The 57,671-nt window shown below is 34.4% G+C and carries 45 protein-coding genes, 1 tRNA gene and 1 pseudogene (2 of these 47 cut by a window edge); 15 read left to right on the top strand and 32 right to left on the bottom strand.

Features of this window, described 5'->3' with window-relative positions; genetic code table 11:
* A protein-coding gene (locus JS605_RS05390) for a DUF4175 family protein (protein WP_203256624.1) crosses the window boundary here: on the bottom strand, positions 1–880 show its start. Its footprint begins 2,573 nt before the window's first position; 880 of the gene's 3,453 nt are visible here — the first part of the coding sequence; it begins with the start codon at positions 878–880; its stop codon lies beyond the left edge, outside the window.
* Between the two features lie 283 nt (positions 881–1,163).
* Between JS605_RS05390 and gltX the strand changes: the two genes are divergently transcribed.
* Positions 1,164–2,675, top strand: a complete 1,512-nt coding sequence (gene gltX, locus JS605_RS05385) for a glutamate--tRNA ligase (protein WP_203256623.1) — start codon at positions 1,164–1,166, stop codon at positions 2,673–2,675.
* 25 nt (positions 2,676–2,700) lie between these two features.
* Positions 2,701–3,012, top strand: coding sequence for a hypothetical protein (locus JS605_RS05380; protein WP_203256622.1), 312 nt, complete (start codon positions 2,701–2,703; stop codon positions 3,010–3,012).
* Here JS605_RS05380 and JS605_RS05375 read toward each other — a convergent pair.
* Entirely contained in the window at positions 3,009–3,551 is a 543-nt protein-coding gene (locus JS605_RS05375) for a GNAT family N-acetyltransferase (RefSeq protein ID WP_203256621.1), read from the bottom strand. The genes JS605_RS05380 and JS605_RS05375 overlap by 4 nt on opposite strands.
* 83 nt (positions 3,552–3,634) lie before the next feature.
* Between JS605_RS05375 and JS605_RS05370 the strand changes: the two genes are divergently transcribed.
* Both JS605_RS05370 and JS605_RS05365 read left to right on the top strand, forming a co-directional pair.
* The gene (locus JS605_RS05370; RefSeq protein ID WP_203256620.1) at positions 3,635–4,171 is read left to right on the top strand and encodes a hypothetical protein; all 537 of its coding nucleotides are present in this window, start codon (positions 3,635–3,637) and stop codon (positions 4,169–4,171) included.
* Between the two features lie 12 nt (positions 4,172–4,183).
* The gene (locus JS605_RS05365) at positions 4,184–5,143 is read left to right on the top strand and encodes an SGNH/GDSL hydrolase family protein (RefSeq protein WP_203256619.1); all 960 of its coding nucleotides are present in this window, start codon (positions 4,184–4,186) and stop codon (positions 5,141–5,143) included.
* Positions 5,144–5,163: 20 nt separating this feature from the next.
* Here the strand turns inward: JS605_RS05365 and JS605_RS05360 are convergent, their stop codons facing one another.
* Positions 5,164–5,847 (bottom strand): hypothetical protein, encoded by a 684-nt coding sequence (locus JS605_RS05360; RefSeq protein WP_203256618.1) that lies wholly within the window; start codon positions 5,845–5,847, stop codon positions 5,164–5,166.
* A gap of 73 nt (positions 5,848–5,920) precedes the next feature.
* Between JS605_RS05360 and JS605_RS05355 the strand changes: the two genes are divergently transcribed.
* Positions 5,921–6,850, top strand: coding sequence for an SPFH domain-containing protein (locus JS605_RS05355; protein WP_203256617.1), 930 nt, complete (start codon positions 5,921–5,923; stop codon positions 6,848–6,850).
* Positions 6,851–6,962: 112 nt separating this feature from the next.
* Here JS605_RS05355 and JS605_RS05350 read toward each other — a convergent pair whose 3' ends face one another.
* The 4 genes from JS605_RS05350 to JS605_RS05335 all read right to left on the bottom strand — a co-directional run bounded on the left by JS605_RS05350 (position 6,963) and on the right by JS605_RS05335 (position 11,302).
* Entirely contained in the window at positions 6,963–7,463 is a 501-nt protein-coding gene (locus tag JS605_RS05350) for a hypothetical protein (protein ID WP_239000256.1), read from the bottom strand.
* Between the two features lie 64 nt (positions 7,464–7,527).
* Positions 7,528–8,679 carry a GNAT family N-acetyltransferase gene (locus JS605_RS05345; RefSeq protein WP_203256616.1) on the bottom strand — a complete coding sequence of 384 codons (1,152 nt, stop codon included), beginning with the start codon at positions 8,677–8,679 and terminating at the stop codon, positions 7,528–7,530.
* A 64-nt stretch (positions 8,680–8,743) separates the two neighbouring features.
* Positions 8,744–9,220 carry a DUF1761 domain-containing protein gene (locus JS605_RS05340; RefSeq protein ID WP_203256615.1) on the bottom strand — a complete coding sequence of 159 codons (477 nt, stop codon included), beginning with the start codon at positions 9,218–9,220 and terminating at the stop codon, positions 8,744–8,746.
* A gap of 87 nt (positions 9,221–9,307) precedes the next feature.
* Complete coding sequence (locus tag JS605_RS05335) at positions 9,308–11,302, bottom strand: glutamine--tRNA ligase/YqeY domain fusion protein (protein ID WP_203256748.1); 1,995 nt, start codon at positions 11,300–11,302, stop codon at positions 9,308–9,310.
* Between the two features lie 141 nt (positions 11,303–11,443).
* Here JS605_RS05335 and JS605_RS05330 point away from each other — a divergent pair, with 141 nt between their 5' ends.
* The 3 genes from JS605_RS05330 (at position 11,444) to JS605_RS05320 (ending at position 12,210) form a co-directional block, all read left to right on the top strand.
* Complete coding sequence (locus JS605_RS05330; RefSeq protein ID WP_203256614.1) at positions 11,444–11,653, top strand: zinc ribbon domain-containing protein; 210 nt, start codon at positions 11,444–11,446, stop codon at positions 11,651–11,653.
* Complete coding sequence (gene folB / locus JS605_RS05325) at positions 11,654–12,016, top strand: dihydroneopterin aldolase (RefSeq protein WP_203256613.1); 363 nt, start codon at positions 11,654–11,656, stop codon at positions 12,014–12,016.
* Positions 12,017–12,135: 119 nt separating this feature from the next.
* Positions 12,136–12,210 (top strand) — tRNA-Cys (locus tag JS605_RS05320).
* Positions 12,211–12,294: 84 nt separating this feature from the next.
* Here the strand turns inward: JS605_RS05320 and JS605_RS05315 are convergent.
* The 17 genes and pseudogenes from JS605_RS05315 to JS605_RS05235 form a co-directional block, all read right to left on the bottom strand.
* Positions 12,295–12,990, bottom strand: a complete 696-nt coding sequence (locus JS605_RS05315; RefSeq protein ID WP_203256612.1) for a LysE family translocator — start codon at positions 12,988–12,990, stop codon at positions 12,295–12,297.
* Positions 12,991–13,086: 96 nt separating this feature from the next.
* On the bottom strand, positions 13,087–14,442 hold the full coding sequence (locus JS605_RS05310) for a T9SS type A sorting domain-containing protein (protein ID WP_203256611.1): 1,356 nt from the start codon (positions 14,440–14,442) through the stop codon (positions 13,087–13,089).
* A gap of 359 nt (positions 14,443–14,801) precedes the next feature.
* Positions 14,802–15,722, bottom strand: coding sequence for a glycoside hydrolase family 17 protein (locus JS605_RS05305; RefSeq protein ID WP_203256610.1), 921 nt, complete (start codon positions 15,720–15,722; stop codon positions 14,802–14,804).
* Positions 15,723–15,734: 12 nt separating this feature from the next.
* Positions 15,735–17,297 (bottom strand): MFS transporter, encoded by a 1,563-nt coding sequence (locus tag JS605_RS05300; RefSeq protein WP_203256609.1) that lies wholly within the window; start codon positions 17,295–17,297, stop codon positions 15,735–15,737.
* Positions 17,298–17,309: 12 nt separating this feature from the next.
* Positions 17,310–18,807, bottom strand: a pseudogene (locus JS605_RS05295) (glycoside hydrolase family 30 protein).
* 26 nt (positions 18,808–18,833) lie between these two features.
* Positions 18,834–20,114: a glycosyl hydrolase family 17 protein gene (locus tag JS605_RS05290; protein ID WP_203256608.1), complete on the bottom strand. Its 1,281-nt coding sequence runs from the start codon at positions 20,112–20,114 to the stop codon at positions 18,834–18,836.
* A gap of 2 nt (positions 20,115–20,116) precedes the next feature.
* Positions 20,117–21,319 carry a glycosyl hydrolase family 17 protein gene (locus tag JS605_RS05285; protein WP_203256747.1) on the bottom strand — a complete coding sequence of 401 codons (1,203 nt, stop codon included), beginning with the start codon at positions 21,317–21,319 and terminating at the stop codon, positions 20,117–20,119.
* A gap of 5 nt (positions 21,320–21,324) precedes the next feature.
* Positions 21,325–24,771 (bottom strand): hypothetical protein, encoded by a 3,447-nt coding sequence (locus tag JS605_RS05280; RefSeq protein WP_203256607.1) that lies wholly within the window; start codon positions 24,769–24,771, stop codon positions 21,325–21,327.
* A 79-nt stretch (positions 24,772–24,850) separates the two neighbouring features.
* Positions 24,851–25,711: a glycoside hydrolase family 16 protein gene (locus JS605_RS05275; RefSeq protein WP_203256606.1), complete on the bottom strand. Its 861-nt coding sequence runs from the start codon at positions 25,709–25,711 to the stop codon at positions 24,851–24,853.
* An 18-nt stretch (positions 25,712–25,729) separates the two neighbouring features.
* Positions 25,730–27,163: a carbohydrate-binding protein gene (locus tag JS605_RS05270; RefSeq protein WP_203256605.1), complete on the bottom strand. Its 1,434-nt coding sequence runs from the start codon at positions 27,161–27,163 to the stop codon at positions 25,730–25,732.
* 13 nt (positions 27,164–27,176) lie between these two features.
* Positions 27,177–30,359, bottom strand: coding sequence for a glycoside hydrolase family 2 TIM barrel-domain containing protein (locus JS605_RS05265; RefSeq protein ID WP_203256604.1), 3,183 nt, complete (start codon positions 30,357–30,359; stop codon positions 27,177–27,179).
* 105 nt (positions 30,360–30,464) lie between these two features.
* On the bottom strand, positions 30,465–32,306 hold the full coding sequence (locus JS605_RS05260) for a PKD domain-containing protein (RefSeq protein WP_203256603.1): 1,842 nt from the start codon (positions 32,304–32,306) through the stop codon (positions 30,465–30,467).
* Between the two features lie 29 nt (positions 32,307–32,335).
* Entirely contained in the window at positions 32,336–33,901 is a 1,566-nt protein-coding gene (locus JS605_RS05255; protein ID WP_239000254.1) for a RagB/SusD family nutrient uptake outer membrane protein, read from the bottom strand.
* A 3-nt stretch (positions 33,902–33,904) separates the two neighbouring features.
* Complete coding sequence (locus tag JS605_RS05250) at positions 33,905–37,009, bottom strand: SusC/RagA family TonB-linked outer membrane protein (protein WP_203256602.1); 3,105 nt, start codon at positions 37,007–37,009, stop codon at positions 33,905–33,907.
* Positions 37,010–37,239: 230 nt separating this feature from the next.
* Positions 37,240–40,050, bottom strand: a complete 2,811-nt coding sequence (locus tag JS605_RS05245) for a helix-turn-helix and ligand-binding sensor domain-containing protein (RefSeq protein ID WP_317194118.1) — start codon at positions 40,048–40,050, stop codon at positions 37,240–37,242.
* Between the two features lie 111 nt (positions 40,051–40,161).
* Positions 40,162–40,836 carry a head GIN domain-containing protein gene (locus JS605_RS05240; protein ID WP_203256601.1) on the bottom strand — a complete coding sequence of 225 codons (675 nt, stop codon included), beginning with the start codon at positions 40,834–40,836 and terminating at the stop codon, positions 40,162–40,164.
* 87 nt (positions 40,837–40,923) lie between these two features.
* Positions 40,924–41,220, bottom strand: a complete 297-nt coding sequence (locus tag JS605_RS05235) for a heavy metal-binding domain-containing protein (RefSeq protein ID WP_203256600.1) — start codon at positions 41,218–41,220, stop codon at positions 40,924–40,926.
* Positions 41,221–41,333: 113 nt separating this feature from the next.
* Between JS605_RS05235 and JS605_RS05230 the strand changes: the two genes are divergently transcribed.
* From JS605_RS05230 to JS605_RS05215, 4 genes are all read left to right on the top strand, one after another.
* Positions 41,334–42,989 (top strand): SulP family inorganic anion transporter, encoded by a 1,656-nt coding sequence (locus tag JS605_RS05230; RefSeq protein ID WP_203256599.1) that lies wholly within the window; start codon positions 41,334–41,336, stop codon positions 42,987–42,989.
* A gap of 96 nt (positions 42,990–43,085) precedes the next feature.
* Entirely contained in the window at positions 43,086–43,727 is a 642-nt protein-coding gene (locus tag JS605_RS05225; RefSeq protein ID WP_203256598.1) for a hypothetical protein, read from the top strand.
* 93 nt (positions 43,728–43,820) lie between these two features.
* Positions 43,821–44,102, top strand: coding sequence for a putative quinol monooxygenase (locus JS605_RS05220; RefSeq protein WP_203256597.1), 282 nt, complete (start codon positions 43,821–43,823; stop codon positions 44,100–44,102).
* On the top strand, positions 44,095–44,910 hold the full coding sequence (locus JS605_RS05215) for a helix-turn-helix domain-containing protein (protein ID WP_203256596.1): 816 nt from the start codon (positions 44,095–44,097) through the stop codon (positions 44,908–44,910). Before JS605_RS05220 ends, JS605_RS05215 begins: the two co-directional genes overlap by 8 nt.
* A 2-nt stretch (positions 44,911–44,912) precedes the next feature.
* Here JS605_RS05215 and rnr read toward each other — a convergent pair whose 3' ends face one another.
* Positions 44,913–47,147 carry a ribonuclease R gene (gene rnr / locus JS605_RS05210; RefSeq protein ID WP_203256595.1) on the bottom strand — a complete coding sequence of 745 codons (2,235 nt, stop codon included), beginning with the start codon at positions 47,145–47,147 and terminating at the stop codon, positions 44,913–44,915.
* Positions 47,148–47,784: 637 nt separating this feature from the next.
* On the opposite strand from rnr, the gene rpiB reads away from it, so the two are divergent.
* The 3 genes from rpiB to JS605_RS05195 all read left to right on the top strand — a co-directional run bounded on the left by rpiB (position 47,785) and on the right by JS605_RS05195 (position 49,667).
* Entirely contained in the window at positions 47,785–48,219 is a 435-nt protein-coding gene (rpiB, locus tag JS605_RS05205) for a ribose 5-phosphate isomerase B (RefSeq protein WP_203256594.1), read from the top strand.
* Positions 48,220–48,242: 23 nt separating this feature from the next.
* Complete coding sequence (locus JS605_RS05200) at positions 48,243–49,163, top strand: cation diffusion facilitator family transporter (RefSeq protein ID WP_203256593.1); 921 nt, start codon at positions 48,243–48,245, stop codon at positions 49,161–49,163.
* Between the two features lie 63 nt (positions 49,164–49,226).
* Positions 49,227–49,667: a GNAT family N-acetyltransferase gene (locus JS605_RS05195; RefSeq protein ID WP_203256592.1), complete on the top strand. Its 441-nt coding sequence runs from the start codon at positions 49,227–49,229 to the stop codon at positions 49,665–49,667.
* On the opposite strand, the gene JS605_RS05190 is transcribed toward JS605_RS05195, so the two are convergent.
* The 7 genes from JS605_RS05190 to JS605_RS05160 all read right to left on the bottom strand — a co-directional run.
* Positions 49,668–51,011 carry a T9SS type B sorting domain-containing protein gene (locus tag JS605_RS05190; protein ID WP_203256591.1) on the bottom strand — a complete coding sequence of 448 codons (1,344 nt, stop codon included), beginning with the start codon at positions 51,009–51,011 and terminating at the stop codon, positions 49,668–49,670.
* A 6-nt stretch (positions 51,012–51,017) separates the two neighbouring features.
* On the bottom strand, positions 51,018–51,833 hold the full coding sequence (locus JS605_RS05185; protein ID WP_239000253.1) for an OmpA family protein: 816 nt from the start codon (positions 51,831–51,833) through the stop codon (positions 51,018–51,020).
* Positions 51,834–51,915: 82 nt separating this feature from the next.
* Complete coding sequence (locus tag JS605_RS05180; RefSeq protein ID WP_203256589.1) at positions 51,916–53,550, bottom strand: S41 family peptidase; 1,635 nt, start codon at positions 53,548–53,550, stop codon at positions 51,916–51,918.
* Positions 53,547–54,377, bottom strand: coding sequence for a DUF4349 domain-containing protein (locus JS605_RS05175; protein ID WP_203256588.1), 831 nt, complete (start codon positions 54,375–54,377; stop codon positions 53,547–53,549). Before JS605_RS05175 ends, JS605_RS05180 begins: the two co-directional genes overlap by 4 nt.
* Before the next feature lie 18 nt (positions 54,378–54,395).
* Positions 54,396–54,767, bottom strand: coding sequence for a ribonuclease P protein component (gene rnpA, locus JS605_RS05170; protein ID WP_203256587.1), 372 nt, complete (start codon positions 54,765–54,767; stop codon positions 54,396–54,398).
* 108 nt (positions 54,768–54,875) lie between these two features.
* Positions 54,876–56,708 carry a M1 family metallopeptidase gene (locus JS605_RS05165; RefSeq protein ID WP_203256586.1) on the bottom strand — a complete coding sequence of 611 codons (1,833 nt, stop codon included), beginning with the start codon at positions 56,706–56,708 and terminating at the stop codon, positions 54,876–54,878.
* A 64-nt stretch (positions 56,709–56,772) separates the two neighbouring features.
* Positions 56,773–57,671: the 3' portion of a S8 family peptidase gene (locus JS605_RS05160; RefSeq protein WP_203256585.1), read on the bottom strand. The gene runs 709 nt beyond the window's last position; 899 of the gene's 1,608 nt are visible here — the last part of the coding sequence; its start codon lies beyond the right edge, outside the window; the stop codon is at positions 56,773–56,775.

The raw sequence follows: 57,671 nt of genomic DNA, 5'->3' as shown, positions 1-57,671 counted from the left end.
TATGGTTTGGATAATCTAAAACCATCTTAAAACCCAATAACGATGGCACCTCTACAACTTCTAATCTATAAGGCTTAGAGTTTACTTCGTTGGCAGATAAATTAAATGTTATAGGCTGTTGTGGTTGAGAAAACACATACTCAAAAGCACCAACTCCAGTTTGTTGTAAAAAATACGTTTCGTCGTTATAGGTTAATTGTGCGTTTTCTGGCACCACATCTCCTGTGGTTTTTACCATTAATTTAAAATCTTTCCCTTCTATGGCTTTTAAAGTTTCATTAACTACAAAAAACTGAAACGGCGCAGGCGGCTCATAAGCTGTTTTATAATCCACAACACGCTTGTAACTGTCGCTAAACCAATTAAAATTACCAGTAACATAAACTAACAGTAAAATAATGATTGGAATAACCGCGTATTTTAAATAGGGTATATTCTGCTTAAAATTAACCGCCAATTTAAACGGGATAGGATGTAAAGCCAAAGATTTCTGGTCGATACTTGCCAATAAAAGTTCTGATGGTTCACTACGTTCTTTTAGTTGAATTACATTCAACAATTTGTCATCCACTTCAGGAAAATGCTTGCCAATAATTTTAGCAGCCATTTCGTAGTTAATACCTCTTTTCAGTTTAAACAACTTAGCCAATGGTATGGCCACAAACTTAAAGAGTAAACCCAATTCTACAAGTATAAAGAGCCAGAACAACACTGTTCTAGCTGTGGTATTTAGCCATAAAAAATGCTCAATAAGTAGTGTTGCTAAAAAATACAACAAGCCTATGGCAAAAAACAAAATACCACCTTTAACCAATTCATTGGTGTGGTATCGTTTTATAAACCGTTCTAATTTTTGCTGTATGTTTTTAAAATTATCCATGATTTGGGGTTAAACTCAATGCTTTTAAGGCTTTAAACTACTAAACTACAATTTTAATTTCTACTTCAATTTATACAATGCGTTAAAATAGTGCTAATACAGGCTTTTGGCATTTCCCTATCGGGGAAGCAGGCAGGCTTTCATGACCCAATCCCTAGCATAACTATCTGCCAACATATTTGCAGAAACAGAATCCTTTTTCATCAGCTAAAGTTCTTTCCGCTACACTTTGTCTTTATACCCCACTACTCTATCTTTGCCTCAGTTTTAAAACACAAAAAAAATGACCAAAAACGTTCGTGTGCGTTTTGCACCCAGCCCTACAGGGCCACTGCATATAGGTGGTGTTCGTACTGCATTATTCAACTATTTGTTTGCCAAAAAACACAACGGTTCGTTTATTTTACGTATTGAAGATACGGACCAAAACAGGTATGTTGAAGGTGCTGAACAATACATAATAAATGCGCTAAATTGGTGTGGTATACCAGCCGATGAAAGTCCTGTTAACCCAGGAAAATATGGCCCATATAGACAAAGCGAACGTAAGGAAACATATAAAAAATATGCTGAAGAACTCATAGCATCTGGAAATGCCTATTATGCTTTTGATACTGCCGAAGAACTGGATTTTCATAGAAAAGATCATGAAGCAAAAGGCAAAACGTTTATCTACAATTGGCATAACCGATTAAAGCTAAGCAATGCCTTATCGCTTTCTGAAGAAACCGTAAAAGCAAAATTAGAAGCTGGCGAAGATTATGTGATTCGCTTTAAATCGCCACAAGACGAAACCTTGCTTTTAAAAGACATAATTCGTGGCGATATAAAAATAGACACCAACATTCTAGATGATAAAGTACTGTTTAAAAGTGATGGTATGCCTACCTATCATCTAGCTAATATTGTTGACGATCACTTAATGGAAATCTCCCATGTTATTCGTGGAGAGGAGTGGTTACCTAGTTTAGCGCTACACCACCAATTATACACTGCATTTGGTTGGAAAATTCCTGAATTTGCGCACTTACCGTTAATTTTAAAACCAACTGGCAAAGGAAAATTAAGCAAGCGTGATGGCGATAAATTAGGTTTTCCTGTATTTCCCTTAGAATGGACAGACCCAAATACTGGTGATGTTTCTAGAGGTTATAAGGAAGATGGCTATTTCCCAGAAGCCATGGTAAATTTCCTTGCCTTTTTAGGTTGGAATCCAGGAACCGAACAAGAAATTTTTAGCCTAGAGGAGCTGATAACTGCTTTTAATTTAGAACGCGTAAATAAATCTGGTGCGAGGTTTGATCCTGATAAAACTAAATGGTTTAATCATCATTATATGCAAGAACAAGACAATTTAAGTTTGGCCAAAGGTTTTAAAACGGTACAACCAGAATTGTCCGATATTGATGTAAACTATATAGAAATGGTAGTTGCATTGGTAAAAGAGCGTGCCACATTTATTTCAGACTTATGGGGCTTGAGTCATTTTTTCTTCTCTGCTCCTACTACTTACGATGAAAAAGCAGCTAAAAAAGCCTTTAAAGAGGGCACAAAAGACATTTTAAAAGAGGTTGTTTCTATTATAAATACCATTGAAGATTTCACTGTAGAAAACCTTCAAACCAGTATTAAAGGTTGGATTACTGATAACGAAATAGGTTTTGGGAAAGTAATGATGCCGCTACGTTTAGCATTAGTAGGTGCATTACAAGGCCCTGATGTTTTTGATATTATGTTTATGATTGGGAAAAATGAAACTTTGAACAGAGTAAACAAAGTTATTGCTGTTTCGTAATTATTTACTTATTTGAGATTTAACTATGGTTAAAGTAATATTGCAAGATTCAAACAAAGGCTTTAAATATGGAATGATTGTTTTGGGGTTAATCATTGTTTTAGTCATACTAACCCAGCTTCTAAACTATGCATATTATACTTTTATTTCTTTGTGTATAGGTGTCCTTACCTTTGGCATTGGAATATTAGCTCTCGTAGGATTCTTAAAAGGTTTTAAAGATCAAAATAAAGTGAAGAAAATAATAGGGCTAATAGTTAATCTTACTGTTTTAGGGCTTTTTATATTAATAATTGTTGCAAATGCCTCAGACGTTTACCAAGCTTTATACAATTAGAATTTTAGCATTTTGGTCATGGATACCACCTTATTTGTAATACCATCCCCTAAATTAACTTCGTATTTCCTTTTCAAAATATAACCTCTAGAGGTGTAAAGTTTTTCGCCACTAAGTGTTGCTACAAGCTCTAAAGAGCTAAAACCTGCAGCCGCAGCCTCGGCTTCACTTTTTTCTAAAAGTAATGCGCCAATACCTTGTCTTGTATAATCTGGATGCACAAAAAACGCTCTAATTCTAGCTGAATCTTTCTCAGGGTTAAGTGTATTATCAGATACATGAATAGCATCATTCTTACCAAATAATAATTTACGTTTGCTCCAACCACCACAACCAATCGCTAATCCAGCATCGTTCTCTACAATCCAATAAGTATTGTCTAAGATCAGCTGTTTATCAACAACCCAGGCAGAACCCAAAGCTGCTTCAATCTCCTGTTTGGTATAAAAGAATTTGTTGATTGCTTTAGCAGATTTCTGAATTAATTCATTTAAAGCAATTTCATCTTGTAATGTAGCTTTTCTAAACCTAAAATTCATTCACTTTAGAAAATTAATAATGTATATTGCAATATTAGTATTTTAAAAACTCAATATTCCATAAATATTAAATTCATTGCAAGATGAAAAGCCTAACAATACTATTGTGCATATTCTCTTTTTCTGTTCTACACGCTCAATATTCAGAGGGTAAAATCTATTTAAAAAATGATTCTGTCTCAAAAGGATTAATAAAGGTCAAAACGTTTGGAGGTATTAAGTTTAAAACCTCAGAAAACTCTGAACCGTTGGAATATGACTATAAGACAATATTAGGTTACGATGTAAAAGGCTGGCAATATAGATATGAAAAAAAGAAAGAAACGCGCAAACCAGAACTTTTTAAATTAATTCTTGAAGGCAAAATATCTCTATATAGTAATTTTGTTTACAATCCAGGTCGTGTAGATTCTAATGGCTTTTCCATTGGTGCTAGTTCATCTACTGTATACTACATTAAGGTAAAAGAACAACTACTTGCCATAGGTAATAGATTAAAAAAGAAAGACATTATAATTTTTGAAGACTGCCCTTTACTGATAGAAAAAATTCAGAAGAAAGAGTTCAAAAAGTGGGATATTTATGATATTGTTGAGTTCTATAACGAAGATTGTAATTAAAAACAATGAAGCATGAAATTATTCCAAAAACTTCTTTTAGCTTTAATTATTATTACAACTTTTTCATGTTCAAAGGAAAAACAAAAACCCAACCTTCCCCTACACAATAAAAAAGTCCTAATATTGGGGAACAGCATTACCCAAAATGGTACATATGTTGATTTTTTAGAATATTACCTTAGAAAAAGCTATCCAAAGGAAACGTTGGATATTACCAGTATTGGACTATCAGGAGAAACTATTTCTGGCGACTCTGAGCCTAATGCCCCTTATCCATGGCCATGCATACATTCACGTCTAGATAAGGCATTACAACTTATTAAACCAGACCTTGTAATTTCGTGTTACGGGATGAATGATGGTATTTATTCTGAGAAGGATGTTACACGTTTTAATAACTACAAAAATGGTATTACCAAGCTCATAAAAAAAGTAAAAGCTGCCAATGCTACACTTATTATACTAACACCCACACCTTTTGACCCTGATCCTGTAAAGGCAAATATTTCTTTTGATGGCGAGGCACAATCTTATCAACACCCCTACTACAATTATGGTAATGTGTTGTTTGATTATTCCAATTGGTTACAAACTATAGATGGTATTAACATTATTGATCTTAACACGTATTTAAGTCATCAACTTATTGCTATTAAAACTCAAAAAGCCGATAGTACATTTATTCCAGATGGTGTACACCCCAATCCTTTTGGTCATTTTTACATGGCTAAAAAGATCCTCTCTGATCTATACCCAAAAATTCAAATTAATGAAGCAACATCAGAAATTAAGCATCTAAAAACAGATTCATTATTTATAACAGTTAGTAACCGCAGAAAAATACGTTCAGAAGGGTGGCTAAACTATATCGGTTATACTGCTCGAGGCAATACTGTAAAATCTAAGGAGATCAATACAACACTAAAAAAAGTAGAGCAATTAGATGCTATTATTAAACAACTGCAAAAATAAGTTTATACGGATACTGGGCATTAAAACGACACCATAGCTCCTAGAACCAACATATTTTGATTGCCTTTAAAACGTGCATCGCCTCCTGTGGTATCTAAACCTTCATTTTCCAACTTATTTAAAATATTGGTAAAGCCATAGATATATTGTGCTTTTAACTTAAAGTTTTTAATCCCTAACGATGCTCCAACTACACCATTAAGATTAAACTGGGATATGTTGGTAATGTCTTCAGCAGTTAAATTGGTGTAGTTATTTATAAAATACCCTTCTTGATCTTTATTTTTAAACTCCAATTTTCCATTGTACTGCAACATAGGGCCAACATCAATTGTAAAATGGTTTTTAATGGCTTTAATATGAAGCAGCATTGCTACCTGCGCAGCAAACATTTTATAGTTTATAAATTCATTTTCGGTACTTACCAAACTTGGTCGTCCTAGGATATCAATATTATTTTCTGATAATTGCATACCAAAACTAATGTTATACCAACGCAAAGGAATATCTACAGTAGCACTTAAACCTCCTAGAAAACCGTCCCCTTGAGACGTCACAAAATTGTTGGTAGTAATATCAAACTTTGTAATTCCTCCAAAAACAGAAAAGCCATTGGTTATAGGGTATCTTCCTTTTTGCGCATTTAAAAGTGTAACAAAACTTAGCAAAAATACTACTAATAGTATACGTTTATTAATTTTCATGTATTTAGGGTTTGTTGCCCAAATATAACGTAAATTAGTAATCCTATTTTTTTAACCATTAAAAAACACGAATATGAACTTCATTTACATCCCTTTTCTCGTTTTGGGGTTAATTATTTTAATCTCATCTTTTTTTATCGTAAAACAGCAAACCGCTGCTATAATTGAACGTTTTGGTAAATATCAAAGTATTCGCCAATCAGGATTACAAATGAAAATTCCTTTGGTAGACAGGGTTGCTGGAAGATTAAGCTTAAAAATACAACAATTGGATGTTATTGTGGAAACTAAAACACTCGATGATGTATTTGTAAAACTTAAAGTATCTGTACAATATTTAGTGATTCGTGAAAAAGTATATGATGCCTTTTATAAGTTGGAATATCCTCACGATCAAATTACCTCTTTTGTATTTGATGTTGTACGTGCCGAAGTACCCAAAATGAAGTTGGATGATGTATTTGTTAAAAAAGACGATATCGCCATTGCTGTAAAACGCGAGCTACAGGAATACATGAGTGAATACGGTTATGATATTATAAAAACATTAGTTACAGATATTGATCCTGATGCACAGGTAAAATCAGCTATGAACCGCATTAATGCTTCTGAACGTGAAAAAATAGCTGCACAATTTGAAGGAGATGCACAACGTATTTTAATAGTTGAAAAGGCTAAAGCGGAAGCTGAAAGTAAGCGTTTACAAGGGCAAGGTATTGCAGACCAGCGTAGAGAGATTGCACGTGGTTTAGAAGAGTCTGTAGAGGTACTAAATCGTGTTGGCATTAACAGCCAGGAAGCATCAGCATTAATTGTAGTAACACAACATTATGACACCCTGCAGTCCTTAGGCGAGGAAACCAATAGTAACCTAATTTTATTACCAAATGCACCACAGGCAGGAAGTAATATGCTAAACGATATGGTTGCTAGCTTTACGGCAAGTAACGCCATTGGTGAGGCTATGAAAAATGCTAAAAAGAACCCTCCTAAGGATAAATAAACCACTATGGATTTGAAATCCATAGTTTTAAACAAAAGAATAAAATACTTTTTCAACGCTAGATTGTCATTCAGAGAGATGTGCTGCCTTAGCTGTCTCTGAATGACATTTTTTAGGACTTTTTAAACTTTATTTCTTCTTCCTTAGGCTCCTCCTCCACTTCTTTATTTAGGTTCCCCGGAAATGATAAAGATGTACTTGAAAATGTAGTGCCAAAGTTGATATTGGCATGATACACTTGACTTACCGCATCCTTAACTTGATGTTCTGACAATTCCTTTAATGGGTGTATGAAAACTGACCATAACACCCCATCAGACACCGCATATTTTACATCTAATGCCGTATGAAAGTTAGCTACCAATGCGGCTTTTATCAAGTCTTCATTTAAACTGTTTGAGTCTGCTATTGGCGAGATAATTCGCATTCTATTATGGTTGGTATCCGTTATTGATATCATTGGCACTTCTTTAACAAAAAACTGCCAACCTCCAAGGTTGCCATTAATAGAGTCGCTTACAGAGGTGTAAATATCTTGTAGTTTTTCGTTATTCATATTTTGTCCAAGACCCAAATATGGAATGACTAAAAGAAGAAAAGCTAATTTTTTCATGATGACGTGGTATTTCAATCTTAAGTCGAAAAATCCTAAGAAACCTTATTTACTAATTTATCTTTTAACTAAATGGATGTCTCTCTTCCCAATCTTTAGTGGGATTCATAAATTTAAATACTTGTTTTAAAATACCATTTAAAAAACCATTGGTGTGCTTCATATACATAACCATTGGTCTTGGTTTTGCACCAACCGAACTTTTAATTTCCATAGCTGTTCTTGCAAAAACAATCGCGTTAAAATCAGCTTCAATACCAAACTTTGCCATATCGTAAAGCATATTTAAATATAGCTGATTGGGATACTGGTGTTGCGTATTATAACCCAAAAAATAGGTTTCTAATTGTTTGTTGTTTAATATTAAAGTAAAAAAACCCACTAGCTCATCTTTTAGATAATATCCAAACACTTTAAAGTTTTCTTTCAGCTGAAGCTTGTATTGATAAAAATGGTTATCTGGCAAAATAAAAGTATTAAACGTTGCATTGTTTGAGACATTTAAATATAGGCTGTGTAGTATTTTTGAGTTATCCTTAATGGTTTGTAAATCTAATTCTCTGCAAACTATACTATTTAACTTCTTTTTAGCACGTTTATAGCGCCTGCGGTATTTTTTATTCATACAGGATACATAGTCGCCATTAGCACACCAATCCTCCCTAATATCCATGATCATATTGGGTTGTACAGTTGCTTTATGTAACTTGTTTTGTTTGAAAAAAATACTGTCTGCGAGCACATCATCTGTAAAAAAATCTTTTACTAAAATTAGCCTTATCGTTTTGTTAGTTTCAGATTTTATTATGGCTTCTATTTCAGAAACTCCTTTAAAAACTTCGGTATAAAATTCAGTAATTGAAATAGCTTCAGTATCAAAATAAAGTGCATGTTGGCCTGTATGGGTTAAATTGCCTACTACCAAAATGTTCCCTTTAAGGACTTTGGATATAACATCCTTCAATAACGTTTTAATACAGGATACTTTTGTATCTCTAAACATATCTTTTAGGTAGAGTTGTACACGTTGAATAAGAGCAACGCCAACAAGCCTCTTATCTTTAAAAACTCCAATGTAAAAACACTTAATATTGTTTGGGGAAGCTTCTGCTAAGGCTTGTAAATAGGCTGACTGCAAAAGAAGATTATCAACCGTTAAAACATCCCATTCCTTAGGGATATCTTTTATGTTTCTATAAATTTGATAATGTATCAATACAAAAAAGAAAAGACTGAAAATTACAATTCTCAGTCTCTAAAAATATTAAAAGTTTACAAAATTATACCCATCCAGATATAATTGACCCCATAATTGCCAATACAACAACCCAATACCCTGCATTAATTAGTGTAAGTTTAAAAGGTTTGCGTTCAAATAGATTGATAATCGCTAAAAGTGGAAAAACGAACATTACACCTGCCATAGCTCCATGTATTGCTCCATGACCAAAGCTTCTATATTTTCCAGCCCATTCTGCTAAAAAAGCTTGAGCGGTTTCTCCTTCTAATTGCCCCTCTGTCATACCGTAAACCCCCATTTCATGAATAACTAAAAACTGAGTGAAAAACGCAAGAATTATGGCTAATAGTAGAGAAACACCAAAAATAACTGGCATATTACCAGATTGTATTTTCTCTTCTGTCATCCCTGATGCTTTCATCCAAGCATTTTGAAATAACATGGGTCCGTACCATAAAAAACCAAGAATCATCGGTACTAAGGCTGCAACCAAAATTGCGATAAAATTAAATTCCATGACTTAAAAAAATTTTATAGTTAGTACTTAAATATAACTAAAAAATAAATGGAACACTTATTTTAACGTATTCACGATACTAAAATGTTATACTAACATGGCTTCTGCTACCAGTAAATCGTTTTTATCCTCCTTTGCTTTTGATAGAAAATCTTCTACAGCTTGATTGCCCTCAAAACCATTATTAAGCATCACATTTAAAACTAAAGTAACTGCTATTCTAGTACCCGCCTTTTTAACCGCCGTATTAAATAACGGTTCTATTTCGTCATAAGACACATTTTTGGCTAACTCTAAGATTTCAGAACGTACTTTTAAACGTTTCTCTTCTGATAAATTGGTGTATTTTTTGCCTAACTGCTTTATAACGTCTATTGCTTTTCTTTTTGGTTGACTAGGGTTTTGTTTTTGGCTTTGATTGTTGTTTTGTGAAGGTTTCTTCTTTGCCCAAGTATCACGTAAACCCACTGTTTTATTGAATACCAAACGCTCTGTTGAAGCATCATCGTCCACATTAAAATATCCTAATCTTTGGAATTGGTATCTGTCTCCTACCTGCGCTTCTTTTAAACTTGGTTCTACATAAGCCTGAATAGTTTTTAAGGAATTAGGATTTAAAAATTCCATAAAATCTTTGTCTTGATAGCTATCTGGCGCTTCGTCCATAAACAATCTATCGTATTCTCTAACCTCTGCTTTTATCGCATGGGCGATTGAAACCCAATGCAGGGTCCCTTTTACTTTTTTGGCAGTGTCTTCTGAATAGGTGCAATGGATCTCTGTAATCTCGCCATTTGCATCTTTAACAACATGTTCTGCTTTTATGATGTAAGCGTTTTTTAAGCGCACTTCGCCTCCCAATTTCAATCTAAAAAATTTATTGCTCGCTTCTTCTTTAAAATCTTCTCTCTCAATGTATAGCTCTCTTGAAAATGGTACTTTTCTGTAACCTGCGCTTTCATCTTCTTGATTGTTTTCAGCTTCCAACCATTCTACTTTATCTTCTGGATAATTTGTAATTACTAGCTTTACAGGATTTAAAACCGCCATAACACGTGGCGCAGTTTTATTTAAATCCTCACGAATACAAAACTCTAAAAGCGATACGTCAATAACGTTGTCTCGCTTAGCTACTCCAACGGTTTCTACAAATTTTCGTAATGCATTGGGCGTATAACCTCTTCGCCTTAAACCAGAAATTGTTGGCATTCTTGGGTCGTCCCATCCTCTTACTATACCATCTTCTACCAATTTAAGCAATTTACGTTTACTCATAATGGTGTAGCTCAAGTTTAAACGTGCAAATTCACGCTGTTTTGGCCTTAATTTATTAGGGTCTACTACTTGATCTAAAAACCAATCGTAAAGCTCTCTATGGGGCTTAAATTCTAAAGAGCATAATGAATGAGAAATTTGTTCTATATAATCACTCTCTCCATGGGTCCAGTCGTACATTGGGTAAATACACCAATCATTTCCCGTTCTATGGTGCTCTTTTTTTACTACACGATACATAATAGGGTCGCGCATCAACATATTTGTATGTAGCATATCAATTTTAGCGCGTAAAATATGCTCGCCTTCATTAAACGCGCCATTTTTCATACGGTCAAACAGTTCTAGATTTTCTTTAACTGTTCTATTTCTATATGGGCTATCAACTCCAGGTTCTGTAGGTGTCCCTTTTTGTTCTGCCATAGCTTCGCTTGATTGAGAGTCTACATAGGCTTTACCCTCTTTAATCATCATAATAGCCCAATCGTACAACTGCTGAAAATAATCTGAAGAAAATAAAACCTTATCCCATTGATATCCTAACCAAGCAATATCGCGTTTTATTGCGTCTACATACTCTTGTTCTTCTTTAGCAGGATTTGTATCGTCAAACCTAAGGTTTACAGGTGCATTGTAATATTCGCCCAAGCCAAAACTAATACCAATAGCTTTGGTATGACCTATATGTAGGTAACCATTTGGCTCTGGTGGAAATCTAAAACGCAAATCTTCCTTTGCCATTCCATTTGCCAAATCTTCTTCTATAATTTGCTCTATAAAATTGAGTGATCTTCTTTCTTCAGACATACTTCTTCGTGTTTCAACCAAATAAGCTTCAAAATTACACAAATTCATACTATTTTGATCTATTTACACCGAACTAAGCGTAACAAAATTTAAATGCGGTACACTTACTTATTAGGATACATGAACTTTAAATCTTAAAAAATGAAAAATATAAACTATGTTTGCCCTAAATGTTCAAATACTACTTACCAAGTAAGCGAAATGCGAGCTACAGGTGGTACTTTGTCTAAAATTTTTGACGTACAGAACAAAAAGTTTACATCAATAACTTGCTCGAACTGCACATACACTGAGTTTTACAAAACCAAAACAAGTGCTTTGAGCAATATTTTTGATTTATTTACCAACTAAATGGGCATAATTAAAGTTGAAAATATAAGGGTATTCTCTTATCATGGTTGTTTAAAAGAAGAAACAAAAATTGGTAGTGATTATAGGGTTGATGTAAAAGTGAAAGCTGATTTACAAAAGTCTGCTAAAACCGATAATCTTGATGATACTGTTGATTATGTGTTTTTAAACAAAGTGATAAAAGAAGAAATGAGTATTCCTTCTAAACTTTTAGAGACAGTAGCCAAACGCATTTTAGATAAAATTTTTAAAAATGATGCTTTGGTACAAAAAGCCACGGTTTGCATAAGTAAACTAAATCCACCTATAGGCGGGGATGTTGAAAGTGTAACGATAAAAATGACGGATAAACGTAAAAAGTGATTTTTTGTAAGCAAAAGTCACAAATTTTTTTACATTTGCAGCGTTAACTTCCCTCCCCGTGGAAGTGAAACTTTAAGAAGTTCATCAAACATATATCATAGTTTCCTACTATATAACAAGGCGTCGTGGCCGAGTGGCTTAGGCACAGGTCTGCAAAACCTGCTACAGCGGTTCGATTCCGCTCGACGCCTCCAAGTAAAGCTTTCAGATTTTTTCTGGAAGCTTTTCATTTTTCATGATATTTAATCTTGAGAATTTGAAGTTTTGAGCGCTTGAACTTAATTAGAAAACCTTTCTTTTATTGGATTCATTTTTTCTAGTTGTTCTTTAATGATTTCTTTTTCCTTTGGAAAAAAGCCCTGTACTAACAATAGCATTCCAAAACCAAGAATCACTAATGCAATAACTTTTTTGGTTTTAAATATGAGTCTAGGTGTTAGCTTACTCTTAAGCTGTTTTGCTGCAGCTATTTTTAAGAGGTCTACTAAAAAATAAACCACAAGTATCGTTGAAAGGAAAACAATTACACCATCATTAGTTTGTGTTAATGTATTCCCTAAAACAATAAAGGCAACCCAACCTAACAAAACTCCAATATTAATAAAGTTTAGAAGAAACCCTTTAAGGAATAATTTACCATAGCCCTTTTTTATTTCTACCTTATGATATTCTCTAACAATTTCGCGGAAGGACTTAGAGGTTTTTAAAAAAGATATTAATCCATAAGCCACTAAAAGCACGCCTCCAAAAATTAAAAAATTAGGATCGTCTTTTATTTTATCCAATAGCTTGTTTGTACTAAAAAAGGCAACAATAATGAACAAAATATCAGCTAAAATTACGCCTAAATCAAAAATCAAAGCACTTTTAAAGCCTTTAGTTGCACTTGTTTCAAGGAGTACGAAAAATACTGGACCTATTGTAAAGGCTAGAATTATACCAAAGGGAATTGCTGCAATTATGTCGTCAAACATCTAAAGATTATTCTTTAAACAAAGTAAAGAAATAAATGCATAAACAAAAAAAGGTGCTTTAAAATAAAAGCACCTTTAATCAACTAAACTTGGTAATTATTGCTTAATCAACCTAATATTATCTATTCCAGATAGTGTTTCTATTTGAGCAAAATAAATGCCTGACTTTAAGCCAGAGCTACTTATTATAGCTTCACTACTGTTTGGTATTAATGCTAATACTTGCTTTCCTAGCACATCATACACCCTTATAGTTTCTATTTGAGTGTTTTGTCCTTTCACAGTCCAAATATCTTGTGTTGGGTTAGGGTAGGCTTTAAAAGATGATTTAGAGAAATCATCTGTGCTTAGTACTGTATTGTTATGAAGATAAACATTATCTAAGTATGCCGTTCCAATAAGACCAGCTGTAGTGATTAAAAACTCAGTGATGTTTGCTCGTTCATAAGGAGCATTATTATTATCTCCATCTTCGTCTACCATCATTGTCTCAATTTCTACATCATAAGAAACCCATGTTTGGTTCTGGGTACCATCTCCAGGAAGTGCAATTGTTGATGATATTGCATTTGTTTCTCCTGCTCCAGCTGCGTGATTAGATAATTTAGGATTAAAAACTTGTCCTCCTAAAAAATCATCTGCAACCCAAAAATCCATATGAAAGTGAGTCATTCCACTAGCATCAGCTACCGAACCTAAACTTGAACCCATAAATGTTCCTAAACTTAGCTTCAAAACATTATTTCCAGCAACTTCTTCTTCTGTAAATGAAGTTGGATCATCCCAAGGCACATTGTTTAAACCAAGCGCAGTACCATATGCATCACCGTATAAAGAGATAACATTCGCCGCAGATCGGGCTGGAGGAGTAGGAGGGGCATCAGTTGGCTCAGGTGTTTGAGGAACAGCCATGCCATTTGCAGCACCTGCAATATCATCTACCCAGTAAGTTGATGTACCAGTATCACCAAAGTTCGTGAAAACTGAAATTTGAGCATACTGCCCGTATTCTACTGCAGCACCCTGATTTGGAAAACCGTTTGTAGCGCCATTAAAGTCTAATGTAATTGTTTGCCAACCAATATTGCCATCTGTAGTAAATTGCATTTCGATTGGAAATGTATCAACTCCACCTGGTTGTTTAGCGCCTAGTTGAAATAAACCTGTCATTACAACTGCTTCTGAAGTGTAGAAATCAAACGTAAACGTTTTATTTGAAGTTGTCATGTCAATATAAGTGTCTAACGCTAAATCTATTCTACTATTGAATTGATCCGTTCCGCCAACTATCTGACCAACCATATCTCCACTGTTATCTATAACACTAAAAGCAGAGCCGCCTCCGCCTACAAAATTTGCATCGAGGGCATCATCAAAATCTATTGGTAAGCTTTGGGAATATCCAAATGAAACCAGTAAAAAAGAAAGTAAAAAAGTAATTTTTTTCATCATAAGTAATTTTAAATTAATATTAATCGAATTAGTTTAATTGTTGTCTTTCAAATTTAAGTCTGGATTGTTGATATATTGACAAAATGAACCCCTACAAAAAACATACATTTCAAAAAAAATTATATTTAATTGAGGATATTTCAAAAAACCCTTGTCTACAGAGGGATCTTAAGAGGTTTTACTTCAAACAAAAAAGAAGCTTAATTTTAACTCTTATCTGTAATGTTGTGGTAATGTTGTGGTGTTTTTAAGGCTTATATTGTTCTGATTTAAAGCTAATTACAAAACCATATTAGTTATACGCTTTTAATGTATTGGTAAAATGTAGATAAGTACCTTTTTGAGCGATCAATTCCTAGTTATTTTTTTTGTATTAATGCAAAGGTGTTGGAGTAAAACTTGGGTTTCTCATTCTTGTCCCAAATCCCCCAATAGGCACCAACATCGCCTTCTGCGCCAACCTTCCAAGACTCATCAAATGAAGAAAAGTAAAAGACATCTATGCCTTCTTCTTGAGCCCATAACTGTGTATTAATAAAATACTTCATGGCGTTTTCTTTTGATGGGAATGCTCCGTTTAAGCCTTCACCTTCGCTAGGCCATCCTGTTTCGGAAATTATAACCTTTTTGCCATTGCCTGCTTTAACTGCCTTGTTATACATATCCTTCATGTAGATTAAAGAATATTCAATACTACAACCTTCCCAATAGGGATAACAATTTGCCAAAATAATATCACAGGCTTCTGTAATACGAGGTCTTAGAGTAAACTCATAATATGCATCCACATAACCCACAGGAATGTCAGTTATTTCAGTTTTTACATCGTAAATAAACTTTAATAATTCCTCTTCGGTTAAATCGCCTCTATACATTACTTCATTTCCTACGGCAGCTATGTCTACAACGCCTTCGGTTGCTAATTGTTTAAGGCCTTCAATTTCTTTGTTATTGATGCTCATATCATTACCTAACCAAGCACCTACCATGGTTTTCATGCCCATTTCTTTAGCAATTCGAGGTATAAGTTCGTTACCTTCTGTACAAGAAAAAGATCTTACCCACTTAGAGTAAGGCTTTATTACCTTTAATCGTCTTCTAATTTGTTTTTCTGAAAGCTGATCTCCTGGTTCTTGACCTTCTTCATAAGGACTAAATCCTATACCATGCATTCTTGATTTTAATACTCTCTTGAAAATGTTTTGTAATCCTTTGGGTGTCTTGTTATCTAGATCAAGTCCTGATAACGACATGATTCTATCTGATCTGTATGATGACATAGTTTTGTAATTTTATAATTCGCCTCTTCTTTCTATTAATACCTCTTTAATCTCTCTTGCTCGTTTTTCGGTTAAACTGTATTTCCACATTACCCATATTGCTATTGCAGCTGTTAATGAAGGTATTATAATATCTGCTATTCTAAGACTATACATCGTTTCAGCAGATTGGGTTTCAGCATCAGATATAAAACCAACTAACTTTAAAACCAAGCCTCCTAAAAACAAAGCAATTGACTGGCCAATTTTAACCATCCACCAGTAGATGGCACCAAAAGTTCCTTCTTTACGCGGCATACCATTTTTTAGTTCGTCTAAATCGCAAACATCAGCCGTCATGCTCATCATTAAAGTAAATAATCCACCTAATCCAAAAGCTATAAAAGGGATAGGCATAAAAATTAACCAAGGTGAGCCTTGACTTGTATCTATACTAAACCAAGACATCCCTACGCTTTCTAAAAATGGGTTTATACTATCAAATAATGATGCAACACCTGTATTTAATGACTGACCAAAACCAGTTTTGTTGAATGCTTCATTTAAACCATTGTCAAAACCCCACCATTTTAAAATATAACCAACAATTGAAATGACAGTAGAAATGATGAATGCCTTACGTTTTCCCCATTTATTCGCCATTGCTGATATTATAGGAATTACTGCAAATGCTGTAATTAGTGCTGTAATTGTTGAAAACCATGCAGGCCAAGTTCCCGCAGCAGCATAACTACCATTGTACATGTAAAACACAATAATATATACACTAAATGCAGCTACCATTTGAAACCCATTAAATACTAAAAATGTTGCACCACAAAGTTTCATAAATGGTTTGTTTTTTGATACTTGCAAAATGCCTTGCCATAATTCTTTAAGGTTTGATGCTAAAGACTTAAAGCTTATTTCTTTTCTGTTTTCCATATTTGCAGAATCTATCCCTCTACAAAAAATTGCAGGCAAAACCCCTAAAACAATACAGGCACAACCAACGATAATAGACAAATGTCTCACGCCTATAGCTTGTGTTTCGTATACTTGTGGGTCTGCAATAATTACCCAGAACCATGGTACAATCATCCACGCTATTTGTCCCATGGTATTAGAAAACGCCATTAATCTAGTACGCTCATTATAGTCTGATGTCATTTCGTAGCCTAATCCAACTAAAGGTGTTGCGTACATTGTATTACCGGCTAAAAACAATATAGAGAGTATGAGAAAATACCAGAAATTATACATTTGAGAATTTTCTGGAGACATTTGCCATGACATGGCAAATAATATACCACTTAAAATAGCACCAATAAAAATGTAGGGTCTTCGTCGTCCCCATTTCGATTTTGTGTTATCAGATATAAAGCCCATAATAGGGTCTGATAACGCGTCAAAAAGTCTTGGTAATGCTCCCAGAATACCTGCATAAAGTGGATCCATTCCAAATGCGGTAAGTAAAAAGAACATAAAAAAACCTAATGCTCCTGGCAATAAATTAAGCACAAAATGGCCTGCTCCAAAGGCTGCTTTCTGCCCCAATGGCACTTTATCTTTTGCTGCGGTTTTAACTTTTGACATAATTCTATTTTTTTAGTTAGTACTTGGAATGACAATAGTTTGTATGGCTTGCGCATCTATTGAAAATTCCACATGGTTTTTATTTAAGTGTAGTTTGATCGTTTTTGGGGTTTTAAATTCATTGAAAAGCACAACAGCTATTGAGCCATCTATGTTTTTTGCTGCGGTAGCCATTAATTCATTATCAGAGTTTTTTAAATCGATAACTTTAGCTCCCGGCCTGATATATTTACTGAAATGTGCCATGGTATGGTAAATAGGAGTGAAGTACACTTCATCAATTTCAGGGTTAACAATTACTGGAGCAATACACCAGTTTTTAAACCAATTTGGTCCACCATTGGTATCTAATACCATATTCCAGTCTACCCATCCATTTACCCAATTATTTAAACAACCAATAATATCTCTGGCGTAACGAGTTACTGGCGCATATTTAGGGTGTAAGTGTTTATCTTTTTCTGGAGCCCAATCCCAGCCCCAATCTGTTGCTTCTTTTTTCCAATACCATACATCGTCTTTCCACACAGGAACTTCTGCATCTACACATGCTTCAGATTGAATTAAAAGTTTTTCTGGTGCCTTATCGTGAGCGTATTGTAGTTCTTCTGGAAAAACTTCAAAAGTACTAGCGTACCAATGAATGGCAGTTCCATCAAACATACTTAGACGTGTCGCTATTTTTAAATTGAGAATCTATCCATTCTTTTAAATGCTCCCTGTTTTGATCATATCCTAATATTTTTAAATGCCCCTTACCGTTGGCTTCTAGTTTAGGGCCTAAATGGTTCTGCACAAAATTGGTCATCTCATCGGGTGTATAGTGCATACTTTCCCAGTTATTACCATTTCCCAACGGTTCATTTTCTACCGTAAAACCCCAAATGTCAATACCTTCAGCTTTGTAGGCATCTACATATTTTGAAAAAAATAATGCCCAAGTATCATAATATTCAGGAAGTAGTTTTCCTCCTACCCATTTGTTATTGTTTTTCATCCAAGGTGCCGCTGTCCAAGGAGAACCAAAAATTTTAAATCCATCTGTTGATGCTGCCATAGCATCTTTTATAAATGGTATTAAATCATCTTTATCTTCTTCAATGGTAAAATGCTTAAGACTTTTATCGCCTTCAACTGGTGAATAAGAATATTGCCTCAAAGAAAAATCACAGGAATTCATATGGGTTCGTGTTAAAGAGTAATTTGCACCTGCTTTACCAAAATATGCTTCAATAATCTTCTTACGATTTGCTTTGCTTATTTGATTTAGAAGGTATGCTGACGACTCTGTAAATGCGCCTCCAAATCCTGTTATGGTTTGAAGGGTTTGTTCAGGCTTTAGCTGAATACTTACTTCAATATCTGCTTTTACAAACTCTGTAAGCCTAGACAGTTTATTGCCTGCCTCTGAGGTCTCATAAACCTCAACTACTAGTGCTTTTTTCTTAGTGTTACAACTTACCATGATAAGAGCTGTTAAGTATATCGCTATGTATTTTATTCCTTTCATTAATATTTTATTCGTGCCTGCTTTTGCTAATGTTGATTAGCATACCATTCTTCTGCGGTGGGAGGCACTTCTACGTCTTTCATTAAGGCCTCTTTATTGCCTTGATATGTCTTAGTTATGGTATTTCCATTTCTGGTTAATCCTTTAAATGTGCCTTTGTCTACGGCATCCCAAAGCACATATTTTGCTTTCCCATCTACAGTGAATAACCCAAAATGCTTTTCAGAATTTCCAGGGTTATCGCCGCCTTTCCAAGGCTCATCAAAACCTTCAAAATAAAAACACGACATTCCTGCTTCATTAGTCCAATCTCTCATATGCTTATAGTACAAGGCTTCTTTATATTCGTCACAAGCCTTTGAGCCCGTGGTACCATAATGTCCTGATGAAAAACTCGCCCAACCTGTTTCTCCAATATGAATAGGCTTATTTACGCCAATGCTTTCCATATACTTCTTTACATTATCAGTTTGCATCATAGCATAGGATTTGGCTCTTAGCATAGATATTTCTATTTTTTCTATATCAGTTTTGTCTTCCAAACCTTCTTGATTTAACCAAAATTCTGGCTGGTAATGTGTATCGTGCATAGGGTAGGTGTGTACTGATAAAAAATCTACTGCTTTTATCAACTTGTTTAAATCCTCTACATGGTACTCTTTACCACCACCTCCCCAAGACGCAAAATTATCTGAGCTAGTTATCCATAGGTCTTTGGATAAGGCTCCGTTTTTCTTTAAACCTTGTAGATAATTAACCCATTTAAGAATTACCCAAGGTTCTACATAGTATGATGCAGCCCATTTTACCATAGCCTCGTTTCCTACAGCAATCACTTTTACAATGTCTGGATATTGATTTGCCAATGCTACGGCTTTTTCCATTTGCGGTTTATTGGCTTCACTTTCTTCATTATGTATTGGTGCTTTATCCGTCCATGCGTTTTTACAATCAATCCAAGCGCCTAACATGACGTACATTTCAAAATTTGGGTTGTCTTGTTTTATCTCGGTAATGGCTTTTAAAAGATTTTCTGCTTGTGGTTTGTGTACTTTATAGGTTCTAATCATTCTAACACCTAAAGCATGTAAGAGATACATGTCTTCTTTTAGCTCTTGTAGTGTTGGCTCAATGCTATGATCAGGATATCTGTAACCGCCATAAGACATGGCTAGGTAATCTTTATTGCCTAAAATATCTTTAGCTGTTAATTGTTTCTTTTCCATGTCCTGATTAGCATCTTTACTTTTATCATTACCACAAGAACACATGAGACAAACCATAAGTACAAACACAATATTTCTCATAATCAGTAATTTAAAGTGAGTTTTTCTTTTTGTGGTGGCACAAGCACTTCATTAAGTAAATCTTCTTTTCTGCCTTTATAGGTTTTAGCAATTGTGTTTCCATTTCTGGTTAAACCTTTAAAAACTCCTTTATCTACTAAATCCCATATAGCATATTTTGCTTTTCCGTCTACTGTAAATAGTCCAAAGTGATTTTCAGAACCTTGCGCATTTGCTGCGTCTTTCCATGGCTCATCAAAAGCCTCAAAATAGAAACACGATATTTCTTCACTATTAGTCCACTTCCGCATCAACTCATAATATCTTCCTGATTTATATTCATCTGTTGCTCTAGAACCATTTATTCCATAATGCCCATTAGATAGAGTAGCCCAACCTGTTTCTCCAATATGTACTGGTTTATTAATCCCTAGATTCCGCATATAGCTTACTACAGCATCGTATTGTTTTTGAGAAAATGATAAAGCACGTTGCATTGCAGATTCTATCTTTTGCTTATCAGATAGCTCTATTTCTTCCTCCGGCACTAACCAAAAGACGGGATTATAGTGAGAGTTATGCATAGGGTAGGTGTGCATAGAAATATAATCTACAGCTCTTATTAAATTATTCAAATCTTCTGTATGATAAGCTTTGTCGCCACCGCCCCAAGACGAAAAATCATCTGAACTCGTAATCCATAAATCCTTAGGTAATCTGCCTTTTTGCTTTAATTCTTGTAAATGGTTTACCCATTTTAAAATTACTTTTGGTCTCACGAAGTAGCTTGTTGCCCAATGTACCATGGCTTCATTGCCTACAGCAATAATTTTTACAATGTCAGGATATTGTTGTGCCAAAGCTACTGCACGCTTAATTTCTCCTTCATTTTGCTCACTTTCTATCTCATGATTGGGTGTTTTATCTGTCCAAGCATTGGCACAATCTATCCAAGCACCTAACATGACATACATCTGAAAAGTGCTATTCTCCTTTTTCAATTCGGTTATGGCCCGTAACAAGTTTGGTACCTGCTGCAATTGCACATTATATGTCCTTAGAACTCTTATGCCCATGGCAAACAATAGTTTCATATCGTCTTTAAGTTCTGTTATTGTAGGCTGAATATCCCTAGTTTTGTGACGATAACCCCCATAGGATATCGCTAAATACTTAGGGTTTCCTAAAATATCGGCTGCTGTTATTTGTCTACTTACTTTCAATATGTTTTCTACTTTTTTATTGAGACAATAATCTGGTTTACCTCTCCCTTTCTTTCAAAAATGGATTTAGAGGCTGCCCAGTCTAATTGTAGTTTATCAAAAACAACCACTCTACTATTATTAAACTGTACTTGTATTTGTTCTTTATTGTCTAATTTGTAAATAACGGGTACTTGGCAATAGGTAAAACCTAATGTATCCTGCTTCATTTCTATAGCTTGTTGCTCGCCTTTGCCATTTGAAAAACTGAATATGGATGGTAACTTTAAAAACTCCTTGGGTTGTAACAACCTTGGGTTAAACGTAATTTTACCTTCCTCTACAAAAACACCTAACTCACCAAATCTGCTCAAAATATCTTCTTTAACTTGGCCAGTCATTCCTGGTTGTTGTGCTCCTTTTGTTGCCGGTGTATGAGAATACGGATCTGTTGGAAATGCACCATATAGCTCTGGCGATTTGTGAACACCTATTCCTGCATTTATTTCGTAATAATGATCTAGTAATCGTCCTATTATTTTTTCATCTTCTCCATTATTTATAGCCATCCAACAGTTTTCCTGAACTGCTAGTAATAACTTAGAAACCATATGCCAATAAATAGACCCCAACCCTTCGTAACCGAAAAACGTACCGGAACGTCCTGTAAATGATTTATGATCGAAAATATCTTCGAAGATTTGTAGTAGTGCTTCTCTATCATTTTCAACCAACGGTTGATATTTTTCATCTAGACTCTTTAAGGCAGATTCTAAACTATTGGCATTATTAAAATTGCCATTAAAATGGTAACCTCCATTAACATCTCTCTCAACTACTTGTCTGTTACCATCAGCTACCAACTGTTTTAATAGTGCCGATTGCGCAACTTTATGTGCTGGTATATTGTTCTTTTTATCAAATCTTGGCAACGATTTGTCTGGATATAAAATATAGCTGTATTGGTCATCCCTAAACAGTGCACTAGCTTTTAATCCATCCAATAAATTAAGTGCTTGGGTAGGAGAGAGGTAGCCAGCACTTAATGCTGCTACTTGCCCTTCCAACATTTCAGATAGATGCGAAATAGAAATCTCGTTGTCATTTTCAACGGTCATCAAATTATAGGCATGATACATATTATCATCGCGCTTATTGGTATCTATGCTATGTTCTAAATAAGTTTTTGTGACTTCTATAAAACTGGATATATCGGCTAAACTCAATTCTACTTTAGAGTTTGCAAAGCCATTTTTGTAAATTGTTGCTCTGTAGTTACTTCCTGCTCCACCTAATCCATCAAGTACTGTTTTACGGTCTTTGTCAGAAATTGTTCCTGATAAAATATTAGCATTATTTTGAAGTGTTTCAGTTACCCTATTAAAGAAAAGATTTAATTCTTCAGAAACTTTTACAGATTTAGTCTCTGCCTTTAAAACTATACCTTCAAAAAAGTTTAAAAATCTGTAGATGTAGTAAAGTGTTACCATAGATACACCATTACCTACTAGGGCATTATTAGCATCGTTCCACTCAGGACGCTGTGTATTTAACCAAATACCGCCTTCTGGTATAAAATTTGAAATTTTTGAAAGTACCGTTGTTAGTATTTTCTCTATAAAGTTAACTCTGTAAATATTTGAATCTTTATCTAACAATAAAGCACCGTCAGCTCCCAAAACATCTCTCCGTTTGTGAATGGTTTGATCTAATTTATGATCGAAATCAATGGTGTCTTTTGAGTTTTTTAAAGTGTCTTGATAACTTTTTATGATGTAGGGTACGTTGGCATATACAAAGACATCTTGGTTAAAACGTTTTTCTAACAACCTTGGATAGTGATCTTCTGCAAACTCTAGAAATTTTAATAGGTATATAATTTGATGGTCTCCCCAATAACCTATGTAAGACCAAGGATCGTGTTCTTCAATTACCTCCCAATCAAATCCTCCTTTTGTTACACGGTATGGGTTATAGCCTTCAAAAGTTGTAGCATTTAAAAATTTATGAATCATGCCCTCTATATACTCAGGATATGAGTATGCTAAGGCTTCCCAGTTTTGAAAAATATCTCGCCAATTTCCTTCATAATCCAATACCTTAGAACCATCCATTTCATTTCTTGTATTAATGGAAAATTTGTTCCATGGTCTACTAGGGTCCCCGTGTCTTCTACTAAACTTTAAGGGTAAGTATTCAAAACACAAACGCTGAAAATCTTTGTTACTATCTTTTTCTGCTAGGTTTAAAATTTCGCGCAACGGAAATGTACCATTTAGACTATCTATAACGGATTGTTTTTCTTTGAAAACATCTTTGTTGGCATGAGCTATGTATTTTAAGAAATCTGATTTTTCGATAGTATAACCATCATCAAAAATACCTCCACGCATAATGTTGAAGAGTGTATTTGAGAAATGCCTCATATTTATCAACGGATCGTCTGTTTGTTGCAATCCATCAGAACTCGCTGTCAAATCAATAAGATTCTTGGTTCCTAAATTGATATCGTTTTGAATTAACCCTTTTAAATCAGATTCTTTTTTAATGATTTCTGAAATTTGAATGACATCTGAAACTGATTGATTTACATTGGCAATAAACATCCAGTCTTTTGACGTACCTGCAGTTAATTCGATTTTAGACTGTATAAAATAAGCTCCTTTTTCGGCTTTGATATCTACCTCTTGGGATACTGTTTTTCCTTTCCTAAAGTTATCTAGTTGTAAGGATGACATTAGGTGTATTGGGTTATCTAAACCTGTAGACCAAACAATATTGGCTTTTAAAGCTTCGCTTGGTTCTGCCTTGTCAACGATAACAGAACTCAAAACATAAACACCTAAACCAACCGCTTCTTGAAGTTCACTTTTTTTGTAAGCATCAACGAGGTTACTTCTGCTGTTTTGCAAATCTGCAGTAACACTTGCGGGTAAGATATTTTGTAAACCATCCAACAGGGAAACGTTAATAGCTACATCAGAAGTGTTGATTAGGGCTGATTTTTTTACGAAACCAAATTTGTTACTGGAATTCCATTCATACCTGTAAGTTATTTCCAAATCAAGATTGTTCTCCTCGAAAACTATTTTATTACCAAACCTATTTTTGTAGAGGTTTGTTTGAGTTTTGTATATACCTGTTTGGCGAATGGAAAATGGTTCCCATAAATATTTCTTTTCATTTTTAGTTATCTGAAAAATGGCTTTACTTCCTGTAGTTTCTGCCATTTCGGTAATCTTGTCGTCAGTATAGTAAGGAAATAAAGCGTATTCTGCATTTTTACGTCCCGCAGTTAGCCCTCCATTGCTTGATATAAACATCCAATGGTTAGAGTCGCTAACAATACTCATAAAAAACGGACGCATTTCATCACTATTCGAAATCTTATAGTACGTTTCGTTATTAAACGTGATTAATTCTCCTTTTATATCCCGAGTTTCGTTTGAAACTTTGTTTGGTTCTGTAACTGTCATAGTTTGTAAAATAATCTGTATAAACTTTAAAGGGCTAACTACCATTTCTAAAAAGCTAGCCCTTTTTATCAAAAGCTATTTATTCTGCTGCGTACACTCTTACGTAATCTATGTACATGGTTTGAGGAAATACTGTGTCTTCGGTAGGGTTTCCATCAAAATTTCCACCTACTGCCAAATTGATGAGCATGAAAAACGGCCCATTATCAAAAACCCAATTAAATTCTGGAACATCTTCTTTCTCTAAACTCTCTGGTGTTATTTGAAAATACAACACATCGTCAACGTAGTAATTAATATATCGTGGGCCCCATTCTATTCCATAGATATGGAACTCTGTGTCAACACGAGTGCTTTCAAACTCATATTTTTTTAGTATTGGGTCTCCTCCTGAATAGCCAGGACCATGTACAGCTCCACTAACAATTGTAGGTTTAGACCCTGCATTTTCCATAATATCAATCTCGCCACAAAAAGGCCAACCTATTTCATCAATATTTGACCCCAGTAGCCAAAATGCAGGCCACATCCCTTTACCAAATGGTAATTTCATTCGAGCCTCGAATCTACCATACTGTTGTTCAAAAAGCCCCTTTGTTAAAAGTCTTGCTGAGGTAAAACTTGCCCCTTCAAAGTCTTCCTTTATGGCTGTAATTTTAAGCATACCGTCTTCTACTACAACATTCTCTGGCCTATCTGTATAATATTGCAATTCGTTGTTTCCCCATCCATTATCTCCTCTTCCAATATCGTAGGTCCATACTGCACTATTTGGTGCCCCATCAACATCAAACTCCTCTTGTAATACTATGGTATTAAAGTTGGTTACGGTTTGTGTTTCGTCTGGGTTGCAACCTGCAATTAAAACAACTAAAGCAATGCATGACATACTACAAATTAGAGTGATGTTTTTTTTGTTATTTAAAATTCTATGTATCATTATAAACAAGGTTTTTTATTATTGTTCAGCGTAGAAAAATATATTATCTAAAGACACATTTCTGATGGAACCAGATGAAAAGATAATGGCTCCAATAGCATCCCGTGTACTAAGTCCTGTGAAACTTGATAAGGGTATATCAAATTGTACCCATTCATTGCTTTGTAAATCACTTCCTGAGACTGTAAAACCGCCACTGGTTTGACTTCCACTAGCAAAATTGTTAAATAGTTCTATGGTAAATGCATCTGCTGCTCCAACGGCTTGATTCACTCTAATATCTATATGTAGATGTGTCATATCTGTAGCATCTACAGGAGGTACCCCACTGCCTTCTCTACCATAAAATTCTATGGCTACAAAATTTAACTCTGTGTAGTCGATAATGTTATTGCCGTTTTCATTTATGGCACCTCCTAAAGTGGTTTGTCCATCTGGAGTATAAAAACCATTATAATTATCTACAGCTATATTTGCGTATAGGTCACTGAAAATAGATATAACTTCAATGTTAACAGCTTCAATCGTCATTGAGCCTGAAGCTTCAACACCTGCCACACTTGCTGTTATGGTTGCAGTATTTTCTATCAATCCTGTATCTGGATTTAATTCCCCTAAACCATCTATGGAAACAATTCCATTTTCGTTAACTGAGGCTACAAAAGGGTTTGATGTTTCAAAATCAAAATACGCTGGCGCGGCATCAACGGTTACATCTTGCCCAGTAGGCAAGTTCATTGTATGTGCTAAACCTGTTATTGGGAGCATGATACCAATATTGCCTTGTGCCGTTTGGTCTTGACCTCCAAGAATTGAAGGTCTTGGTTGCGCTACGGTTCCTAGTTTTTCAAAACGCAATTCATCAATCCAAAAAGTGTAACCTTGGCCGTTAGTATTTTGCGTTCCTGCAGAAAAGATAAACATCCCTCTTTCTTGCACTAACTTTGATGGGTCTGGTATTGGTATGATGTACTTTCTCCATTTAGTTGAAAGTTCAATATCTGACAAGTTAACGGCATATCTATTTAAACCAAAATCGGTTCCAAAACCTACATTATCAATGGTTGTGGTAATAGAGCCTTTAGCCCAAAACGTTAAAGCATCATATCCTGTTAAATTTCTTCCTTCTCCGCGATCTCTAAAAATACCTCCTATATATCCTCCATTGGGATCTGTTGGACTTGGCACATCTATTCGTATTGATGAAGTACCTTCATAGGCCTCGTTTTCATCTGTACCAAATCCTTCTGTATTTGCACCTGTAGCTGGATCAAAAGATTCAAAAAATTCATCAGTTAATCCTATGGGAGCATCTGTAAATATATCTGGTGTTACAGGGAAAGTAGCTAGTTCAAAATCTTCCGATATTTCTCTATCGCAACTTGAAATTACAACACACAATACGCTTAGTAAAGCAAAAGGGATGTAATATTTTAAATTAAATTTTTTCATAATATAATCTGTATTATTTGCCTATATTAATGTGTATATAAGTTCTTATTTCCCACTCTGTTCCATTAGGGAACCCCACTGGACTTATAGTTGGTTCTGTTTGAAATTCTGCCGTTTGATTTGGTAGGAAACGTGGAGAATTTTGATCCATAGACCGCCACATTCCTCTGATTCCAATTTGTGTACTCGGAAGTATAAACCAATCTGGTTTACCTAAAGTTGTAGACACATCTAACATTAATTGAAGGGGATATGTTAAGTTGAAATCTCTATGATAATCAAAAGGCCCCCAATCATTAACTTTAACATGAGACATTAACTTCATGTTTTTATACATCATCCTAACATCTCCACCAAAACGGGTAATGGTTCTTTGTGAATCACCATTAGCTTGACCATTCCCGTAATAGAAATTACCAATAATTCCAAAATCTGTATTGATTTTTGATACCATACGTGAATGCAATTCCCATAAGTCTTCTGCTGGTGCAGATTCTCCAAAAGCAAAAAATGTACGATCCGCAAGGAAACCAATGTGACCATCTTGTGTTGTTGGTAAGTGACGGTATACAAAGCCTAAATTCATTGCAAACTTTGCATCTTCTGATCTATCATTATCCCATTCATACATCCAAGTACCTGGTGTAGGATCAAAAGTTAATAATATCTCTCCCGCAGTAGTCTCTCTATTTCCTCCTCTTACAGCAAATGGATCGTCAATAACATTTCTTAACCTCCCTGGCCCAGTTACTCCATTTGGGATAGGATCAACCAATGGCTGTTGATACATAAAATTAGGAGCGATTTGAAAATTACCTGCTGAAAGCGCAAAACCTGTTAAGAAATTCGTCATATTCCCACTTCCAGAATCTTTAAGTCGCCAACCGGTAAATGTTCTTGTTTGATCTACACCTCCATTAGCTACTAAGCCCATATAGGCACCTTGCGCATACCAATTAAAACTACCTTTTTGATACGTAAGTTTTGCTTTAGCTCCCCAGTTGTCACTGCTTTGTATTTTATCAACAACTACGGCATCATTGTTTGGCGAGTATATCTGAAAAGAACTTCCATTTAATGGATTTCCTCCCCAAATTCCACCTAATGTTACACCAAAGTAGCCAAACTCTCTTTCCAGAGCAAGGGTTGCTCTCTCGGTTGGCCATGGCGCAATTATACCACTGGTTATCTGATTGGAATCCAAAACACGGCGTCCATTCTCATCAAAACGTAGTGAAGTATTTAAATCTCTATGGTAAATTCCTGTTATATCCCAATGCTTAAATTGAGTACCATATTTAATAAAAAAACCTGGATTTGCCCCCCACCATAATTGAGGTCCAAATGCGGCTTTAAGTCCTTTTAAATCTCCTTTACCATCAACTTCAACTCCTAAAATTTCTCCGTTATAAATATCTAAATTAGGTCCGTAATTGGCTTCAGGATATAAGTTAAAGAAATCGCCTTCATAAGCCCAATGGTAATGCCCTGTTCTGTAAAACCCCCTTAAATCAAAATCTTTTGCTTTCCATTCAAATTCTGCTTGGTACACACGCACACGGTTATTATCTGTAATAGTTACAGGATCTCCTTCTGCATTGATAATATTAACTGGGCGACCTACATTCTCATAAAAGATTTCATTTATAGGATTTGCTGCAACATTACCTAAAATATTGAAATCCACATTAGCAGTCATATTTGACGAAGGCTTTCCTTGGATACCAACAAAATAAGATTGCATGTGATCAAACCCTAATTGATTCGGGAAAGTTTGTGCATCGTCAGGATCTGCTGTTTCAGGGGTTGTGATTAAACTTCCTCCTGTATTAAAGGTTGTAAACTGCGCTGATAATCTGCTTATGCTTAATTTATCTGAATCGCCTCCTGATAGTGCTGCCTTATCGCCACGCGCCCTTAAAACGGCATCCATAATGTTGATATTTTTAAAATAATTATCTACAAATTCCAAATCTACACCTTCACCATAGGGGTTTAGTGCATGTGCATCTTTTAAGGTATAATATGACGCCCTAGGATATAAATCATATAAACCTCGGGCATCTGTTGGTCCTTTGGCACAAATACCAAACCACTCTTCGTTCATGTTATTAGACCCATCTTTTGTATCGTGATAGTATCCTCCATTACTCCATGATGCTCCTGTATCATGAACATCGGCATTTTCCCTGTCGTTAAACCCTAATTTCCACCAACCATCGCTAAACTGAAATGTAAAACCTCCTATTGAGTTTCCTACCTTTCCTAATCCAGCAGCATTTTCATAGATTTCTTTCCAGTTTAATAGGTTATAATGTGCTTGCCAATATTGGTCTTCTTTTTGTGCAAGTGCATTGTACGCATCTGCACCAAATTCAGTAAACATTACTGGTTTGTCTAATTGGTCCTTTACCACCTGAAATAGATTACCAAACGACTCCCCTCTGTAAACATTTGTTCCATATACATCTACATCTTTACACTCCTCTGCAATAATATCAATGAACAAAACGTCACCGTTACATATGGCAACTGGGTGATTACTATCCATTGCCTTCATTTTTTTTGCTACTTCATTCATTAAGCGATACATAGGACGCCCTCTACGCTCGCCAACCACTCTTTTTTGCTCTTCTCCTTCTGGAAAATCTTCTGTTTCTGCGCCTTGCCAAAACAAACCATAGTTGTTTTCGTTCCCCATCATATACATTAAAATTCCGGGAACATCTTTATAGTCTTCTACCAATTGCATCATTTCAGAAACCAAAAGCGCTTGTGTTTTTTCATCTGAATAAATAGTAACCGGGGTCCAAACGCCATTTATTGTTAATCCGTAGCGTCCAAATGTGTGGTTCAATAGGGTATAAACACCATATTTTTCGTAGATATAGGTTACCCATTTCTTTGGTACACCAGTATACTGTCTAATAACATTAACATTCATGTTTTTTAGAAGCCCCATTTCTGCATCAAGACCTGCTTTAATTACATCATCTGATTGCTTATAAAAATTTGCATTTGTTACATCTGTTCCTATGGGAACATAATCCCAATTCATACCATTAATCATAAAATCTTTACCATCTACGACTAATTTGGTGCCTTGATCGTTCTTTACTATTTCAACTTTATTTGCCTGAGCAAAAATTGTTGAAGACAATAAGAGAAACACTAATTTTAATATATTGTTCTTCATATCTTATTTAGTTATGTTGATGCTGGTTGATTATTTATTTTAAGATTTAAAAGAGGTACCTAAACGAGATACCTCTATGTATCTAAATTATCTTATGGTAACCAATTACTGTCGTATCAATTTGAAAGACCAATGTCCTCCTCCTGCTACTTCAATATCTATTTCCAAAGTGTCGCCATCTAAATTTGCGATGTAAGTAACCGAGTCTGGTGCATCTGCTGGAGAGGCTAGCTCTGCTCCGTTAACAACTTTAGCCAAGCCTAAGAATGCACCTCTACCATCGATGGTTATGGTACCTGCGCCTTCATCATAAGTGTATGTTGCAGATGCCGATCCGTCATGTGGGAACACTGGGCTTCCACAACTTTCCCCACTGTTGCCTTGCCAACCTTCTAACCATGTTTGATCTCCAAGAACATTTTGGAAAGAACCATCGCTATTAAAAACGTATTCGTCATCAAATAAACACGCTCTTGTAGTTACATCTTCAGAAGAATTAGACCACCATGAAATATCATTCAATCCTGGACCAACACCTAATGCTGCTGCTTCTGGAGCTAATTTCCATGTACCTACTAGTGGATTTGCTGGAGGGGCTTCTTTTGTTAGTTTAAAGGACCAATGACCTCCACCTGCTACTTCAATATCTAATTCCATTGTATTGCCATCAATGTTAGCTATGTAAGTTACAGAGTCTGGAGCATCAGCAGGACTTCCTAATTCTGCACCGTTTACAACTTTTGCTAAGCCCATAAATGCCCCTCTACCATTAATTGTTAATGTTCCCGCACCTTCATCGTAGGTGTAAGTTGCTGAAGCTGTTCCGTCATGTGGGAACACTGGAGCACCACACTCTTCTGCTGATGCACCTTGCCATGGTTCTATCCATGTTTCTGAACCTAGAACGTTTTGGAAGGTTCCATCAGCATTAAATACATACTCATCATCAAACAAACATGCTCTTGTGGTTACATCTTCAGAGGAATTAGACCACCATGAAATATCATTCAATCCCGGGCCAACACCTAATGCTGCTGCTTCTGGTGCTAACTTCCATGTTCCTACTACTGGAGATTCAGTAGGGGCTGCTTGCTTAATCATTTTGAAAGACCAATGTCCTCCACCTGCTACTTCAATATCTAACTCTAATGTATTATCATCTATAAGTGTAGCCATATAAGTAACCGAGTCTGGAGCATCTCCTGGAGCTGCTAACTCTGCACCATTTACAACTTTTGACAAACCTAAGAAAGCACCTCTACCATTTATGGTAATCAAATCATTTGCATAGGTATATGTTGCCGATGCAGTACCATCATGAGGAAATACTGGAGCACCACACTCCTCTGCCGCTGCACCTTGCCATGGCTCTATCCATGTTTCAGAACCTAGAACGTTTTGGAAAGTCCCATCAGCATTAAATACGTATTCATCATCAAATAAACATGCTCTAGTGGTTACATCTTCCGCAGAGTTAGACCACCATGATACATCATTTAAAGCAGGACCAACACCTAATGCCGCCGCTTCTGGTGCCAACTTCCATCGACCAACTATTGGTGGTGCATCTTCAGGATCTACCTCTACGGTAAACACTACTGTATGGTCTTTTGTTATGGTTACATCATCTCTTCCAGACAGAGATGCTGTTACTGTTATTGTATATGTTGCTGACTCTTCTGGATAGGTATAGGTTACCATAGGACCACTGGTCATGAACACATCGTCTCCAGAATTTGGATCCCCAAAATCTACAGTGTATACTATTCTTCCATCTGGTGGGACAGTAGATGGTAAAACTCCTGTTTTTGTACCTTCAGCGTTTAGCGTGGCTACTACAAAATCTAAGCCCGCTATTATGTTTAAATCATCTTCTTGTTCGCAAGATGTTATAAAACCTATCAATACAACTGATAGTAAACAAATTCCTTTTTTTAATAAATCCATCTTTTTAATTTTTATCTTATTGTTTTAGTTTAGTTACTCGTGTATCCTGGGTTTTGTCCCCATGTATCTTCGGCTAAAGCCAATCTCAATTCTATTAATGGAATTGGAAACACTTCGTTTTTATTTTCTGTGAAATTAATCGGATCAAAATCCTCTGGCTTGTTGGCATTGTAATCATCAAATGCCGCTTTTGCTCTACCTGTTCTTACTAAATCGAAAAACCTATGTCCTTCTCCTGCCAATTCCTTTCTACGTTCTAAGTAAATAGCATCTATTAAAGCACCTTCACTTGACGTATAGTCCATACTATTATTGCCATAGGCTCTGGCTCTTACCATGTTTAAATACATTTCAGCATTAGCCCCTCCACTTTGGGCCTCTGCTTCTGCCGCCATTAACAGCACATCAGCATAACGGATAGCACGATAATTGTTTTTATGCACTAATTCTGCTGTACTGGCATTGCCTGCTTTATCGGCTTTTCTTGGCATGTACTTATGATTGTAAAACCCTGTATCTTCTCTTGGTGCTGAATAATTTCCTCCTGAGTCTCTTAATTCTCTTAAATCGAAAATGGTTACTGCCCTTCTTGCATCGTTTTCATCATATAAATCATATAACATTTGTGATGGTAGCAAGAAACCCCAACCTGATGCATACACAGAATCGTCAAACGGGGATCTTGGTCCATTAAATTGAACAAAGTAAGACCCTTCACTACAGTGGATACAATCCCAACCTGCGCCTTCTACATTTGTATATTGTATTTCGAAGACAGATTCTGGACCATTCTCACCGTCTGTAGTAAACATGTTTACATAATCGTCTCCTGTTGTAAGCATGTATTGATTACTCGAAATTACTTGATTTAGTACCGTTGCTGCATCTGCATATTTGCCATCAAACAAGTATACCTTACCTAAAAATGCCTGGGCAGCACCTTTTGTAACTTTATAGGGTTGGTCTTGCCCGGGCGGTAAATTAGGGATAGCTTCTTTTAAATCTTCTTGAATTAATGCAAATGCTACTGATTTACTGGATACTCTTTCCATGGAGAGTTCATCTCCAGCCAAGACCTGTGCATCTGCTATTCTATTTACTCCATTTCTTTCTTCTACTTTTAAAGGTATGTTCCCAAAAAACTTTACTAATTGAAATGCGTAATATGCTCGTAAAAAATAGCCTTGTGCTAAAATTTCATCTTTACCAGAAAAATCAAGTTTATCTTTATTTTCTAATAAGTAGTTAGCACGGTTCATTCCCGCATACATCAACTGCCAAACACTTCGTAATTGCTCTTGGTCTGCAGGAGTTTGAATCATATAATTCACATTCTGTACTACTGGTTGGTCGTAGTTAAATGCATCACCTCCTGATCCAAAATCATCAGAGGCTGAAACCGCCAATAAATTACCCCAAAACGTACCTTGTAATAAATCGTAAGCACCAATTAATGCGTCTTCATATTCTTCTTCAGTATTGAAAAAATTATCCGCATTTGGGCCTATAGGGTCAACTTCTGTAAATTCATCACATGCTGCTAATACAAACAGCATTGTAAAAAATACGTACTTTAATTTTTTTATCTTTTTCATTGCTTAAAAATTTAAATTAACGCCTAATAAATAAGTGGCTGCAACTGGGTAAAAACCTTTGTCTATTCCTCCTCCAATCGGATCTCCGTTTGTTGCTGAAGGGTCGTAGCCTTTGTAATCTGTTAATGTATATATATTGTTACCTGAGAGGTATATTCTAATTTTATCGATTCCAGTTTCTTTAAAACCATCAGAAGCTATTGTATATCCTATTTGAATATTCTGTAAGCGTAGGAAGGATGCGTCTTCAACAACAAAATCTGAAAACAGATCAGTATTAATGTTTGCTCCTGCAATAGCTCTTGGGACATCATTACTTGTTCCAGAACCCTGCCAACGCTCTAATACATAAGTACCTCTATTGGCAAATAAATCTTTACGCTCATAATCTCTTATCATATCATTTCCTACCGAAGCAAAAGCGTTTGCGCTAAAATCAAGGTTCTTGTAAGAAAAGCCAATGTTGAATCCAAATGTAAAATCTGGTATTGCATCACCTATATTAGTTCTATCATCATCAGTGATTTGTCCATCTCCATTAGTATCCACAAATCTTAAATCTCCTGGAGCAATATCTCCTACGGTGCTGTATGTTCCTGTTGGCGACCCAGCATTTAAGATATCTATCTCTTGCTGTGTTTGATATACACCATTCGTTTGATAGCCGTGAAAATAACCTAGAGGCTCTCCCACTACCATACGAGAGATATCGTTCTGACTAATACCTACGCCAAACTCTCCGCCAGGTGGTACATCTCTTCCGTTTAGTGACGTTACCTCGTTTTCTAAATAAGTCATATTAAAACTTGTATTGAATGAGAAATCATCTGAGAAGTTTTTATTATATCCAATCATAAACTCCACTCCTTGGTTTTGCACTGTTCCTGCATTAATAAATGGCGATGCAGCACCTGGTGCTCCCACACCAATTATACCTGGCGCTTGGGGTTGTATCAATAAGTTTTTGGTTTGTTTTCTAAACACATCTACTGTAATGCTAATTGCATTATTGAACAATCGGGCATCCAAACCTACGTTTGCTGTTTCTTGCTCTTCCCATTTTAAGCTAGGATTACCTATTGTTCCTGCACCAACACCGTTAAGCAAATCATTCTCATCAATAACATTTGGGTCTCCAGAATCTATGGTTGCTTCTCCGTCTAATCTTGTTAAGAAAGCAAAATCATCAATTCTGTCGTTACCTATAATACCGTAACTTGCCCTTAACTTTAAAGAATTAATCCACCCATCTGCATTAAAGAAATCTTCATCTGAGACATTCCATCCTATCGAACCGGATGGGAAGTAGCCTACGTTATTGTTATTCTCTGTAGAAAATCTTGAAGACACATCTCTACGAATCACACCAGATAACAAATACTTCCCTTTATAGCTGTATTGCACTCTTGCAAATGTTGATGATAATCGAGAGTCGAACTGATCTCCTCCTAAAGCTTTAGAGGCATCGTTAATTCTATCTGAAATAACACCTTCAACTCTATCGCCTATCCATCCATCCACAAAAGCATCACTTACTGAATTGCTACCGTTTCTTAATTGAAGACCTGTTTGTCCATAAAAGTGCCCTCTTGTTCTAAATGTAGACATACCTAATAACACTGTTAGATCGTGGTCTTCAGCAAATGTATTTGTATAGTTTATGTAGTTATCCCATGTGTAGTCTGTGTATAAATCACTAAAATCTTGTACTTCATTAATCTCTCTGTTAGAAGATTTACCATTTCCATAATCTACAATAGGAAAGAATACATCATCTAAAACATTTGAATAGTTTATCTGAAATTTAGAGCTTACCGTAAAATGTTCTAGAAACGTATAGTCTAATCCAATAGTACCACTATATCTATCTACCCTTGTGATGTTATGTGTATTAGCAATTTGTGCTACAGGGTTAATGATTTCAATTTGTGAAATATCATTCGCAAGTGAAAAATCGCCATTTTCATCTCTTAAAGGTAAATCTGGATTAATGTTTACTGCACTGTATAATACAGAACCAATACTCCCTTCTGGTAAATTGTTTTTTGTGGAATTTGTATATAATGCTGTTGTAGACAGCTTTAAGTTATCTAGAATATCATATTGGTATCCTAGTCTTGCTGTAAACCTTTCAAAGTTATTTTTGCTGGCTCCTACAATTCCATCTTGGTTTAAATAAGAGGCTCCAAAGGTATACGCTGATTTCTCTGTACCACCACTACCACTAAAATTAATGTTTGAAATTGCTGCTGTTTTAAACACCTCATCTTGCCAATCTGTACCTTCTTGAGGATATACAAAGTAGCGTGTTTCGTCAGCAGCGTCATTTACATAAATTGCAAAATTTAGAGGATCTAATAGATCTATCTTGCTGTTTGTTGTTTGAAAACCCGTGTAAGCGTCTACTTGGAATTTTAATTCTGAGTTTTTTCTTCCTGTTTTGGTGGTAATTAAAATAACACCATTTGCTCCACGAACACCATATATACCAGCAGTGGCGTCTTTAAGTACGTTTACACTTTTAATATCGTTAGGATTTATTACAGAAAGGTCTTCTATAACGTTACCATCTACCAATATTAATGGTCTGTTGTCTCCATTCGTAGTAATACCACGAATCCTGATATTTGCACCAGCACCTGGAGATCCTGATGTTGATGTTACATTTACACCTGCAATTTGTCCTTGAAGCGCTTGCTCTACCCTTTGTGGGTTAAGCTTTTCAATAGCTTCAGCATCTACAACAGAAACAGCACCTGTAACTTCTTTCTTGCGTTGTGTACCGTAACCAACAACAACAACTTCGTCTAGCGCAGCTACATCCTCCTCAAGTTCGATAGTTAGTTTTTTTCCATCGGATACTGTAACTTCTTTAGTGACGTATCCAATAAAACTGAAAGTAAGGGTAGCACCAGGTTTTACATCAGTGAGGGTAAAATTCCCATCAAAATCAGTAACTGTTCCTTTAGTTGTGTTTTTGACGATCACATTAACACCTGGAATAGGAAACCCCGTATTGTCCAGTACAGTTCCGCTAACGTCTATATTTTGAGCACCTAGATACCCAACAATAAAAAACACCAGCGTTGTGACTAATGAATGTCTCATAGTTTAATTAGTTTTGAGTTAGTCTTATAAAATTATAAGGAATCATTGATAAATTCTCATTTTTACCCCCTACAAAAAGTATACACTTTAAAAAAAGGTTAATTTATTTATCAAATCATTAAATAATCAAGGTTTTACAGGCTTTTAGGATGATTGCTCTATAAACCTTAAAAAAGCAAAAAACAAAAATGTTGTGGTAATGTATGGGTAATATTATGCGGTGTAGGGGATTATATCTCCAAAATATAATCAGATAAACTTGCTTCATGTGGCAAATTCATCTTTTTTCTAAGTCTGTAGCGCTTCACTTCAACACTTCTTGGAGAAATATTTAACAGTGGGGCAATCTCTTTTGAAGATAAGTTTAAACGTAAGTAAGCACATAATCGCAAGTCATTTGATGTTAGATTAGAATGGATACTTTTTATTTTCTTTAAAAAGTCTTTATCAGCATTATTAAAAGCTTCTTGAAACAAATTCCAATCGTCTGTATTGTTTAGGTTTTTATCAATTATTTTGATAACCTTATTTAATTTACTGTCTTCAACGCTTTCTAATTCCTGTTTTATACTGCTTAAAAATTCGTTTTTCTTTATGAGGTTCATTGTAGAAATGCCCAACTCTCTGTTTTTATTTTCTATGTCTTCTTTTAGTTTATCATTTCTAAAACGCATTAATTGCTGTTTATTTTCTAACTCTCTTAATTCAAACTCTCTGGTTGTTTTTTGCATTAAACGTTCTCTTTGTTTTCTGTAATATCGCTTGTAAACGTTATGCATAAACAACGAAAATAAAAGTACACCTAAAACATATGCTGATATTGCTAAATTTGATAAGAACCACGGTCTTTCGATTCTGAAAGTGTAGCTTGCATTATTTAGTGTGGTCTGGTTTCCAACCCTGCCGCTTAATAAAAATGTATAACTTCCGTATGGTAAATTTTTAAACAATACGCTTCCTTCTGTTGACCAATTACTCCAATTATCATATATACCTTCTAATTTATAGCGATATTCTGGTTTTGGGGTTTTGAGGTATTCTGATATACTATATGAAAATTGAATATTATTATCCTTATTCTCCAGTTCTAGCTCCTGGGTAATGTCAGCAAGCCTTTTCTGGTTATTGCCATTTAACCTACTAACTTGTACTTGATTAATTTTAACTTCTGGCGCCTTATTAGTTAATCTATTTAAATCAATAATAACATAACCTGTTGTAGAGCCTAGTAAAAACTTTTGGTTGCTAATTTGTGTAACACTCTCATAACCTACCACATCGTTTCTAACATCCTCTGGAAAGGGTAAGGTAAATATTTTTTGTTCTCCACTTAACTTAGATGACGTTAAATATTGAATCCCTGCTGTAGAAAAACTCCAAAGTTTATTGGTTCTGGAATCTGATACGAGTTTAGCTGAAGTGAAGTTATTCTCATCAATCAATTTACTTAAAAGGCTATCTTTCTTAAACTTTTTAATAGCCTTATTGTATTTAAAAACACCATGTCGTGTAGCATATAATACATTGTTTTTGTGTTTTATAAGGCTAGAGTGAATTCCCTTCTTTAAATCGGTATCAAGAGAAAAAGATAACACCTCGGTAAAATCAGCATTCAATTTTAATTTATACAGGCCCTTGTATTCATGGCTCATGTAAATTTCATTTTTTCCTACAAACTCAAAATACCTTGTAGATAAATCGAAGTTTTTAATCTTGTGTTTTAATTGCCAGCTTCCATTGTTTTTATGTAAGATACATAACCCTTCATAATTACCCTGAATGAGTTCTGAACGATTTTCTGCTATAGGTTTTATTTGCCATGTCCCTTTTACATCAGCAATTTTTGTTGCTATGGTGTCATTAATTATAAACGTTCCGTTGTTGTGGCCACAAAATAAAGTGTCTTCGATTACCCCTAAAAACCATACTTGTCCCTGTGTGCCTTTTGTAAATTTAAAACCATCATTGCCCCTCATCTTTTTATAAAACAGGCCCTGGTTAGTGCCTAAATATAGCATACCATTATGCACTTGGGAAATGTAAACACTTCCTATAACTCCATTTTTATCAAAATAAACACTGTATGGAGAATTTAGGTTTATACAGTTTATCCCGTTATCTAAACCCAGCCAAATATTACTATCTAAATCTTCGTGTATCGATAATATGGTATTGTTGCTTAATCCATTAGTTTGATCGATTTTAAATTTTAAATCTCCTTTGGCAGTGAGTATAATTATACCATTGGATATGGTGCCCAATGCATAACTTTTATCTTTTAGCTTAACGCTACTAAAAACACTTACGTTAAACAAAATATCATTTGCGGGAATATCCCAGGGTAATAATTGGTTGTTTATTAACTTAAAAAAACCGTTGTCCTGAGTGAGTATTAGTGGGTAGCCTTCATGGCTATAGACATTAACAACTACATTTTCTTTAAGTATTTTATCCTCTGATACCAAAATAGCTTTACCGCTTTCTATCTTGAACAGTCCTTTTTCTAAACTTTGAAAATAGAAATTTGTGCCTTCTTGAAATAAGCTTGTTATGCTTGCATCAAAATCTACTGTATTGTACGACTTTGTTTTGGTATTATAAATATGAATGCGGTCTAGTGACTGAAAAATTATTGAACTATTTAATGCTTTTATGTTCCAAAATTCTTCATCTTCAAGAAACTCCACCTTAAGTGCTTCTGAAAGGGATGTGTAATTTAATTGTCCGTAATTATCCCTTTTCCAGTATCCAAAATCATGATAGCTTCCTGTATAAATTAAACTATCTAAAGCTAGTACTGTACGTATAATTGTTTCATTTGGAGACTCGTATACATTCCATTTAGCACCATTAAATTCTAATAGACCTTTGTTATTCGCCACATATATATGACGATTTTCTGCTTGGGAAATAGACCAATTTTGAGACGCTGCATCGTAATCTTTATGGGTAAAAATATTAATAGGAGGTCTCTCTTGTGCTGCAAGTTTTATGAAGCAACCAAATATTAAAAACAGGAAAAAATAGTAGGTGTTTTTCACATGTATATATAATTGTTTAGTACCCAAGGTAGTAAAAACAAGGGTTATAAACAACTATGTATGGTTAGTGATGGTAAGAATTGTTATATGAGCAACAACCTATACAGCAATTTAATCCATTCTTTTAATTCTTCCTCCTAGCACTCTGCTTTCATTTATCTCTTCTGGGTTGCCATAAATAAATATATCGCCTCCTGCTCGTACTTTTGCCGTTACTTTTTTTGTAGCATGTATATAGGCTTCACCTGCAGCCCTAATTGAGACTTCGGTAAATTCTGTTTTTAAATCTTCTCCGTTATAATTGCCTCCTGTGTAAATGGATATATCTTGATATTTTGCTTTTCCTGAAGCTTCAATATTAGCCCCAGTAACTGCTCTTACATTTAGATATTTAACATCTATTTTTACTTGAATTTTTCCTCCTTCTTGTGCTGTTAAATCTATTTCGAACTGTTCAATAGTGTCTGCAGAACTTATCGTTGCACCTTCATTGGCATCAATAGCATCAATGCTGGTATAATATAGCTTAACGTTAGTGTTGGCACCATCAAAAGCTTCTTCAAGCTTCATTTTTATTTTAAGCGTACCGTTTTTATTATTTACAATAACATCGTTTTTATTTTTTCCAGTAATTACAACCTTGTCTTCATCAGATTTAATAAGTTCAACATTTATTAAATCATATACTTTAAGTTCGGTAAATTCTCCAACGGTTTTTTCTATTTCTTTTTGGGCTAAAGCGGTATAAGATATTAAGCATATCAATAAGGACGCAACATATTTCATTATGATCAATTTTTTAAATTTCAATTTATAACGTAAAATTACCAATAATTATTCCTGCCTTCTTTCAATTTAAGAAAACATAAACATTTACACTGCAACTTTTACAGCTGTACCGGTTATGGAAACAAAAAAGCACATTCCTGATGAGGTTTCAAAATCTATGGTAATACCCACTATTGCATTGGCGCCAAGTTTCTGTGCATTTGCTTTTAAATTTTGAAACGCTTCTTCCTTAGCCTCCTCTATTAGTGTTGAGGTTATTTCTAGGTTTTTCTCTGTTTTAAAGGAATATTTTTTCTTCAAATTACTTGAAACACCTGTAACAATACCTAAATAATCTTCTATGGGATGCTTTTCTATGGAATTTGTGGTTGTAAGTACCATAAGTCTGTTTTTGAATTAAACCGAAGATAAAAATAATTGACCAACAATTTTAGTGAGATTGATTTTAAAATTTTTTTGGACTAACTTCGTGGGCATCTCATAAAATGAAACCTATGCTATCAAAATTCTACAATATTAAAAATTTAAAAGGCGATTTTACTGGTGGTTTAGTTGCTGGGGTTGTTGCACTGCCATTGGCATTGGCTTTTGGTGTACAATCTGGTATGGGCGCTACAGCTGGATTATATGGAGCGATTGCTGTTGGTATTTTTGCTGCTTTGTTTGGTGGTACCGAGACCCAAGCTAGTGGTCCCACAGGTCCTATGACTGTGGTTTCTGCAGCCTTGGTGGTTACAGCTATACAACTAAGTGGCAGTCTTGAAAATGGTATGAGTATCATTTTACTCACTTTTTTGTTAGGAGGCTTGTTTCAAGTTATTTTTGGTTTTTTGAATATTGCTGGTTATGTAAAATATTTTCCGTATCCTGTAATATCAGGTTTTATGAGCGGTGTAGGATTAATTATTGTCATTCTACAGTTGTTTCCTTTTGTAGGCCTAGATTCTGCAAAATCTACTTGGGCGGTTATTCAAGATTTTCCAAGATTGTTTTCTGAAGCAAATCTCAATGCACTACTATTAGGAGGTATTACCATACTTATCTATTTTGTGTTTCCAAAAATTACTAAGGCCATTCCTAGCGCTTTAGTGGCTTTGATTGTAGCAACGTTAGTTGCCTATTATTTTAAGATGGATGTGCCTCTAATTGGTGAGATACCCTCTGGATTACCCTCGTTTCAATTAGGGGGTATACTTGACGTTGACGCTAGTTATTATCCAAAAATTATTGAATATGGTTTGGTGCTTGCTGTTTTAGGAAGTATTGATTCCCTTTTAACTTCTGTGATTGCAGATAATATGACGAAAACCAAACATAATAGTAATCGTGAATTAATTGGACAAGGTATTGGCAATATGCTTGCTGCTGCTATTGGAGGCATACCTGGAGCTGGTGCTACAAAAGGCACCGTGGTAAATATTAATGCAGGAGGTAAGACACGTTTATCGGGAATCTTTCATGGTATTTTTCTATTGGCGGTATTGCTTGGTTTAGGACAATTGGCAGCTCATATTCCACTTTGTGTATTAGCTGGTTTACTAATTCCTATCGGATTTAAAATTGTGGATTTTAAAGGCCTGAAACATTTATTGAAGGTGCCAAGAGCTGATGCTGTCGTATTAATTTTGGTATTATCGGTAACTACCTTTGGAAGTTTAATTCATGCTGTTGGTATTGGGATTGCTTTAGCTTGTTTGTTATTTATGAAAAAGTCAGGAGATATTAGCGAACAAGGTTTGGAAGTTGGCGCAGTAGCTGATATAGATGGTAACAAACCATGGCAAGATGAAATTGAATTCTACGAGAAGTACAAAAATAAAGTAATCATCAAACATTTATATGGTGCTTTATTCTTCGGATTTACTTCTTACTTTAAAGACCAAATTAAAGCCTTACCAGAGGAAATAAAAGCGGTAATTCTAAGAATGGATCGTGTGCCTTATATGGATCAATCTGGTTTATATGCTTTAGAAGATACCATTTTTGATTTACGTAACGAAGGTATTGAAGTGCTTCTTGTAGGGCTTAAGGAGCAACCTAAAGATATGTTGTTAGCTGTAGATATTATTCCTGATTTAGTACCTAAAGAAGATGTATTTGAGGATATTGATACTGCTTTTGGCTATTTGAAAACAAAATTGAAAGGCTAAATGTTTAAACCAGAATAAACATTTAAAATTCTGTTTGGTCCTGTTATTTGTATGAATTAAAGATCAAAACTAAATAACTTATAAATAATAATAGAAATGACAATACTATTAGCATGCTTAATTTTTGTTGTAGTTGCAGGATTTGCGTGGATATTCCATCAATTAATACCTAAGTTTATTTTAAAATATCTAGAATACTTTTTGGTTGTTATTGGTTTTATTGGTGTTTTGGCTGCTCTTTCACAGATTGCTGCTGATACCAGAAAAACTAGGTCTCTTGAATTAGTTAACGATGCTAAAGAAACATTTGGATATATGATGCAACGAATAGAATATAGAATGGATGATTGTGGTGTATGGTGGGATGTAGCTTTGGATCAGACAAATAAAGACCCCGAACTATGTAGAGTAAATGAAAAATGCTCTAATACTTGCAGAATAGCACATTTTGTTTCCCAGTATCGTTGGAGACCAATTGATACCGAAATAGCAGATTGGGACAACTTTAAGATGTTATTATGTGGTAATTCGGCTGATTACGAAAATAAAGAAGCAGATGAATTATGCGAACCGGCAACTAAATTTTTAGAAGCGTTAGATAAAGCAAATAAAGCAAAACTCATCGCAGAACAACAACCTTTTTCTAATAAGACAATTTTAATAATAGTACAATTTCTAATTGCAATTGCCTTAGGGCTTGAAGTTGGTAAATTAAGATTGAAACAACTAAAACAATAATAAGAAACATAATACTTATATGTATTATTGTCGCTTTTTTACAATCCTATTAACTTCTTCTTTTTCATTTTTGTCCTATAAAAATTATACAAAATGAAAAAAGTAGTAGTACAAGCAAACATACAAGATAGTGCCATTGCAGAATTTTTAAAAGTAGCTGAAGTTATGGTAGCTAAAAGTAGTTTAGAACCTGGATGCATAACTTATAAAATATCTAGAGGTTTACAGAATGAAAATGAATTCTTTTTCTACGAAGCATACAAAAGTGAAGACGATTTGGAAAAGCATAACACTTCCGATCATTTTAATACCTTTATAGCATCTATAACGCCATTATTAACTGAAGCGCCTTCCATAGAAACATTTGATGTTTAAAAACGAATCGTACAAACCCACTTCTTTTCTATCAAAATATATTGACAGGTTTTACTTTTTTGAAAAAAAGAGTCCTAATTATTTTGAGCTTCCTGAGGTTATGCCAGGAACAGGTTTAGAACTGGTTTTTTATTTGGATACACCACTATCTGTAAACAATAAAAGGCTTCCTAAAGCACATAGTGTGTGCCCACGAAAAATGTTTATGTTTGATAAGGAGAAAAACGTATCATTTATCTCCGTGCGTTTTAAAAGTGGTGCCTTTAGACATTTTTGTTCTTTACCGTTTTCTGAACTTAATGATAGTTATTATTCTGTGCAGACTTTATGGAAACAGAAAGGAGATCAATTGTTAAATAAGCTTGAAACCTGTGTAAATCCTCAGTCTAAAATTAAGGAGATAGAATTGTTTTTGATTGATGTTTTTAATACGTACCATAAAAAAGAAAATGATAAATGGGATGCTATAATTGATGAGTTGTATTATAATTTTAATAGCAATACCATCGAAACTATTTCTAAAAAGGCCAATTTAAGTCTTCGTCAATTTGAAAGAGGTTTTAAAAAACAATTTGGAATAACTGCAAAAGAGTTTCAAAAGATAACACGATTTCAAAATGTTATTAAACAACTTCTTCTTGATAAAAATCCAGATTATTTGAATACCGTTTTAGAAAATGGATACTTTGATCAAAGCCATTTTATAAGAGAGTTTAAATCCTTAACACAACAAACACCATCAGAATATTTTACAACCAAGAATTTTAAAAGTCATTTTTACCATAAATCGATAAAAACTAGTTGTTAATATTATTCAACCTTTCCCACTAAATAAAAATCCAAATGCTTTTTTATTAAATCGGTGTTTTTAACTTTTACAATAACCTCTTCTCCTAATTGATAGCTTGTTCCTGTTTTGCGCCCCACCATGGCATATAGGTCTTGATCAAATGCATAATGGTCGTCTGTCATATCCCTTACACTTACCATGCCCTCGCACTTATTTTGGATAATTTCTACATAAATACCCCAATCGGTAACACCAGAAATTACACCTACAAATTCCTCATCTTTATGGTCTTCCATAAAGCGTATTTGCATGTATTTAATAGAATCGCGTTCTGCTTTGGTAGCTAGCATTTCCATATTACTAGAATGTTTGCATTTTTCTTCGTATTCTGCTTCGTTAGCAGATTTACCACCATCCAAATAATGCTGTAACAAACGATGCGCCATCACATCTGGATATCTACGGATAGGAGAGGTAAAGTGACTGTAATAATTAAAAGCCAACCCATAATGCCCAATATTATGCGTAGTATATTCAGCTTTACTCATACTGCGTATCGCCAAGGTATCTACTAAATTTTGTTCTTTTTTACCAACAACATCTTTTAAAAGATTATTTAAAGAGGCTGTAGTGGACTTTCTATCCTTGAAGTTTAACTTATACCCAAATCTACTTACTACATTTTTTAATGCAGCTAATTTACTTTCATCTGGTTCGTCATGTACACGATATACAAATGTTTTTTTAGGCGATTGTTTGCCTATAAATTCTGATACTTTTCTATTGGCCAGTAACATGAATTCTTCAATCAATTTATTGGCATCTTTACTGGTTTTAAAGTAAACACCTTCTGGATTATTAGCTTCATCTAAATTAAATTTTACCTCTACTTTATCAAAAGAAATAGCACCAGAACTCATACGTTTTTTACGCATGATTTTAGCGAGTTTGTCAAGGGTAAGAATAGCTTTGGCTAACTCATATTTTGTTTTATAAGTATTTCCGGTAAGTGATACGCCTTCGGGTATTTCGGTGCTGATTTGAGACGTTTCGACTGCGCTCAACGTGACACCTGAATTATTTTCTATTATAGCTTGCGCTTCTTCGTAAGCATAACGTGCATCACTATAGGTTACTGTTCTACCAAACCATTCATTTTTTATTTCGGCCTTGTCATTCATTTGAAACACTGCAGAAAAAGTATATTTCTCTTCATGAGGTCTCAACGAGCAGGCATTATTTGATAATACTTCCGGTAACATTGGTACCACACGATCTACTAAATAAATAGAGGTAGCACGCTCGTAAGCTTCATCATCTAGGGGAGTGCCTTCTTTTAGATAGTGGGACACATCTGCTATGTGAATACCTATTTCGTATAAACCATTATCTAATACTTCAAAAGAAAGCGCATCATCAAAATCCTTAGCATCTTTAGGATCTATGGTAAAGGTTAAATCTTTACGCATATCTCTACGCTTAGCTATTTCAACTTCGGTAATAGATGTATCTAATTCGTTTGCAAATGCTTCAACGTCATGAGGAAATTCGTGTGGTAAACCATATTCTGCCAAAATAGCATGAATTTCGGTACTGTGCTCTCCTGGTTTTCCAAGAATCTTAATTACTTTACCATAAGGTGAGTCAGCATTATCTGGCCAATCTTCAAGTGATACTAATACTTTATCACCATCTTCTGCTTTTAAAGTTTTATTGATAGGTACAAAAATATCTTTGTACATTTTTCCGCTATCGGGTACTACAAACGCATAATTACTATTCTTTTGAATTTGGATTACCCCTACATACTCTGATTTAGCACGTTTTATAATGTTGGTAATCTCTCCTTCTATTTTTCCTCGTTTACGTCTCTTGTAGGCATAAAATTCTACTTCATCACCATCTAATGCTTTATTAATATTATTAGATGCTATAAATACATCTTCATCAAAATCGTCACAGATAATATAACCTGTTCCTTTACCAGACATATCTAAAATACCTGTATGATATTCTGCATTAATAATTGCCTTGAACTTACCACGATCTACTTGTTCTATCTCTTGTTTTGCAGCAAGTTTAGCTAAAGTTTTTATAATTTGGTTGCGGCTACTGGCATCATTTACACCAAGTTTTGCAGCTATTTGTTTGTAGTTAAAGGCTTGGTTTCTGTCCTTTTTAAGTATACTTAAAATTGTATTTGTAAGATTCGATATTTTAGTATTTGATCTTTTTCTCTTTTTTCGTTTTGCCATTTAAATTTTTGTAATCATTTCATTTCCTAAAAGTGTCAGGAATTCGTTCTAAAAAACTTGATAATAAAGCATAGTGAAGATATCAAGTTTTCACAAAACTACGGTTTTAATATTAAATGGATGTTTTTTTAAGTTTAAACTCGTTTTACCATACATTATTTACTTATCCACATTATATATCATATTAATATTTTCTTTTTAAAATTTAAAAAAATAAATGATGATTATAATAGTGTGTTAATAACGGTATAACTTTTTTAGGTATTATTTTGAAATATATCTTATTGATTTTTGTTGATAGGAAATTAACAGCTTTTAAAAATGTAATATCTTAAAATTTAGTCAATTTCATTTTACTATTAACAATTGTGAAAAACTACTACTAACAAAAAATGTTTACTATTTCTGGTTGTTAACATAGCTTAAAACTATACCTTAAGGTGCTGATAACTTAACCAAAAATTTACATAAACTAATTTGTATGTTATGTAAATGTTATGGATTGTAATTTTTAAGGAATTTTACAACTTATTTTTATCAAATTTCATCAAGAGATATTAACAAGTCATTAAATATCTAGTTAACAGTATTAGGATTTAGTAACTTTGTGGTGTAAAACTACTTATTTAATACTATCATGACAATTTCAATAGGAAACGATCACGCAGGTACAGATTATAAATTTGCCATTAAAACGTATCTAGAAAGTAAAGGACATACTGTTAATAATTATGGCACCGATGTTCATGACAGTGTAGATTATCCAGATTTTGTACACCCTGTTGCAAAAACAATAGTAGACAAAGATGCTGATTTTGGTATTTTAATTTGTGGTAGTGCCAATGGTGTAGCTATGACTGCTAATAAATATCAAGAAATTAGAGCTGGTTTATGTTGGACCAAAGAAATTGTGGAATTAATACGACAACATAACAATGCAAATGTATTATGTATTCCGGCACGTTTTACTGCTATACCGCAAGCTATACAAATGGTAGAAACGTTTTTAAATACCAATTTTGAAGGCGGGAGACACCAAAACCGAATAGATAAAATTCCGTTATCTTGTTAATTCATTTTTACTAGATATAGAAGATGGGCCATTCGCATGATCATAATCACACGCACCACCATCATGGCGACTTAAAGGGTCGTAATCTATTTATTTCTATTTTACTTAATATTGTTATTACCATAGCTCAAGTTATTGGTGGTATTATATCAGGTAGTTTATCATTATTAAGTGATGCTTTACACAATTTTAGTGATGTTTTATCGCTTGTTATTAGCTATATAGCTAACCGACTTGCTAGAAGAAAAGCTTCCAGTAAAAAGACGTTTGGTTATAAGCGGGCTGAAATTTTAGCAGCCTTTATCAATGCTGCTACTTTAATAATAGTTGCTATTTTATTGATTGTTGAAGCTGTAGAACGTTTTAAAAACCCACAAAGTATTGCATCTAACTTGGTAATATGGTTATCTGTTATTGCTATTCTGGGTAATGGATTTAGTGTGTTATTGCTTAAGAAAGATGCTAATGCTAACATGAATATGAAAAGTGTTTACATACACTTATTAACTGATATGATGGCAAGTGTTGCAGTGTTGCTTGGTGGTTTATTAATGAAGTTTTTTGAAGTTTTTTGGGTAGATAGTGTATTAACTTTTGCTATTGCATTATACTTAATTTGGATGGGGTGGGATTTATTAAAAAATTCAACAAAAGTATTGATGTTATTTACTCCAGACCATATTCCCGTACAACATATTGTTGATGAGATTAATGCTTTTGAGTCTGTAAAAAACACACATCATGTGCATGTATGGCAACTTAATGAAGATGAAATTCATTTAGAGGCACATATTGATTTTAATGAGGATATTACCTTATCTAAATTTGATGCTATTTTAAAGGATATTGAAACCCTGGTATTACATAAATACGATATTAATCATGTAAATATTCAACCAGAGTATGGCAAGGATGATGCAAAAGAAGTAATAGTACAGGATTAAGAAATAATTATAGCAGATAGTTGCGCTAGGTGTTGTGGTAGCAGCTTTTTAAATGAATTTTAAGTGAAGATTACTGTAAAAACTTTTAATGAATTAACCTTACACGAATTATATAACGTTTTACAATTACGTACAGAGGTATTTGTTGTTGAACAGGATTGTGTCTATCAAGATATGGATGGTAATGACGAAAAAGCACTGCATGTTTTAGGTTTTAAAGATGAAACATTAGTAGCTTATACGCGTATTTTTAAACCAGGAAATTATTTTGATAAAGCCAGTATTGGTAGAGTAGTGGTAAAGCAAAGTGAAAGAGCCCATAACTATGGATACAGTATTATGGAAGCTTCTATTAAAGCAATTAAGTTACACTTCAATGAAACTAAATTAAAGATCTCTGCCCAATCGCATTTAGAGCATTTTTATAATAATTTAGGATTTAAGCAAATAGGAGAGGAGTATCTAGAGGATGGTATTCCACATATTGCTATGATAAAAGAGTAATTAACGTTTTAAGGCAAAATAGCCTCGTACCACTTCCCTATTGTTTAGTACGATTTCGTACCAATAACTATCGCTAGGTAAAAGTTTTCCGTTGAATGTACCATTCCAACTCAGAGCTTTAGATGGTAAAAACTTTAAAAGTTGTCCATGTCTGTTAAAAATAGATATACTATTAACGTTATTGTTGGGGTCTACAACTTTCCAAACATCATTTATACCATCATTATTAGGTGTAAAATATTTTGGAATAAGATAGGGTTTATTTGATATTACAATACTAAAATTACTTTGGTTATTAAAACAATTATTTTCGTTGTAGATGTAAATAGTTTGTGTTTGGGTTATCACATCTCCTTCATTTAAAACGCTACCACTACCAAAAGTTCCAGTATAATATGCACCATTGTTTAATGGCGGTAAGGTAAAGGATGTACCTATATAAGTATCTAAAATATCTACAGGCACCTTTTCATTACAGGCGTTTATGGATACTACATAATGTTGATAATTTAGTGGAACCCAAGAGGGACGATCGTCCAATACATTATCTACTATAACACATGTTAAATCTGTATTGCCATCAAAATTCATTGACGTAACATTTTGGTTATTACCATTATTTACATTTAAATAACATAACTGGTTGTTGCTACAATCTAGCTCAATAAGTTGGTTTTGTAATGAAGTATCTAGTTCGTTAATACTGTTATTAGCGCAATTTAAAAGTGTTATGGATGTATTATTAGACATATCAAGATTGCTAATTTGGTTGTTACTACAATCTAGTTGTGAAATTTCGGGATTATTAGAGAGGTTTAAATTTGTTAAAAGGTTATTGCCACAAACCAATCGATTCAATTTTGTATTTATTGATACATCTAAATTTTGAATGGTGTTATTTTCGCAGGTTAATACATTTAGCTCTGGGTTGTTAGATAAATCTAATGTTGAAACACCGTTCCCGTCACATCGTAACGATATTAAATTTTGATTATTGCTTACATTTAAATTAGGTAGTGCATTATTAAAACACCATAAAATTTGAAGATTTGTGTTGGTACTGATATCTATGGTAGTTAGTAAATTATTTTGAACGAATAATTGGGTAAGTGCAGAAAAGTCCTCAATACCTGTTAAATCTTGAATACCTCTGTTATCTATAGTTAAGCTAGTAACACCAACTATATTAGTTGTGGGAACAAAATCGTCTAAGGGTGCTGTATCTAAACCCAGATCAATCAAGGCTTGCTCAAAATTATTGTCTGGAACAAAAGTTTGGGAAAAACCTGTTTTAAAAAAGAGAAGAGCAACAAAAAAAGATAGAAGGTATAATTTGAGAGACATTCTTATTTACTTCGTGTTATTTCCTATGTAGGTAATTACAATTTCAACACGCCTATCAAATTCTGGATCGCCACCTAAAGGAAATTTTCTTCGCAAACCTATGTAACGCATACGTCTCTTATCAACGCCTTTTTTAGCAAAATAATCGTAAACATATTTAGCACGTGCTACTGATAAATTACGTTTTTTAGTTTTCTTATCAACAGCATCCCGGGTGTATTTAGTGCAACATACATGGCCTTGAATGGTAAAATAAATATCTTCACGCTCTACTAAGGCTTTGGCAATATCTTCTAGGGTTTTTTTAGACTTTGAAACTACAGTGCTATAACCCGTTTTAAAGAGAATGTTTTTAAAAACTATTTTATCGCCTACTTCTAAAGACCCTTTTATTTGTTCTGCAACTGTAGGATTTTCAGCAGTATGCTCTTCTTTTGTAACCTCTGGTGCTTTAGTTTTTTCTGTAACAATTATTTCTACCTTTCTATTAAGTCCTCTTATTTTTAAAATATCGCTTTCATTAACAATTTTTAGTAATATTTCGCCTTTGCCATCAACATTACTAATAAGGGATTCGCTTATTTCGTTATTTGCAAAAATAGTTTTTATGGCATCTGCACGTTGTTGTGATAATACCATATTATAAGAATCGGCACCCACATCATCGCAAAAGCCATAAATAGTGATAGATTCTATCTTTATATCTTGAAGTTTGGAAATAAAAAGGAGTAACCTATTTTCTTCGGTTTTAGGCACTATGTATTCATCTGTATTAAAATATACATCATGAGTATATTGCATTTGAGAAAAAGCAATACTCATTTGAAAGCATAACAATATGATTACAAGCGGTCTATGCATTCTGGGGAGCTATTGATGGATAAAGATAGTATTTTTTAAAAATCTACCTTAAATAATCCATGTATGTCATGGTATTACCGAGGATTTGCACACTTTTTTGAATATGCGCATCATTATTCTTATAATATTCATACAAACCTTCACGGTATGCATAGCGTTTAACAATTTCCTCTGTAAGGGATTTTAAAATAAAACTTTTATGTTCGTTTATAGCTTCATCTTTTGATGTTCTTAGGGTTGAAATAAGTGCTTCATAACTGGGTTTAATAGCGTCATTTAAATTTTCATTAATTGAGGTTTCATATGCTTTATAAAGCGCCTTTTCGGTATCTGTGGTAAACGAAAAATTGTTCTTCTTTAAGAATGTTTTAAAATCATTAAAATCGGTATCAGTTAATTTAAAGTTATCTATGCTTAAAGATGGGTGTTTATAATAGTAGTCTGTAGCAAAATCAAAAATTAAACCACTGCTTAAGATGGCTTTGGTAATTGTTGTGTTTTTAATTTTGTCGATGGCCACATCCGGAAAAATACCTCCACCATCAAATACTTTACGGCCATTTTTGGTCTTAAATTCGTTATAGTTTTCTTGTTTTACACGTACGGCTTCTCCATTTTCATTTCTATTCCAATAATCTAAGGACTGAATACACCTTCCTGATGGTGTATAATATCTTGAAATAGTAATTTTTACTTGTGTACCATATGTTAATCGTTTAGGGCGCTGTACCAAGCCTTTACCAAAACTTCTGTTTCCTACAATCACAGCGCGGTCTAAATCCTGTAAAGTCCCAGAAACTATTTCACTTGCTGAAGCACTGGAACCATCAATTAATACCACTAGAGGTATTTCAGTATCTAAAGGTGCTCTACTTGTAAAGTACTGTTTGTTGTACTTTTTTACTTTAGATTTTGTGGTTACTACCAATTGTCCTTTGGGCACAAATAAGTTTACAATGTTTACAGCTTCGTTTAATAATCCTCCAGGGTTTCCTCTTAAGTCTAAAATAATACGCTCAGCACCTTGAGCTTTTAAATCTCTTACTGCATAGCTGGTTTCTGCAGAGGCTTTTCTATTAAATTTGCTTAAAACAACGTACCCCGTTTTTTTATCTACCAAGGAGTAATGGGGTACTGCTTTTATTTCTACTTCTGCACGTTCTATAGTTGCAGTTTTGGTTTGGTTATTTCTCTTAAAAGTAACTTCTACCATACTTCCTGAAGCTCCCTGTAGTAGGTTACCAGAATCGTCCTTATAATCTGAAACAGTAATATCTCCTACTTTAATAATTTCATCTCCTGCTTTTAATCCTGCCTTGTCTGCTGGATAATCTTTGTATGGTTCTACTATAACAAGTTTATCTTTTAGTGTTTTTACACGAGCTCCAATACCTGTATAATCTCCTGTGTTGTTTATCCTAGCGGCTTCTACATCTTGTTCGTTCATAAAGCGTGTGTAGGGATCTAAATCGTCTAACATGCTTTTTATAGCAGTATCCATCAAGTCTGCAGGGTTGGTCTCATCTACATAATTCATGTTAATTTCTTTGTATAGCGTTGTAAAAATTTCTATTTGCTTGGCTATTTCAAAAAAATCGTTTTTAAAAGCTGTTGTGCTTATAAAAACTATGCATAAAAATGCTGGTATTATTACTTTCTTTTTAAACATATTTTTCATTTATTTTTTCTTTTTTTCATCCATCGTCTTAACAAAAATATACCAATAATTATAATAATTATTAGTGGCCAAATATAGAGTATTCCTAAAAAGAATATAGATATTCCATCAGCACCACCTTTAATGGCATTCCACATTTTAGTTCCATAACTTTTTGCTATAGGAGCTTCTGATGATAATTTGTAAAATTCAATATCAATAGTGCTCAAGGACACTTTATTTTGAAGATATTTTAAACGACCTTGTTTCGCCTCTATTTCCTCCCTAATATCTGAGAGTTCTCGTTCTATTTCTAATATTTCTTTTACATTTTTGGCTTTATTTAAAAGCTCTAAATATCGTTTTTCTAGAGTTTGTTTGGCTTTTAATCTTGCTTCTAAATCTATAAATTCTTCGGTAACGTCTTTTGCTGAAATACGCTTACTATCAAAAAAAGATACATTTTTACTTATAGAATCTATGGCTGTTTGAAAGTTTGAGGATGGAATTCTAATAATTAAATGTCTGGTGAGAGTGTTATATGATTTATTAGAATTATCATCTTGAATAAAACCTTTACTAGCTTTTATTGCTTTTAGAATTTGACTGTGGCTTTGTTCTAAATCTTGGGTTTCAAATTTTAGATAAGCAGTCTTTATAACTTTTTGTTCCACTTTATCCTCTGGAATCGGAACACCGTAAGATTTGAATATTGAAGAGCTCAATACTTCGCTATCACTATAATTAAAGTCTAATTCCGCAGACTCTTCATATATGGGAGATTCTACTTTAGGAGACGAGCACATCAATGGTAAGGCGGTAATTAATGCGTAAAGAAAGAATTTCATAAGCGAGTATATTTAGGTTTATGAAACATTGTTTAAAAATTTATCAAATAAACGTTTCATACTGTTTTCAACTTGGGTATAAGTAGGCTTCTCTTTGCCAATATACAGAATCATAAACGCATATTGCGTTGATAAATTGTTAAAAAAAGAGGCTTTGTTAAGCCGATAAGCTTCTCTTAACAAGCGTTTTATACGATTTCTATCTACTGCTTTTTTAAAATGGCGTTTAGATACTGAAACCCCTGTTTTTGCTATCACAGCATCATCAAAAGTAGTGCCTAAATATACAAGACGAAGCGGAAAGGCTGATACCGATTGCCCTTCAGCAAACAACTGCTCTATAAGTTTTTTGCTTTTTAGTTTTTCTTGTTTTGAATAGGTAAATTTCAAGAGCCTTGTATTTTGGGGTTAAAGGTAATGAAATCAAGATATAAGCGCTTGTGTTTTCCATTACTAAGTAAGTAACGAACAACTTAAATATTAAAAAAATACATGCTCCTATTTGTCTTTAGCCCAAGTGTTGTTGGTATCGTTTACATCAGCCATAAGCTTACTAGGGTCTATCTCTACCGATTTTACAGGTTTTGAGGTTTTAAACGTATACGTTGGATACGCCCAAGCCCAATCTTTTATTATCGTTGCTGAGGTTGGTTTTTCTCCTCTCATCATTTGTAAAGGGATATAAAAGTTTTCGGTGGAGTTATCTTCATACACAACCTTTAAATCAATAGGCATTGGCATCAATGCTTTGCGCTCTAGGGTAATGCTATTATTTTCTACAGATGTAACAGCGTAATCAATAGTATTTGTAGTTTGCGCAAAATCAATTAAGTACCAATCTAATTCTAAACCAGATACTTTTTCGGCAATACGGATAAAATCATTAGGTGTTGGGTGTTTAAAAGCCCAGTCTTTAAAGAACTGTTTTATTGTTTTTTTGAGGTTGTCGTTACCAATAACATAACCTAATTGCGCTAAAAATACTTCCCCCTTATTATAGGCAGAAATACCATAAGCTTGATTGTACTTGTATCTATCGGCATGTGTGGTTAATGGCTGTTCTTTGCCCGATGTAGCTAGGTATTTGTAACTTTCGTAGGCTCTTGCTGTTGGGTTTGGGTTGTTTCTATTAAAAATATCGTTCATAGCCCAATCGCTTATATAGCAGGTAAAACCTTCGTCTACCCATTCGTGCTTAGCTTCGTTAGTGGCCAATAAAAACTGAAACCAAGTATGTGCCATTTCATGAGCGGTAACACCCACTAAACTTCCAAATTTTCTATTTGCAGTAATTAATGTACACATAGCGTATTCCATACCGCCATCTCCTCCTTGAATTACAGAATATTGTTTATAAGGGTACTTACCAATGTGTTGACTAAAGTACTGCATTAGCTCAACAGTTTTAGGTTGTAGTTTTTTCCAATTCTCTAACTTGTCCTTATCTAAAGTGCTTTTATAATAGAAGTTTAAAAGAGGGCCATTGGGAACCTGCATTGTATCATGAATATAATCGGGGTCTGCAGCCCAAGTAAAATCATGCACATTAGGTGCTTTAAAATGAAGCATCTTTTTTGTGCCTAAATCTTTTTCTTCTTGTAAATAACCTGTGCCCCCAACTACATAGTTTTTGTTAATAGTTAACTTCACATCAAAATTACCCCAAACACCATGAAATTCACGTCCTATATAAGGATCGGCATGCCAACCTTCAAAATCGTATTCTGCTAATTTGGGATACCATTGCGTCATAGAGAGCGCAACCCCTTCTTTGTTATTTCTTCCAGAACGGCGAATTTGTACGGGTACTTGTGCATCAAAATCCATATTAAAGGTTACACTTTCTCCGGGATGTATTGGCGATGCCAAATTTACCTCTAGTATTGTTCCAACAGTTTCAAAGTTTAGGGATTTTCCATTTTGTTTTAAGCTATTTACATGTATGTAACCAATTTCATTGGGCTTTAATTTGCTTATGCGGTCGCCTACTCGCGAATCTGGATCTGCTATGGTTCTGGAGCGCACGTCCATTTCGCTCCCTGGTTGAAAGGCATTGAAATAGAGGTGGTAGAAGACTTTATTAAGTATGCCTGGGGAGTTATTTGTATATACTAATTCCTGTTTCCCTTTGTATTGATAGGTGTCCACATCCATATCTATTTCCATTTTATAATCTACATGTTGTTGCCAGTAGTTAGAGGTGGATGAACTGTATGATGGTGCAATGGCTTGAGGCGTTTCAGGGGTACTAGGTGTTTTAACCACATTTTTAGCACCAGAACACGCTATAGTTATTAAAAAAACAAGTGAGTAAACAGAAATTCTTTTCATAGTATACTTAATAAAAAAAGGCTGCTTGAAAAGCATTCTAAGCAGCCTAAACAATTTATAAATTTTAATTTGCCATTTTAGATGCCATAATTAAGGCATTATAGGCATTTACAATTTTACCAGATTTTACAATATCCTTATAAGGTTGTATATCGCTGGCATTACCTCCAACAATCACCTTGGTTTTAATTTCTAAACCAGAGTCCATAATAATTTGTTTTACCTGAGCAGCCGATAAATTTGGGTAATAAGAGCGAATTAATGCTGCAACACCAGCCACTGCAGGCGCTGCCATTGATGTTCCTCCCTTTGTATCGTACTCATTTTCTGGAGTTGTAGAATATACTTGCGCTCCAGGAGCAAATACATCTACATTGTTTTTACCGTAGTTGGAAAACCCTGCCAATAACCCAGAACCATATTTAGGAGCTAAAGCACCAACCCTTATGTAGGTATTAGATATTTCTTCTCCGTTGATGTTATCATCAGGAAAGTTAGGTTCAACATCAACATTTTTACTGTCGTTTCCTGCCGCATGTACAAAAACCACATCATTTTTAGAGGCATAAGCAATGGCATCTCTTACCCAATCACTATGAGGAGAGAAACTTTTACCAAAACTTCCGTTGATAATTGAGGCACCATTGTCTACAGCATATCTAATGGCAAGAGCTACATCTTTATCGTATTCATCTCCATTGGGTACGGTTCTTATGCTCATAATTTCTACATTATTGGCTACACCGTTGGCTCCTAGACCATTATTGCGTTCTGCTGCGATAATACCAGCTACATGGGTACCATGGCTTTCGGATTTTTTAACAGGCTTAACATTACCATCGCCATAGAATTTATTCGCCATATTTTCGGGGTCGTCTCCATTAACTCTACCTTTAAACTCTTTATTTAGATTGTAGTTTAACCTATCGTTAATGCTTTCTACTGCTTCTTTAATTTCTTCAA

Source organism: Hyunsoonleella ulvae (assembly GCF_016827605.1).
Taxonomy (GTDB): domain Bacteria; phylum Bacteroidota; class Bacteroidia; order Flavobacteriales; family Flavobacteriaceae; genus Jejuia; species Jejuia ulvae.
The sequence above is the reverse complement of the archived record's forward strand: the minus strand, read 5'-3'. Positions and strand labels throughout refer to the sequence as shown.

What these genes read in the sequence shown, in the direction of transcription:
- JS605_RS05235 (WP_203256600.1), bottom strand. Translation starts at nt 41,220, where the DNA reads ATGGTACTTACAACCACAAATTCCATAGAAAAGCATCCCATAGAAGAT.
- gltX (WP_203256623.1), top strand. Translation starts at nt 1,164, where the DNA reads ATGACCAAAAACGTTCGTGTGCGTTTTGCACCCAGCCCTACAGGGCCA.
- JS605_RS05270 (WP_203256605.1), bottom strand. Translation starts at nt 27,163, where the DNA reads ATGAAAAAATTTAATTTAAAATATTACATCCCTTTTGCTTTACTAAGC.
- JS605_RS05220 (WP_203256597.1), top strand. Translation starts at nt 43,821, where the DNA reads ATGAAAAAAGTAGTAGTACAAGCAAACATACAAGATAGTGCCATTGCA.
- JS605_RS05275 (WP_203256606.1), bottom strand. Translation starts at nt 25,711, where the DNA reads ATGATACATAGAATTTTAAATAACAAAAAAAACATCACTCTAATTTGT.
- JS605_RS05240 (WP_203256601.1), bottom strand. Translation starts at nt 40,836, where the DNA reads ATGAAATATGTTGCGTCCTTATTGATATGCTTAATATCTTATACCGCT.
- JS605_RS05260 (WP_203256603.1), bottom strand. Translation starts at nt 32,306, where the DNA reads ATGGATTTATTAAAAAAAGGAATTTGTTTACTATCAGTTGTATTGATA.
- JS605_RS05165 (WP_203256586.1), bottom strand. Translation starts at nt 56,708, where the DNA reads ATGAAAAGAATTTCTGTTTACTCACTTGTTTTTTTAATAACTATAGCG.
- JS605_RS05280 (WP_203256607.1), bottom strand. Translation starts at nt 24,771, where the DNA reads ATGACAGTTACAGAACCAAACAAAGTTTCAAACGAAACTCGGGATATA.
- rnr (WP_203256595.1), bottom strand. Translation starts at nt 47,147, where the DNA reads ATGGCAAAACGAAAAAAGAGAAAAAGATCAAATACTAAAATATCGAAT.
- JS605_RS05370 (WP_203256620.1), top strand. Translation starts at nt 3,635, where the DNA reads ATGAAAAGCCTAACAATACTATTGTGCATATTCTCTTTTTCTGTTCTA.
- JS605_RS05340 (WP_203256615.1), bottom strand. Translation starts at nt 9,220, where the DNA reads ATGGAATTTAATTTTATCGCAATTTTGGTTGCAGCCTTAGTACCGATG.
- folB (WP_203256613.1), top strand. Translation starts at nt 11,654, where the DNA reads ATGGGCATAATTAAAGTTGAAAATATAAGGGTATTCTCTTATCATGGT.
- JS605_RS05175 (WP_203256588.1), bottom strand. Translation starts at nt 54,377, where the DNA reads ATGAAATTCTTTCTTTACGCATTAATTACCGCCTTACCATTGATGTGC.
- JS605_RS05375 (WP_203256621.1), bottom strand. Translation starts at nt 3,551, where the DNA reads ATGAATTTTAGGTTTAGAAAAGCTACATTACAAGATGAAATTGCTTTA.
- JS605_RS05290 (WP_203256608.1), bottom strand. Translation starts at nt 20,114, where the DNA reads ATGAGAAATATTGTGTTTGTACTTATGGTTTGTCTCATGTGTTCTTGT.
- JS605_RS05255 (WP_239000254.1), bottom strand. Translation starts at nt 33,901, where the DNA reads ATGAAAAAGATAAAAAAATTAAAGTACGTATTTTTTACAATGCTGTTT.
- JS605_RS05300 (WP_203256609.1), bottom strand. Translation starts at nt 17,297, where the DNA reads ATGTCAAAAGTTAAAACCGCAGCAAAAGATAAAGTGCCATTGGGGCAG.
- JS605_RS05380 (WP_203256622.1), top strand. Translation starts at nt 2,701, where the DNA reads ATGGTTAAAGTAATATTGCAAGATTCAAACAAAGGCTTTAAATATGGA.
- JS605_RS05185 (WP_239000253.1), bottom strand. Translation starts at nt 51,833, where the DNA reads ATGAGTATTGCTTTTTCTCAAATGCAATATACTCATGATGTATATTTT.
- JS605_RS05250 (WP_203256602.1), bottom strand. Translation starts at nt 37,009, where the DNA reads ATGAGACATTCATTAGTCACAACGCTGGTGTTTTTTATTGTTGGGTAT.
- JS605_RS05190 (WP_203256591.1), bottom strand. Translation starts at nt 51,011, where the DNA reads ATGTCTCTCAAATTATACCTTCTATCTTTTTTTGTTGCTCTTCTCTTT.
- JS605_RS05215 (WP_203256596.1), top strand. Translation starts at nt 44,095, where the DNA reads ATGTTTAAAAACGAATCGTACAAACCCACTTCTTTTCTATCAAAATAT.
- JS605_RS05180 (WP_203256589.1), bottom strand. Translation starts at nt 53,550, where the DNA reads ATGAAAAATATGTTTAAAAAGAAAGTAATAATACCAGCATTTTTATGC.
- JS605_RS05330 (WP_203256614.1), top strand. Translation starts at nt 11,444, where the DNA reads ATGAAAAATATAAACTATGTTTGCCCTAAATGTTCAAATACTACTTAC.
- JS605_RS05310 (WP_203256611.1), bottom strand. Translation starts at nt 14,442, where the DNA reads ATGATGAAAAAAATTACTTTTTTACTTTCTTTTTTACTGGTTTCATTT.
- JS605_RS05305 (WP_203256610.1), bottom strand. Translation starts at nt 15,722, where the DNA reads ATGTCATCATACAGATCAGATAGAATCATGTCGTTATCAGGACTTGAT.
- JS605_RS05315 (WP_203256612.1), bottom strand. Translation starts at nt 12,990, where the DNA reads ATGTTTGACGACATAATTGCAGCAATTCCCTTTGGTATAATTCTAGCC.
- JS605_RS05360 (WP_203256618.1), bottom strand. Translation starts at nt 5,847, where the DNA reads ATGAAAATTAATAAACGTATACTATTAGTAGTATTTTTGCTAAGTTTT.
- rpiB (WP_203256594.1), top strand. Translation starts at nt 47,785, where the DNA reads ATGACAATTTCAATAGGAAACGATCACGCAGGTACAGATTATAAATTT.
- JS605_RS05225 (WP_203256598.1), top strand. Translation starts at nt 43,086, where the DNA reads ATGACAATACTATTAGCATGCTTAATTTTTGTTGTAGTTGCAGGATTT.
- JS605_RS05355 (WP_203256617.1), top strand. Translation starts at nt 5,921, where the DNA reads ATGAACTTCATTTACATCCCTTTTCTCGTTTTGGGGTTAATTATTTTA.
- JS605_RS05200 (WP_203256593.1), top strand. Translation starts at nt 48,243, where the DNA reads ATGGGCCATTCGCATGATCATAATCACACGCACCACCATCATGGCGAC.
- JS605_RS05335 (WP_203256748.1), bottom strand. Translation starts at nt 11,302, where the DNA reads ATGTCTGAAGAAAGAAGATCACTCAATTTTATAGAGCAAATTATAGAA.
- JS605_RS05230 (WP_203256599.1), top strand. Translation starts at nt 41,334, where the DNA reads ATGCTATCAAAATTCTACAATATTAAAAATTTAAAAGGCGATTTTACT.
- JS605_RS05350 (WP_239000256.1), bottom strand. Translation starts at nt 7,463, where the DNA reads ATGAAAAAATTAGCTTTTCTTCTTTTAGTCATTCCATATTTGGGTCTT.
- JS605_RS05365 (WP_203256619.1), top strand. Translation starts at nt 4,184, where the DNA reads ATGAAATTATTCCAAAAACTTCTTTTAGCTTTAATTATTATTACAACT.
- JS605_RS05265 (WP_203256604.1), bottom strand. Translation starts at nt 30,359, where the DNA reads ATGAAGAACAATATATTAAAATTAGTGTTTCTCTTATTGTCTTCAACA.